Raw genomic sequence first — 50,000 nt, 5'->3', positions numbered from 1 at the left:
CTACGAGGAATAACACGGATCTTTAGTTCTCTCTTGCGGTTAAAATCGACATAGGATTGGAATTCATTAGCAACCAACATAAGTAGGCGCTGAATATCAGCATACTCTGTTTGGCCCCAGTTACCCCTGGCTATTTTGATTTCTAGGGAGTTCTCAGAAGGCGTTTCTTCTGGGGCAGCGAACACAGAAGAGGATGCTATCAGAATGGTACAGGCAAGCAATATGGTTGCAATTAGAACGCGCAAACCACGGCAAGGCAACGGTATCGAATTTAATGCGGTCACACAACCCCCTGCGTAGCTATTTTCTGCTACCACATTCCATAGGTATAGTTAGCAGCGTGGAACTAGAGCCTCGGCATCCTAGACAAGGGAGAAAAAATATATTTAAATAATCTAGCAGTCAACGGAGTTTATGTCAAATAATGCTAATCAACATATAGCTTAAATAAGATGCTCTGAAATTAAAATTATTGTGCAGGGATACATAAACCGTCGATAAAATATATTATCGACTAAATGTTTTTGAATTTTATACTTTAAGTTCCAGGTTATCGATTTTTTTAAATGAGAGGGTTAAGGTGAAAAGAAAAGCATTCAATAATCCTTATACTGGCATATCTAAAGCTGACTTTTCAGGTATTAGGTTTTATAGCGAGTCTGACTCTTATGAAAATCAAAGTGAGTATAACAATGAAAACACTTTTAATTGTAGCGCATGCACCTTCTAAAAATACGCAATTAATGGCTAATGCGGTTTTGAAGGGGGCACAGCATCCTGATATTGAACAAGTTCAAACACGTTGGATTCCACCCTTAGAAGCTACACCGGAGGATGTATTAGCCTGTGATGGGATAATTATGGGGACGACTGAAAATCTCGCTTATATGAGTGGTGCTTTGAAGGATTTTTTTGATCGCTGCTATTATCCTTGTCTGGAAGTAAAACAGGGATTGCCTTGTGCGTTATATGTTCGTGCGGGAAATGATGGTACTGGTACTTGCCGGGCTGTCGAATCGATCTGTACAGGTTTGCGTTGGAACTGGATTCATCCCCCATTAGTATGCAGAGGAGACTGGCAAATAACATTTCTTGACCAGTGTGAAGAACTCGGTATGACGATGGCTGCCGGACTTGATGTTGGCATCTATTAACTCGCCTTAAATTCAGGCTATTCTTTACTCGCATTAAATTACAGAGATTATGTGAATATTCAAATAACCTAATGTATAATCGCCTGTATTATCATTAACAGTCCCCCTTACAACTCGGGAATATTATAAAATTTAGAAGGTAGTAACGTATGTTTTCACAATTAAAACAACTGCCGGCAGATCCTATTTTAGGTTTGTCAGTAAAGTTTAAAGCTGATATTAATCCGAATAAAATTGATCTTGGTGCCGGTATTTATAAAGATGCACTAGGAATTACTCCTGTATTGGCTTGTGTTAAAACTGCCGAACAATTTCGTGTTGATAACGAAGGTAGTAAAGCTTATATAAGCTCAGCCGGTTCAGCATTATTTAATACTAAAATGACCGAACTTATTTTAGGTGATCATAAAGTTATTACTGAAAACCGTATTAAAACTGTTTCTACTCCCGGTGGAACAGGTGCTTTGCGTATTGCTGGCGAATTTATTAAAAAATGTACTCCTGGCGCCACCATTTGGGTGAGTAATCCTACTTGGGCAAATCACAAAGGCGTATTTGAAGCAGCAGGGTTAATTGTTAAAACTTACCCTTACTATGATTATGAAAACAAATGTTTAGATTTTCCTGCAATGCTTGAAGCATTAAAGCAAGTTTCTAAAGATGATGCAGTGTTATTACATGCGTGTTGTCATAACCCAAGTGGTATGGATTTAAGTAAAGAACAATGGCAAGAAGTTGCTGATGTATCAAAACAAGTTGGTTTTATGCCTGTTGTTGATATGGCGTATCAAGGTTTTGGCACTGATTTAGATAGTGATGCTTATGGTCTTAGATTAATGGCGGATACGGTAGAACAGATGATTATCTGTAGCTCATGCTCTAAGAACTTTGGCTTATACCGCGAACGTATTGGTGCTTGTTCCATCATTGGTCGTAGTGCAATAGCTGCTGATATTATTAGTTCGGTATTACTTTCTGTTGTTAGGGTTGCTTATTCTATGCCACCAGCACATGGTGCCGCTATTGTTGAAACTATTTTAAGTTCAGATGAATTAACAACACAATGGCACGGTGAATTGGCCGAAATGCGTAATCGCATAAACGACATGCGCCAATTGCTAGTTGATAAGTTATCTGAGAATGGCGTTACGCGCGATTTTAGCTTTATTACTACTCAAAATGGTATGTTCTCATTTTTAGGTATAGACAAAGATCAAGTTCAACGTCTGCAAGATGAATCTAGTATTTATATTGTTGGTTCTAGTCGTATAAGCCTTGCCGGTATATCTAGTGACAATGTAGATTACTTAGCACAATCAATTGCTAAAGTACTTTAACTAACATGGCTATGTAGATAACTCAGGAGCCAGTAAAAATTGATTTAAAACGTCATTCCAGCGGTGTTTTAGGCTGACGTGGCATGGATGCCACTTATTAGACTATGCATGGAGCACATCGTCCTGAATCCAAACCAAAAACAACTGGATCCTCGATAAGATGCTTCGAGGATGACGACTATCAGTAAACTTCTGAGCCAAGTACATAAGCACGTTAACTAATGACTTAGTGAGTCTATAGGCTTAATAAAAAGCCCGTTTTACATATAATGTAAAACGGGCTTTTTGAACTTTATGATGTGAGTTTAATAACTTCTATTAAACTATTTTATTTGCAGTCACAATTACGCCATCGGTATCGGCATATAAATAACTACCTTGAACGAAATCAACACCGCCAAATGAAAGTGGAAGTTCTCTTTCGCCAGAAGTTACGGGTATATATTTTCGTGGGCAAGTATCAAGTGCAAATAAAGCGACAGGTATATTGCTAATTTGAAAGGTGTCTCTTACGTAACCATTGATAATAATACCTGCATAATTGTTTTGGTGAGCAAACTTCATTAAGTTTTCACCCACAACGGCAAAATATTCTTGGTTCACATCAACAACAACAACTTTACCTGAGCCATCTTCATCACGAAGTAATTTGATTAAGTCAGAGTTGTTTTTATCTAGCTTTATAGTGATAATTTCGCCTTGGCAGTTGTCTACTCCGCCATAGTTTTTATAGCCAGCGTCTAACACTTGTACTTTATCACTGTATTCATCACAGATATCAGCGGTGAAAATCGTCATATACCTTTCCTGTTCTTATTTATATGGCAGTATTCTAACACCAAAGAAGCCTTTTCATCTAAAAATTGATATTATATTTTCATAAAAATTGTACTTGTATATATCAGGCGTTAAAACATATGAAGGTAGTAACAGGTGTTGTGGGTAATGATATCCACGTGGTAGCCAATCGATTAATCGATCTTTCCCTACAAGCGAGAGGCTATGAGGTATTTAACCTTGGTGTTAATACCTATTTAGAAGAGTTTTTTGATGCGGTTGTCGAAACAGGCGCAGATATACTTTTGATCTCCTCACTCAATGGTGAAGCTGAAGGTTGGGGTCGAGAAGTGCCACGACTAAAAGCTAAATATAAAAAATTAGATGACATTATTATGATGATCGGTGGCAACTTAGTTGTTGGTACGGGTAACGCAGAAGATATAATCCCACGCTACAAAGGTTACGGGTTTGATATCGTTTGTCATCAAGTTGATTTAAATACAGGCCTGGACTCATTAGAAGAAATGCTTAAAGAGAGAAACTTAAAATGAGTTTACTGCAAGAAGAAAGAGAAATAATTGTCAATAATGAATACGTTGATAATTTTGATTTTGCTGAAGTTAAAGAATTTGTTACCAATGCGAGTAAAGATCTCTTTATTTCGCATCACTTTAAAAATAAGCCTAAGAATAAGATGCTTGTTCAACCTCGTGGTGGTTTTCCGACATATGAAAAACAATTTGCCCTAAGTGAGTATTTTGTTAAAGCCAATGTTGATGTACTGCCGCTAACTGTTGACTCTAATACGCGTTTAAATGATTATGCTACCGCAAAAAAGATGCTGCGATTGAGTGAAGAAAACGATGTAGATATGCTCAATGGTTATCCTTTAGTGAATCATGGTTACAGAACTACACGTAAAATGGTTACTCATTTTAATAAACCAGTAAGTTTACGCCACGGTACGCCAGATGCTCGTTTATTGATTGAAACAGCAATTGCATCCGGTATTTTTGAAATTGAAGGGGGTCCAATTACCTACCTTTTACCTTATTCGAAAAATTTCCCTTTAGATAAAGCGTTTCTGTATTGGAAATATGTAGAGCGTGTTTGTGCTAATTATTCAAAACTTAATGAACCTATTAATAGAGAATCTTTTGGTCCATTAACGGCAACCTTAGTTCCACCGTCTATCACTATTGTTATTCAGCTACTTGAAATGTTGCTGTCACTAGAAGAAGGGGTGAAATCATTTTCGGTGTCTTTTGCTCAGCAAGGTTCAATGAATCAAGATATTGTTACGGGTGCGGTACTTAAAAAGTTAGCTAAACATTATGCTGCTGAAATTAACTGTTCAGATGCAGCAATCAATTTGGTTTATCACCAATGGATGGGCGCATTCCCAATGAATAAAGATTCTGCCGAGCAGCTAATCAATATAGCTACCGTTATCGCGTCAATGGTCAGTGCTGATAAAATCATTACCAAAACAAGAGAGGAAGCCTCGGGAATTCCAACGAAAGAAGCGAATGCTAAAACCGTAGCGAATACTCAGTATACGTTGGGTATATTAAATGGTTTACCGAATGTTGTAGACGAAGAAGAAGAAGAAATTCTTACTTTAGAAGTACATGCAATTATGGAAGCGGTATTTAATGACTCTGCTGACACCTTATGGCGAAAAGTGTTTAACTCAATTAAAAACGGCATTATTGATGTACCATTCTCACCGCATATTATTAATCACAATAATATGATCACGATACGTGATGCTCAAAAAAATATTCGTATCATTAAAAGAGGAAATGTTCCTATTCCTGACCGTTGTTATGCTTATGAAAAAGGGCAATGTGACTTAACAAAAGATACAACGAGTATTGTTAACGACATTATTCATGACATAGGAATTATGCAATGAGCCAGATAAATTCACCTGATGATAGCTCTAATAACAGCCAAGAAAAATTATTGATAGATGTTGGCAGTACCTACTTTAAACTGAGTAATAAAACCAATATAGAGCAGCACTTTAGAGATTTTAATAAATCTATATTAGATGATCTAACGCATAAGTGTGGTCAAGAAATCGAACGCTTTGATAAAAAAAATATCCATATTTGTTCATCAGCTAATGGTGGTTTAAGTACCCTTATTATTGGTGTAACTCATTCATTTTCTCTAAAATATGCGACAAACATTGCGTTTAATTCAGGTATTAATATTATTGATACCATCCTTTTTCAAAATATTGAAGAATATTCCGTTCCAAGCGACTTAATCGATGTCGTCATTATTGTGGGCGGCATTAATTCAAACAGCGATAACTTCTCTGAAGACTTATACCGCTATTTAGACAATTTAACTTATTCGAATGTGGTATTCGTAGGTAGTGAACTTGATGTGCCTACGATTAAAGAGAACATAGAGAATGTTGTGGTGTTACCGAATATTATTGATGACCGATTACATATTGTAGAAGATTCTTTAAAAGCCTATTTAACTAATTTATATCAGCAGGATATTGAAGGTAAAGAAGACATTAAAGATCTGTATAATATTACAGATAATCAAATATTTTCAACACCTTACGTTGTCAATAAAACACTTCCTTTTATTCACACAAAATACGCAGTTGTGAACCCTTTTGTTTTATTAGATATTGGCGGCGCAACGACTGACATTCATTATTCAAAAGATTTGGTTGACGAAAATATCGTCACTGAAAATGAATATGATCGACTTGTTTTTAAAAAGCTGGGTGTTTATAAATCAAAACAATCGTTAATTTTTGCAGCAAAGAACAATGAATTTGTTTATGAATTATTAATGCATTTAAAAGTCACAGAAAATATTTTTGAAGAGCAAAGTAATAAAGCCACTAAGGTGCTGATGCAATTAGCGATATTTCTAGTTTTATGCAAAATTTCACACTACAAAAAAGCGTATGTTAATCTAAAATTATTATCCGTTAATTCTTTTGTATTAACCGGTGGCATAACGAAAGTATTAACAGTAGAAGAAATTGAAAATATAATTTCATTCTTTTATAAAAAAATTCTTAACTCAGACCATAATCCAGCGACTGTACTAGATAATAATTATGATATCTGGACTTTAGGTGCAGAAGTAGAAGGAAAAGAACTATGTCAATAAACTGTATAAGAACACTAATTGAAAGTGCAGTAAGTTCGCACAGCGATAAAACAGCGGTAGTTTTTAATGAAAAAAGTATCACTTATGCTGAGTTATTTAATAAAGTAAACCAAGTTGCTTATTATTTACAAGAGCTTGATTTACCAAAAGACTCGCGTATTGGTATTTATTCAAATAAAGGCATTGACCAAGTTATTGCTGTGTTAGCAATACTGTCTACTGACTATGTTTTTGTGCCGCTAACCACCTTGTTAAAGCCTGAGCAAGTTGAATACATTATTAACGACTGTGACATACAATGTATTATCACAGACAAAAAACACGTTGAAAGCGTTGCTTCAATAAACTTTAATGGCAAGGTTATTTCTTATGACACAACCAGCAAAGACATACCGTCTTTTGAAGAAATTTATAAATATTACAACAAGCCTTATAGCTGTGACATTAATAGCCACAGTAACGCGGTAATAACCTACTCGTTTGGCGTATCTGGTAGACCAAAAGGTATTGTAATATCACATCGTAACTTAATTGATTCTGCTCGGGTTGTTTCTCAATATTTAGATTTAAAACAAAACGATGTAATCTCAGGGTTATTAATTTTTAACCTCGATTACGGCTTAAACCAAATATTTTGTACTTTATATAAAAAAGCAACGTTAGCGTTACACCGCTTTATTTTGCCCGATGATTTTTTCAATCACCTTATTAATGACAAAATAACCGTTATTCCGCTAATGCCGGTGTATATATCTCAAATGTTTGATGAAGATATTAGCCGACTGCCAAATGCTGAATTATTTTCTAACATCAAAACCATCACGTCCTCTGGTGGCAATGTAACCGCCAAAATGATCAAAGATTGCAAGAATACTTTCCAACAGGCTAATTTTTATTCTATGCATGGCCTTACCGAAGCATTTCGCTCAACCTATCTTGATCCGTCGCAAGTTGAAATTCGCCCAGACTCTATAGGTAAAGCTATCGCTGATGTTGAGCTTTATGTGATTAATGAAAATGGTAAAGAATGTGGTGTTAGAGAAGTTGGTGAGTTAATCCACCGCGGTGGTTGTATTTATAAAGGTTTTTGGAATGCGCCTGAGCAAAATGCTCAACGATTTAAGTCAGTACAAATACTTAAAGATGTTATAAATATTGAAGGGCAATTAACGGATGAAATCGTGGTCGCTACAGGCGATTATGTTTATAAAGATGAAGAAGGTTATTTTTACTTTAGCTCAAGACATGACGACATGATCAAAACTCGCGGTTTCAGAGTTTCCCCTTATGAAATAGAGTCTGTTGTCGCAAAAAACATTCCTCAAATAGAACAATGTGCCGTATTTGGTATTGATAATGAGCAAATCGAAGAAGAAATCATCATGGTTTACTCTGCCACCAATGAGATATCTGAAAAAGAGATTTTATTCGAGTTGAAAAAACACTTAGCCTCTTACATGGTTCCTGGCAAGGTAATATATAAAAAATCGTTGCCTTTAATACAAAGCGATAAAAATAAAATTAACAAAGAAGTTTTAAAACAAGAATTCTCTGCTAATTAGCCAGAGAGAATGCAGGAGAATATTCTACTGCATTCTCCTCAATCAATGCTTTATTTAAATCGTTACCTTCTAAAATATTTATTTTGCCGCGTTTAATATTTGATCGAACTTTAACCCAGTTAATTTCATCACACTCTTTACCACATAAAACATGATCGCACATAGCATTACCATGGAAGGTATGGCAATAACGGGATAACTTAACATGGTCATTTCACCCAGTTGTTCATTAAACTTTGTCGTACCAGCAGGGCTAACGACAATCCATTTAGCTAATAGATAATTCATCGTTGCAGAAAAAACAAACGTTATTGATAAAAGATGATTTGCCCACTGAATTTTTGCTTTAAATACATCAGTTTTACCTTGATCTGATAGGTTTTGATAGATTAAATCTAAATTAAATAAAACAGGGTTTAACAAAATCTTGGCAATTAATGGTTTGCCCCAGAAGCCAGAGATTAGTACAACTAGCCCGATGACCGATGGAATTGCCGCTTCCTTAATTGCTAACCATTCAACATCCAATTCAAATAATCCAATACCACCAGTTAACAAAGTACTTAAAAACCCAAGTAATGAAATAAAGTTCATCGACTTGTTTTTAATGAAATCATACAAGCCATAACCAAGCGGGAATAATAACGCCACTACTAAGGCATAAACAGAGCCTAAGTATTCTCCCCCCGATAATTTCATTAAAATAATCGATGGAATAACAATATTAAAAATAAGTTCTAAAAAGGTATTATTAGGGCGTTTAGTTTGTGTTGACATTATATTTTCATTTTATGGGAAACTGACAGTTATACCAGTTTCATTAATTAGGTGATCTATTTTATACGTAGAAAAAATGGTCAAATACAAGGCGTTTATTTCAATAACTAGTTGTTCTAGCTATTAAATAAATAACGAAGTAGTTGGTCGTTTTAACAAGTAGAAATGATCACATAGTTAGTGAGATTGGTATTATCAGTCTATTTAAGCATTTACTTATTTTATCTAATAAAAGGTCAAAAGTCAGTTTCATTATTTAAGGCATGACGATATTGCTTATCGCTAACTATTTTCATCATTGGAATGAAACAATATTCTTTTACTATTGGTGAGTAAGTTAATGTTCGCTCATTTTAATCTTCTTTGAAGAAGCAAAACTTCCCTTTGTTTGACGCTTTTGCTCGATACATTGCACGATCAGAGTTCATCATCAGTGCATCAGCCGTAAGTCCATCTTTGGGAAACATTGCAATGCCAATGCTGCTCCCAACATTAAGGGTTTGGCCTTCATGGGAGTAACTCGTAGCCACTTCCTGTGAAATACGCTGTGCGATATTGCCCACATAATCTTCATTCTCAGGCGCAAATAATAAGACGATAAACTCATCCCCACCAAAGCGTGCAACAGTATCGCCTGTACGGATCACGCTTTCGATTTTTTTCGCTGCTTCTTGAATTAATTGATCACCAACATTGTGACCGAACGTATCATTGACGGTTTTAAAATTATCCAAATCAATGAAAAGCAAAGCAAGTAATTGTTTATCCCGCGTGGCATGCGCAATCGCCTGGTTTAAGCGATCCATCAGTAAATTTCGATTTGCGATCCCCGTTAAAGCATCATGATTGGCTTGAAATTCTAACTTTGTTTCATATTCTTTTTGATTGCTAACATCTTGTAACGTTTCGACCGCGCCAATTACTTTGCCTTCTTGGTTCTGCAGGGGAGCTGCTGTAAAATAGAGCCACTTTTCTCCTGCATTAAAATTCGGGAAATGATCTGTGGCTTCCCAACCCTTTTCAACCAAAGTCGAAGCGGCCCAACGCTTTGAATAATATTCTGTAATCTCTGAAAATTTGTTATCCAGTACAAGATCCGCAAGCACGGGACGTGGTTCAGAATAGAACCCTTTCCATTGCTCTTTTGTTCCAATAACGTCTGATGATTTTGTGCCAATTATTGCTTCACAAGCACGATTCCAGTGGGTAACCTTGTGATCATCATCAATAACGAACATAGGAACTGGGCAGCCATCAATGATCTGAGAGAGTAGATGTTCTTTTTCTTTTAGCTCAGCTTCAAAAAGTTTTTGTTGGGTAATATCTCTTAACGTTTCCATCGCACCAATAACAAAACCATCTTTGTCTTTTAACACTGTTGCGCTAAAGGAAAGCCATCTTCCGCCACCGGGAAAATGCGGAAAATAATCTTCAGCTTCCCATGTACCTTTAACAATGGTTGACCTGTTGAATTTACCGGCATAAAGATTTTTCATATCTTCTATGCGACCATCGATAATCAAGTCAGCCATTGTAGGACGTTCTTCATGATAAAAGGGGTACCATGCTTTATTCGTCCCAATAGCTTCGCAAGCAAGTACACCCGTTACAGTTTCACATGCGGCGTTCCAGTAGATGATCTTATGGTCCATATTTATTACAAACTTAGGTACAGGCGATCTCTCTATTATTTGGGCAAGAAGTTGCTGTCCATTTTCTGATATTTTAAGATTTTCTATATCAACCGGCAATTTAATAACCTATTTTATGATGACGATTAAGATAATCATGCTAAATCCCTGCTCCGAGTACAAGCCCCTATTTCCGTTATACTAGAAGAGGTTTTACTTTTTTCTTGTTTTTTATGATGTTAGAGAAAAATATATTTAATACCTAAGTGTTTAAATGCTACATATACCCGTTACCATTCAAGATGCAGGTTTCAGAGTGCTTGAGCGATTTCAATTCAAGGCGCTGTGATGTAATAATGGTTACTCCCTTATAAATCACTATATACTCGAAGTTGGCCTGCGTGCCATTGATAATATGATGTGAGAAAAGCAAACTGTAAATTATCGTATTAGCAACCTTCATCGTTAGGCCAGTTAATCATGACGCTTCAAACCGTTTAGAAATATCATTTAAACGTCTCGGTAATTCCAGGAAGCCGTACTGGTAAAATCTACAAATTGAGTGATCTCAGTTAGATTTTCGGTTTTCCCCCATTCTAAGCCAATAGCTCGTTTATTCTGGTCTTCTGCCAATGGTAGCGTAGTTATTCTCGATGAAGTGTAATGCTGTGGCACAATTGTAACCCCAACTTCAGCTTCCACTAGCGCTAATGCACGTTCATCCTGATTAGTTATATAGGCCACATTTAATCGCACATTATGCTGCTTAAGCAAGTTCTCAAACACCTGTCTATGTTCACAATGAATACGGGCAATAAATAGCTCTTCATTCAAATCTTTAATACTGACAAAATTAGATCTGCTCAAATGGTGATCTTGCGCCATTGCAACTACATAGGGTTCTGAAAATAGCTTTTTTGAATAAACGAAGTTACGGTTAGAAGCTGGCTTTTCTTTAAGTAACGTTAGCGCAAGATCGATTCTACCCTCGCGCTCGAGTTTCTGCATCTCTGCCGCACTGGCATCAATTATATTTAACTTTAAATCAGGATTTTCTAGACGATACTGCTTAATCAATCGGGTCACATAGGTAATTGAAAGTGTATTGATCACCCCAAGCTGAAGCCTACGTTGTACATCATGGCGTTTCAGTTCATCTTTAGCTCTGGCACATTCTCCTACAATCAGCTTTGCTCTTTGAAGAAGTTTTCGTCCTGCAGGCGTGAGTACTACATTACGTTTATTACGGATAAACAGCTTAACACCTACCTCAGCTTCCAGTTTAGATATTGAGGAAGACATCGCTGGTTGTGATACAAAAGCACGTTCAGCTCCCCTAGTAAAACTTTCTGATTCAGCGGCAGCTAAAAAATGGCGTAGTTGTTGTATTTCCATATCATAACCTTAGATTATTACTGTGATTAAAATAATCGATTTTACTTATTGTAATCGAAGTATTAGATTGTTATCAATCAATAGAGGATAAATCAGGGGCAGGGCGGCATATTTATCCAGTGGAACTTGTAGAAATTTAGTGAAGAATTAATGATTAGCTCCTTAAAGGCTTAGACTTGAAAAAGCTGTTTACTTTTTATATATACCCATGATACTTCAAGATGTGCGTTTCAGGGCAGCTGAACGATTCATGGTCAAGGCGCATCTTTTTATTAAGGGTCGTTCAGGAGAATATGCTCCTGCATTCTCTAATAAGCTACTTCCATATAGCGTCCTTAAAAAGAGATGCAACGAAGAACATGATTTGATCAGGGGCCCCTGTAAGGCTGGTTTAGAAACGCTTTATGCTACGTTATTGATTTCGACAATGGAACAACCATTATCTTCAATCAAAGCCTTGCCTAAAGGCGCTTCTAACTCCAGCTGAATCCGACATATTGAAGTAACATGGGTATAGAGTAAAGAAAGGCCACGATATTTACCAAAAAAAGGACAATTCAATGACAAAAACAGTTGATTTTTATTACGACTATATTAGTCCTGCTTCGTACCTAGCGTGGACTCAATTGGTTGATATATGTAAACGTTCTAACGCCACTATCAATTACAAACCAATGCTTCTCGGCGGTGTATTTAAGGCCCATGCTTCCAACCGTCCGGTGATGGTTCCGGCAAAATGGGAGTGGATGAAAGCTGACTTTCTTCGCTATGCAAAATATTACGGTATTCCTTACCAGCTCAATCCACATTTTATATTTAGTACAATCAATGCAATGCGTGGGGCTATTTGGGCATTAGAAAACAACGAAATTGAAGCGTACAACCAAGCTATGTTTACCGCGGCTTGGGCAGATGGCAAAGATCTCTCAGACAAAAATGTGTTGACTGACATACTAGACGATGCTGGTATTAACTCTGCTGCTGCCTTGGCTGCTATGGATCATCCAGAATTGAAATCGGCATTGATTCAGTCAACGGAAGAAGCGGTAAAACTGGGTATATTTGGCGCACCTTCTATGATTGTTGATGGAGAAATGTTCTTTGGGCAGGATAGATTAATCTGGGTTGAACGAGCACTTTCTAAGTAGTTAACTCAATGTTCGATAACTCAATACTATAAAGGGAATAAAAGTATGCCAAAGGTTAAAGGGAATATTTATGAGTGATCAGATAGAACGACTGAAGGTTCTAACTGCAGGAGTACTTAGCCTGATATTGATGGTAGGTATTGCACGGTTTTCCTACACGCCTATGTTGCCAATTATGCAACAGCAGGCAGGATTAGGGATATCTGATGGAGGCTGGTTGGCTACAATCAATTTTGCGGGTTACCTGTGTGGTGCGCTTATCGCTTCACTTATCAGTGACTTGCTTATTAAGGATCGTCTCTACCGTATTGGTCTAGTCGTTGCGGTGCTATCAACAGCCGGCATGGGATTAACTGATAATTTCTGGCTGTGGTCTGTGCTTCGGTTTTTAGCTGGACTAAGCAGTGCTGCCGGGATGCTGATTGGTTCAGGTCTTATTTTGAATTGGTTGATCCGCCACAATTACCATAGCGAACTAGGGATACATTTTAGCGGCATTGGCTTAGGAATCGTTGTGTGTTCCATAGCAGTTGAGCTGATGAGCCCGTATTTTGATTGGAATGAGCAGTGGTTGCTATTGACGTTAATAGGCTCGTTAATCTTGATCCCTGCTTGGGCATGGTTGCCGCCACCTAATACATCCGCACTCACCAATAACGGCGAGGCGATGGTTGATGCGCCACCCAGCCGTACATTCTTGCGTTTGTTTATGGTTTCTTACTTCTGTGCCGGCGTAGGTTATGTTGTTACTACTACCTTTATTGTCGCTATCATTGATCAGTTGCCCGGTCTCGAAGGAAAAGGGATCTGGACCTTTATGATAATAGGCTTGGCTGCCACCCCAGCGGCGATCCTTTGGGATCTATTTGCCCGTAGATTCGGTAATTTGAATGCCCTGTTCTGCGCCAGCGTAATTCAGATTATCGGTATTTTGCTACCCGTGATAGGAGCGGGTCTGTTTTGGACAATTATCGGGGCGATTCTGTTCGGCGGAACCGTTGTCGGCATGGTCAGTTTAGTACTGACCATGGCCGGACGTTATTACCCCACCCGGCCCGCTAAAATGATGGGGAAGATGACTCTCTCATACGGAGCCGCTCAGATTGTCGCACCGGCAATCACCGGGCTACTGGCAGAACGCAATGGTAACTATAATAATGGCCTTTATCTGGCTGCGGCAATGATGGTGTTAGGTAGTGTGATATTGCTGATGCTTAAGGTGATAGAACGCAGAGAAGCTCAGGCCTTACAGCCTACTAACTGATAATGGGTGACGCTTATGACCATTTCAAGCTCATTCAATATATACCCAAGTTACTTCAAAATGCAGGATTCAGCTGGAATTAAAAACGTCTTTAAGCACAGGTTCATAGTTCCCGACTGAACCTAAGTACCTACATCCATGTACGCAAGGCATTGATTGAGGAGAATGGTTACTCAGGAGAATATGCTCCTGCATTCTCTAATAACACCATCCGTGTAGCGTCCTTATCAAAATCAATAACGCAGCATAAAACGTTTATAAACCAGCCCTGCGGGGATGACTGAGCAAAATATGCTCATCGTTACATCTATTTTTAATGGAACAACCATTAATAAAAAGATGCGCCTTGATCATGATTCGCTCAGGTATCCTGAAACTCGCATTTTGAAGTGTCTTGGGTATATCACACATCAATATTACCTTTAACGTATCTATTCACCATACCTAGTATTCCCGTCATTCCAGTTGTGTCTTTGCCTACAGGACGTAGGTGCTTAGCTTAGGTCTGGACACCAAAGCTGAAGCTGGAATCTCAGTGTTTAAAATTCTAGACTCCCGATTTTAAGACCTAGGGAGTGACGATAGGTGAATAGTTACCCTTTAACGATGTAAACTTATGTAATATCGCTATTCTCACGCTGAATCTTTGATTACACTGATAACAGAGTTATTTTTAATATGAGTTACACGTTTTATGACGCGTCGATTTCGACCAATACTTCCGCTATTACCACTACTTTCAAGCTTATTGTTATTGGCTTGTAGTAGTTCTTCAGAAGTAGATGAAAAATTAAAAGACTTGCCGCTTCCTCAGAACTGGCAAGACAGCAAACAAGCATTAGCGGTTGAACATAACTGGTTATCTCAACTTAATAACCCTCAAGTTCATCAATTAGTTAAGAAAGCCTTAGCGACTAACCACCAATTTGCCATGCAAGCATATGCGCTGGAAGTATCACAGCAGCAACTCATCGTTTCAGGTAGTCAACTTTGGCCTGAGCTTGATTTGGCTTTTCGCAGTGGTCGAAATAAAGATAACCAAACCGACAGTTATTCAAACAGCAACTCAATTAATTTGAATTTAAGCTATGAAGTAGATATTTGGGGAAAATTGTCTGACGCCGATCGCATGAGTAATTTTAACTACCTTGCGCAAAAATCCTCATTTGAACAGCACAAACAACAGTTAGTTGTTAACGTACTAACCACCTGGTTTCGCGTGATTGAGGCAGAAAAACTGCTGATTCTTTATCGCAGTAGGGTCAGAAACTCTCAACAAAACTTAGCGATTATCGAATCAGGCTATACTTCAGGGTTAACCGCTGCGCTTGATGTCTATTTAACACGTAATGAATTGAATAACGAGTTAACAAGGGTATCAGAACAAGAAACGGTGAAAACTAAATTAATTAGACAGTTAGAGCGCCTGATTGGTGAATACCCAAAAGGTGAGTTACTCGTCAATGCTAATTTGCCGCTTCTTACCAACGACATTCCTGTTGGTTTACCATCAGAATTAATCAGTAGAAAACCTTCGTTAAAAGCCAGTTGGTATCAACTATTATCACAAGATGCAGGGTTAGCTTATGCACATAAGCAACGCTTTCCTAGCATTATTTTATCAGGCTCTGTCGGTGACTCTAACGCTGATATTGCTAATTTACTCTCAGGATCTTCGCTAGCATGGTCATTACTGGGCAGTATTTCAGCCCCTATTTTTAATGCAGGCCGTCTAAAAGCGAATGAAGAAAAAGCACGTTTCGAACTAAAACAAGGTGAACAGTTATATCTCGATACCTTATACGGCGCTTTTAGCGATGTTGAAAATGCCATCACCACGGAAAAAAACTTAAAACAAAGTTATTACACCATGTTGGCCGCACAAGAAAATGCAAAAATTGCATCCGCCTTATCTTTCGAACAATACCAAAGTGGCTTAGTTTCCTATACAACAGTACTTGATGCACAAAAGCGTTCTTTTGAAGCGCAAACAACGTTAATAAAAATTAAAAATCAACTCATCGCTAATCGTATCAATTTACATTTTTCATTAGGTGGCGACTTCACCACACCATCACTTGAAAATGAGGCTAAATAAACATGTCCAACACCATTAAAGTTAAAAAAATACTCGTGCCGATTGTTATTATTGTGGTGACACTCGCGTTAATGATGATGATTTTCAAAAACCCACCGACAAGTAAACGTGCTAAGCCTTCTAAAGCAGCTCAAATGACGGTAGTAACTACCACACTTACTCCACAAAATTACCCAGTGATAGTGAAAAGTTTTGGTACGGTAAAACCCAGAACACAAAGTGTGCTTTTTGCCCAAGTTTCCGGACAAATCAATAAAGTGAGTAAACAATTTAGAGCGGGTGGTTTTTTTGAACAAGGCGATATATTAATACAGCTTGACGATAGAGATCACCGCGCTGAAGTTAAAATTGCTCAAGCAAGTTTAATGTCTGCCAAGCAAAGTTTACAAGAAGAAGGCGCACGGGTAAAACAAGCACAAGCTGATTGGAAAAGACTCGGCAATGGTCAAACACCTAACGCGCTGGTATTACGTCAACCACAATATGAAGCGGCTAAAGCGCAAGTACTCTCTGGAGAAGCATTGCTTGATAAAGTAAAACTGTCACTAGAGCGCACTAAAATTGTAGCCCCTTACGCCGGTAGAGTATTAAAAAAGCATGTGGATATTGGTCAAGTGATTTCAAGTAATACTCAACTTGCCGATATTTTTGCCGTTGATTATGTAGAAATACGTTTACCGATAAAAAATAAAGATTTACCTCTGATGAAGCTACCTGAAGAGTATCGAAATGTGCATGAACAGTCAGAAGGTGCAGGTAATGAACGTTCGATGATAAGCAATGTCGTTATTTCATCGGATTTAATGGGTGAACAGGTATGGCAAGGAAAGATTGTTAGAACTGAAAGCGCCATTGATGAAATGTCTCAACAGCTTTATGTGGTTGCCCAAATTATCCGCCCATATGACAGTGAATATAATCAAGGAGCACAGATTAAAATGGGTCAATATGTCACTGCTCACATTACTGGTCGTGAAATTGAAGATGCCTTAGTGATCCCAAGTAGTGCTATTTACCAAGGTAGCTATGTCTATATTGTTCAAAACAATCTATTAATACGTAAAAACATTCAATTAGGCTGGCAAAATGGTACTGAATCTATTGTCACACAGGGATTAAATGCCGGTGATGAACTGGTACTGACATCACTAGGTCAAGTGAGCTCTGGTACACCTGTAGCCATTGAAGGGAAAGCGCCAATAAAAAAGCAGCGTAAACCTCAAACGGCTACTTTATCTAAGGCGAATAACTAATGATTGCTTGGTTTGCACGGAATCATGTTGCCGCCAATTTGTTATTAATTACTATTTTAATTGCAGGTTTATTTAGTTTAACTAACCGAATTCCTTTAGAGGTTTTTCCATCATTTGCCACAGATCGTATAAACGTAAATGTGTCATTACGGGGAGCAACGCCTGAAGACGTTGAAAAAAGTATCTCTATTCGCATTGAAGAAGCCGTTCAGGATTTAGAAGGTGTTAAACAAATTGCGAGTCGCTCAAAAGAAGGCTCATCTGCAGTAAATATTGAAGTTGATTCGGGTTACGACCCTAGAGAAATGCTTGCCGATATTAAAAGCCGTGTTGATGAAATTAATACATTTCCTGTCGATGCTGAAAAACCGGTAGTTTCGTTAGCAACGCGTAAACGTGAAGTAATTGCTGTTACCATTGCCAGTATCTATAGCGAAAAAGAAACCCGCGAATATGCTGAGAAAGTCAGGGATGATTTATTAAAAATTCCTGCCATCACCCAAGTGGAGCTCAGCGGTGTACGCGATTATGAAATATCTATTGAAGTGCCTCAAGACAAATTACGCCAATATAATTTAACCATCGCACAAATATCTTCTGCCATTTCAGATTCAAGCACAGATATTTCTGCCGGTAACTTAAAAACCCAAGGCGGAGATATATTATTGCGATCAAAAGGCCAAGCTTATCGTAAAGACGAGTTTGAAAAAATAGCCATAAAAACTAACGTCGATGGTTCTATTATTCGCCTCAGTGATATTGCCATTATTAAAGACTACTTTGAAGAAACGCCTGTACGTACTCGCTTTAATGGCAAACAAGCCGCTTTTATTGATGTTTACAGAATTGGTCAACAAAGTGCGATTGACGTTGCTGATGCAGTAAGAATTTACATAAATGATCAGCAAAGTTTATTACCAGTAGGTGTTGAATTAAGTTTTTGGGATGACGATTCACAAGTTGTTAAAAACCGTATTTCCACGCTAACCACCAGCGCCTTACAAGGCGGTATTTTAGTATTAGCGTTATTAAGTTTGTTCCTCAGGCCTTCCATTGCCTTTTGGGTATTTATTGGTATTCCCGTGTCTTTTATGGGCGCCTTTATCATGATGCCAGTATTTGGTATCACCTTAAATATCATCAGTTTATTTGGCTTTATTTTAGTACTGGGGATTGTTGTCGATGATGCCATAGTCACGGGTGAGAATATTTATACGCATTTACAAACGGCTGAATCAGGTGAAGTCGCTGCAATTAGAGGTACACAAGAGGTTGCCACCCCTGTTACCTTTGGTGTTTTAACAACCATTGCGGCATTTCTACCGCTAGCCTTTATTGATGGCGCACGTGGTGCAATATTTGCGCAAATTCCGGTCATCGTTATTCCTGTACTTATCTTCTCGTTAATTGAGTCAAAGTTTGTTTTACCTTCGCATTTAAAGAACTTAAAGCTGCGCTCCGATACGGCAAAGCAATCAAAGTTTAGCCAAATGCAACAAGCGTTTGCAGATGGTTTTGAACGTGCAATCATTCGCTTTTACCAACCTTTATTAAAGCGTGCCATCAATAACAAAACCACTACCCTCGTTGGCTTTATTGGTGTGTTTTTAGTCATTCTTTCACTCATTATGAGCGGCTGGACAAAATTTATTTTCTTCCCGCGTATTCCTAGCGAAACGGTACGAGCTTCAATCAGCCTACCGGCAGGAACCCCTTTTGAAGTCACCAATAAATATATTATTAACATGGCTGATAAAGCCGAATTGTTACGAGAAAAATATATTGAACCTTCAACCAACCAAAGCGTCATTATTAATATATTAGCGAGCACTGGTGGTCGTGGTGGTACGTCAAATAAAGGTAGTGTACGTTTTGAAATTACACCGCCAGAATCTCGAGAACTTGCCATTACTTCACGTGAACTCGTTCGTGAATGGCGAAATTTAATTGGCCCTATTCCAGGTGCAGAAAGCATTACTTTTAGAGCTGAAATTGGTCGTTCTTCTGATCCTATCCACGTGCAGTTCAAAGCGAGTTCATTAGATACGCTCAAAGAAGTAACCGATAAAGTAAAAGTGCATTTATCCAGTTACCCTACCGTATTTGATATTGCCGATAGTCTTTCTAACGGTAAGGAAGAGCTAAAAATTGAATTAACCGAACAGGGCAAAGCACTAGGGATAACTCGCGTTAGTATTTCAAAGCAAGTTAGGAATGCGTTCTTTGGTTCACAAGTACAACGTATTCAACGTGGTAGAGACGATGTACGAGTAATGGTACGGTTGCCATTAGAGGAGCGCCGTACTATTGCTGATTTAGAAGATATTCTTGTGGTCACGCCCAGTGGGGGCTCAGTACCACTATCACATGTGGCCAAGTTAATACCGGGAAAAAGCCCATCAACCATTTCAAGAATTGATCGTTATCGCACAGCAAATGTCAGTGCTGATGTAGAAAAATCGAATACCAACATGACTGTACTGCAAGCTGATTTAAAAAAATACTTAGATGAACTCATGGTGCAATATCCCGGGGTAAGTCATTCACTGGAAGGTGAAGCTAAGGAACAACGAGAATCTTTTGGTTCACTAGCTTGGGCATTATTATTTGTTTTTTTCATTATTTATGCGCTATTAGCTATCCCTTTTAAATCTTATGTTCAGCCCATCATTGTGATGAGTATCATTCCGTTTGGCATGATTGGGGCGGTAATTGGCCATTGGATCATGGGCATGGAATTAACCATTATGAGCATACTTGGTATGCTGGCGTTGATTGGCGTGGTGGTAAATGATTCACTGGTGTTGGTCGACTTTATCAATAAAAAATGCAGCGAAGGGGGTGAACTAATGGAAGCCGTGTTAACCGCAGGTGCCGCAAGGTTTAGACCTGTTATGTTAACCAGTTTAACTACCTTTATTGGTTTAATGCCGTTATTGTTTGAGCAATCTACACAAGCTCAATTCTTAATTCCGATGGCGGTATCATTAGGTTTTGGTATTTTATTTGCCACGTTTATCACCTTGATTTTAGTGCCAGTGAATTATTTAATTATTGAGCAATTAAAGGCTATGTGTTCAGGTGATAGGAAAGAAATTGAACAAGATAAGGCGCAGCTGGTATAAGGGTAAGTGGTCGGAGTCAGAATACAGAGCTAAATTTTTTAAAATAAAAAAGAGCTAACAAAATTTAATTGTTAGCTCTTTCAAGTTTATAGTAATACCTTTAATAGATATTAGGCGTCTTTATGTAGGTGAACATCCATTTGTGGATAAGGAATGTTTAATCCTTCACTTTCAAAGGTTTTATATACTTTTTCATTTAATTCAAAGTACACGCCCCAATAATCAGCCGCATTCACCCATGCTCTAACGGCAAAATTAACTGAGCTGTCTGCTAATGCTGAAACGGCAATAAATACCTCAGGATCTTTTAAAATTCGAGCATCATCGTCACATAAACGCTTGATAACTTCACGGGCTTTATCTACGTCATCTCCGTAAGCAATCCCAATTGTCCAGTCAACACGTCTTGTTGCCTCAGTGGAATAATTGATCATCGATGATGTTGATAATCCACCATTAGGAATAATGATCGTTTTATTGTCAGGGGTCTTCATAATGGTATTGAAAATTTGTATCTCAGCAACCGAACCAACATAACCCTGTGCGTCTATAACATCACCAATTTTGAACGGTTTGAAGATGAGAATCATTACGCCACCAGCAAAATTCTGTAAGGTACCCGACAATGCCAAACCAACGGCTAAACCAGCTGCACCGAGGATAGCGATAAACGAGGTCATTTCGATGCCTAACATACCAAGCGCCGTGATTATTAACATGACCCGTAATAAGCCGTTAACCATGCCTGTTAGGAAAGGCATTAATGATGGGTCTGTTTTACCTTTGGTTAAAGCACTTCGTACGCCACTACCGATGGCTTTGATTATCCATCCACCAATGATCCATACCGCTATCGCTCCAAGCAATTTCGGACCATAGAGTAATGTCATTTGCGTTAATTGCTCAATAATTTCTTCTGGGTTCATAATATCTTCCTGATTTATTCATAATATTTTAAAATGTGTATAAAGACTCGTTCGTTTTGCCCTAATTGAGTTTTTTAATCCTTATGGCGGAAACGCCACTTGAGCAGTAGCTACAAGTTGATAGTTACAACAGTGAATATACGTTAAAAATCATGAATATGCTTATAAAATTATTTGAGTGATTGGTATAAAATATATTCCAAAGAATTATGTTATTAGACTGAAGATGAATATCCACCATATTCTGGTAGTGAACAGGATGCAGTGTGAAAGGTCGCGAGCCGCTATGACGAGTGTTGTACAAATTTAAACAAAAAATATCATGATCTAAATCAAGCAAAGCTCATCAATTGTAAAAAATAATACAAATGATATTGATTCTCATTTAGCTCTGTGTTTAAATAACGCCACTTTTGAGAGAGTCGCGTTTATTCTGTATTTTCCTACCGCACCTTTCATCAACCATTTTAGCTAATTTTATTAGCACTAGAATTTTAAATAATATAAATATGGAACTTAAAACATGATGAATAAAACATTAATAGCCTCTGCATTAATTGGTCTTTTTGCCAGTAATGCCGCTTTTGCTAACCAAGAAACTGATGAATTGCGCAAAGTGATTGCCGATCAACAAAAAGTTTTAGAGTCGTTAGAAAGACGCCTTGATGAAACAGATCAAAAGCTTAATGCGACAGCGGATCAAATTGAAGTTGGAGCAGAACAAAGTGCTTTCTCAAACACATCAATCGGTGGTTATGGTGAATTACACTATAACAACTATGAAGATAAAGACGCAGAAGTTGATTTTCACCGTTTTGTATTATTTTTCGGTCATGAATTTAGCGATAGCGTACGTTTTTTCTCTGAATTTGAATTAGAACATTCTATTGCAGGAGAAGGTAAGCCAGGTGAAGTGGAGCTTGAACAAGCCTACGTTGAAGTTGATATAAATGAAGGGGTTAGTTCAAAAGTTGGTTTGTTTTTAATTCCAGTGGGCATTATCAATGAAACGCATGAGCCACCAACATTCTACGGTGTTGAACGTAACGGCGTTGAGAAAAATATTATTCCTGCTACTTGGTGGGAAGCCGGTGTCGCTTTCAACTATAAGCCAGCTGGCGGTGTAAGTATTGATGGTGCAGTGACTAGTGGTTTGAATAGTACTAAAAAGAATTTTGATAGTAATGGTGACTTTACTCATTATAGCTTTACCGGTATTCGCAAAGGTCGTCAAAAAGTGGCTAAAGCAACGGCTGAAAATTTAGCTTATACCGGTCGTGTTAAATATACTGCTATTACAGGGTTAGAACTGGCGGCAACGTTACAATATCAAACGGATTTAACGCAAGGTTTAGGTGAATTAGATACAGCAAGTGCCACCTTATTTGAAACGCATGCTATTTATCAAGTGCAAGATTTTACCGTACGTGCATTGTATGCCCGTTGGGATATTGATGGCGATGAGGCAAAAGCTTCAGGCAGTGATGAGCAAACAGGTTGGTATGTAGAGCCTTCTTATAAGTTTAACGAAAAAGTAGGCGTTTTTGCTCGTTATTCAGAATATGACAACAATGCAGGTAATAGTGCTTCAACAGCGGTTGAATCAACCAGTGTTGGTGTTAATTACTACATTCATGAAAATGTTGTTTTAAAAGCTGATTATGAAAACCTTGGCGGTGCTAGTGATTCTTCAGGATTCAATCTTGGCTTTGGCTATCAATTTTAATTAATGGTCAATTGGTTAATAACCGATTAATTATATTGAGAAAGTGAATAGTGCTAATGTGCTATTCACTTTGCTGTAAAAACTACCGAGTGATTATATGAATAAGTATTTACCTTTATTTATCTTTGCTTTAACAATGGCTTTTAGTCATGTGAGTCTAGCTGCGAAAGGGGTGTACCAAACCCCAGCTGCGTTTATCAGCGGTTCATTTGTAGATGCAACGCCACAAGCAAAAGTTTTATGGTTAACCAAAGAAGATAAAGCGGTAGTAGCCAAAATATTGCAACACAAATTTAATCGTATGCGTATTCGCTATTGGCAAGTAGATAACGAAACCGTATGGATTTTAAATGAAATAGGCAAAGAAAAACCTATTACCATTGGCGTGCATATTAAAAATAACCACATTAATCACTTTAAAGTATTAACTTTTAGAGAAAGTCGTGGTGATGAAGTACGACATGAGTTTTTCTCTAAACAATTTATCAATGCTACGCTTAACAAAGAAAATAGGCTTAGCCAAAATGTAGATGGGATTACGGGCGCTACTTTATCTGTAAGAGCCACGACAAAAGTCGCCCGCTTAGCCCTTTGGTTAAATGCGAAAGTGACTAATATACCCGTTCCACTTGAAGATGCATGATTCAGCTGGAATTAGAAACGCCTTTAGGCAAGGCATTGATAGAAGAGAATGGTTATTCCCTTGTCGAAATCAATAACATAGCATAAAGCGTTTCTAAACCAGCCCCTTGGGGAAGTCTGAGCAAATCATACTCAGCGTTACATTTCTTTTTAAGGGAGCAACCCTTAATAAAAAAATGTGCCTTGATTATGAATCGCTCAGACTTCCTGAAACGAGCATCTTAAAGTGGAGCGGGTATAGCCTCTTATAATTACTAGCTAAAAGTAAAGTGATGCGGCAGAATAGTGGTAAGCTAAATCAATTAAATCAGCAATGAAACCATCAAAATCGCTACATAACCGCCTAATTCGACATTTACGCGAATGGCATAGAAAACTTGGCATTATTGCCGCTTTTTTTATTATATTTTTATCTATCACTGGCGTTGCGCTTAATCATACCACTACGCTTTCATTAGCACATAAACCTATTAGCAATGTTTGGTTGTTAGATCACTATGGCATTGCACCCCCCAATGATATTCGCTTTTATCAACACAGTTCACTGCAAGTGACTAATAACTTAGTGTGGCTTGATGGCAAACTATTATTAGAAAGTTCGTCTGATATTGTCAGCGCTGGCGTTATGTCAGCTAACGTATCAAATGACACAATAGTTGATGTATTTGTTATCGTCAGCCAAGCTAGTTTGTATATATACAATAATCAAGGTGAATTACTTGATCAACTCGGCGTAGAGGCTGGAATTCCAGAAGGCATTGAAGCTTTAAGTATCGATAATGATTTGGTCATTGTAAAAACAGCATCAGGGTATTATCAAAGCGATAGCGACTTTCTTTATTGGCAAGCTATCTCTCCATTAATAGAGCCTTTATGGATATCGCCACAACCGGTTTCATTAGAGAAAGAACAACAGGCTGCACTGGCTTATAGATCTCAATTTTTAACCATAGAGCGTATTATTTTAGATGCTCATAGCGGCCGTATTTTGGGATTAGTAGGAGTGTTGTTTATGGACATGGTGGCCATTTTACTTATATTACTTTCGTTAAGTGGAGTCTATATTTGGATAAGGTATGCTAAAAACAAGCGATAATGTCACCCTCGGCTAAGTCAGGCCTTATCATTATTTATCCACAACGTGATGCACATATTTGCTAAATAGCGAGTTAATAAAAAAGAATGAAGTTCGTCACTTAACGAACTTACGTATATAATTAACTTATCCTGATACAAAAAATTAATTATATACTCAATGAAAATACCATTTATCGTGCTATTTTCTGTGTTGTTAACAAGTGTACTGTTAACAAGTGCATTACTAGCACAAGATCTTTCTAAAGGGGTAAACACAGAGAAAAAAAGTGCTCAAGAACATAATGCTTGGTTGAAGCAAAGGTTCAGTGAGCAACATAAAAAACTTATTCCCGTGATTGCCGTTGCTGATATGTTTTACGCTTGTAATATTGAACGTAAAGTTGATCCTATTGATTATCAGCTCTCTGATCTAGTTTTAACAATGGATGAAAATCGATTAGCCCAGAAGTTGGCATTATGTCTTGGTGATGACACTATACAGTCAGATGTTGCTATAAACTTTGGTTTGCTTGGTTGTTTTCATGAACAATTAGCACATTTACCTAAGGTTGAACGTCAACAAAAAATGCTTTTAGTGAACAATGCTATTCATGCGTTATCAAGCAATGAGCGTAAAAAAAGTTTTATCCAATGTGTCACCGAGCAAGCAATTCACTACCTAAAATAAAGGCCATTTGATTAAATTGGCTGTTAGATAAGTTAACTCCATCGGTTTAGATAATTCAACCCGTTTTAAGTGATTGAGCTATAGTCATAAATTGTAACAAATAGATGGAAACATTTACTTTTCAACCTTTTTAATCATGACTAACATCACTTATAGTAAAGTGAACTATACTCATGATACTTCAAAATGCCTGAAACGAGCCTTTCGAGGTAACATGAGTATCTATATTAATTATAAAAAGTAATTCGAGAAAGATGATGACCAAAGAAACTCAAAAAATATTAGTTGTGGATGATGATATGCGTTTGCGTTCTTTATTAGAGCGATATTTGGTGGAACAGGGTTTTGTGGTTCGTAGTGCCGCTAATTCAGAACAAATGGACAGACTACTTGAACGTGAAAATTTTCACTTGTTGGTATTAGATTTGATGTTGCCAGGTGAAGATGGTTTATCTATTTGTCGTCGTTTACGTCAACAAAATAATAATATTCCTATTGTTATGCTTACCGCTAAAGGAGATGAAGTTGACCGAATAATTGGTTTAGAGCTGGGCGCAGATGATTATATGCCGAAACCTTTTAATCCAAGAGAGTTATTAGCACGAATAAAGGCTGTTTTACGTCGTAGAGTGCAAGAGGCTCCGGGGGCACCATCCATGGAAGAAAACGCTATATCCTTTGGTGAGTATCATCTTAACTTAGCAACACGAGAAATGGTTAAAGGTGATGTTAGTATGCCATTAACGAGTGGCGAATTTGCGGTATTAAAAGCGCTGGTTACCCATCCTAGAGAGCCACTATCGCGTGATAAATTAATGAATTTAGCCCGTGGAAGGGATTATTCTGCCCTTGAACGTAGTATTGATGTACAGGTGTCTCGTTTACGTCGTATGCTTGAAATTGATCCCGCTAAGCCAAGATATTTGCAAACGGTTTGGGGATTAGGCTATGTTTTTGTGCCAGATGGTAACGTTACTTAATTGTTGAGTTAGTGATGTTATGAAAGTATTACCCCGTAGTGCCTTTGGTCAAACTGTTTTACTTATCGGTTTTTTGCTGTTTGTGAATCAAGTCGTTTCTTATATTTCTTTTGCCTTGTATGTTATCGAGCCTAATCAGCAACAAATAAATCAATTATTAGCTAAGCAAATACGTGTTGTTTTTATTGATATAAAAGACGCCCGTATAAGCCCTAAAATGGCGGAAGCTTTTCATCGTGAAACAGGTATTGGTGTATATCGAGAAGCAGAAGCCCTTAAGTTAGGTTTAGGTTTAGCAGGTTATTACCCGTATCGCAGTGAGCAAATGTCTGAATTACTTGGCGGATTTGCCGAGGTACGAATTTCCCAAGGAGATGAATACCTTTTTTGGATTAGACCTCCGCAGGCTCCTAACCTGTGGGTAAAAATTCCTTTACTAGGATTAGAGGAGGCAAATTTTTCACCGTTAGTTATCTTTCTTGGTATTCTCGGTGTACTCAGTGTTGCAGGGGGCTGGTTATTTGTAAGGCAAATCAATAGACCGCTGAAATCTTTACAGCATGCCGCGGAGGATGTTGGTCGAGGTGATTTTCCTGAACCACTAATCGAGTATGGCACTTCTGAAATCATGGCGGTAACTCAAGCATTCAACCATATGTCAAAAGGTATCAAACAGTTGGAAGATGACAGAAACCTGTTAATGGCGGGTATTTCTCATGATTTACGAACTCCGTTAACACGTATACGTTTGGCCAGTGAAATGATGTCAGCGGAAGATGAGTTTTTAAAGGATGGTATTGAGAAGGATATTGATGATATGAATAATATCATTGATCAATTTATTGACTATATACGTCATGACTCGAAAGATAAAGCGGTACTTGGTGACTTAAATGTATTGGTTGAAGAAGTTGTTAGTGTTGAAATACCGGCAAATAGAAATATGCACATTATTACTAAAGAGTGCCCTAAAATTCCATTGCGTCATGTGGCTGTTAAGCGCGCATTAGCCAATTTAATTCAAAATGCGTTGCGCTACACTGAGGGCGATATAGATATTTCTACTGGTGTAGATAAACGTAAAGGCTATGCTTATTTTATTGTTAGTGATCAGGGAGACGGTATTCCTGAGGCTGATATTGAACGTTTATTTCAACCCTTTACCCAAGGTGATAAAGCGAGGGGTACAGAAGGTAGCGGTTTAGGTTTAGCGATTATTAAACGTATAGTTGATACGCATGGTGGTAATGTTGAATTATCTAATAAGCCTGAAGGTGGTTTACAAGCTAAGGTCAGCTTGCCATTAAAGTTCTAGTGTTTTTACAAGTATTGGTTTGTTAACTAAAAAGTCACTAATAATTACTTATTAGTGACTTTTTTGTTCTATACCCGTTCCACTTGAAATGCTCGTTTCAGGAAGTCTGAGCGTTTCATAATCAAGGCACATTTTTTTATTAAGGGTTATTCAGGAGAATATTCTCCTGAACAACCATTCTCTTCAATCAATGTCTTGCCTAAAGGCGTTTCTAATTCCAGCTGAATCATGCATCTTCAAGCGGAACGGGTATATATGTTCGTAACTGTAATTTCTAAATTGTAACTTAGAAATTAATTACAGTTGTGGTCCTGCAATAACTAATGCTTTACCATTATCAGTATCAGTGAACTTATCAAAGTTATTAACAAAACGGTTAGCTAAATCAACCGCTTTAGTGTGCCATTCATTAGCGTCTTCATAAGTATTTCTTGGGTCAAGAATATCACCTTCAACACCTGCAACTGTATTTGGAACTTCTAAATTGAACATCGGAATAACCGTTGTTTCAGTTTTATCAATTGAGCCATCTAAAATAGAATCAATAATTGCACGAGTCGCTTTGATTGAAATACGCTTACCTGTGCCATTCCAACCGGTATTCACTAAATAGGCTTCTGCACCTACATCTGTCATGCGTTTACGAAGTACTTCTGCATATTGAGTTGGATGCAAGCTTAAGAATGCCGCGCCGAAACAACTTGAGAAAGCAGGTGTTGGTTCGGTTATACCACGTTCAGTACCGGCAAGTTTAGCCGTAAAGCCAGACAAGAAGTAATATTCTGTTTGCGCAGGTGTTAATTTAGCTACCGGTGGTAATACACCAAAAGCATCAGCCGTTAAGAAAATTACTTTCTTAGCATGACCAGCACGAGATACAGGTTTAACTATGTTATCAATGTGATGAATTGGGTAAGAAACACGTGTGTTTTCAGTTTTTGAGTTATCGTCAAAATCTATTTTGCCTTCAGCGTCAACGGTAACGTTTTCTAATAAAGCATCACGACGAATAGCGTTGTAAATATCTGGTTCATTTTCTTTGCTTAGGTTAATTGTTTTCGCGTAACAACCACCTTCAAAGTTAAATACACCATTATCATCCCAACCATGTTCATCATCACCAATTAATTGGCGTTTAGGATCTGTTGAAAGTGTAGTTTTACCTGTGCCCGATAAGCCAAAGAAAATTGCAGTGTCACCGTCTTTACCAACGTTAGCACTACAGTGCATAGAAGCAATACCTTGTAGCGGAAGGTAATAGTTCATCATTGAGAACATACCCTTTTTCATTTCGCCGCCGTACCATGTACCACCAATCAATTGCACTTTTTCAGTTAAGTTGAATGCAACAAAGTTTTCAGAGTTAAGACCTTGTTCTTGCCACTTATCATTAACCGTTTTAGCACCGTTCATTACGATAAAATCTGGTTCGTAAGTTTTTAATTCTTCGTCACTTGGGCGAATGAACATGTTTTTAACAAAATGGGCTTGCCATGCAACTTGCGTAATGAAGCGTACTTTTAAACGTGTCGCTTCATCAGCGCCACAATAAGTATCAACAACAAATAAACGTTCACCAGAAAGTTGTGTGGTTACTAAGCCTTTTAAATGATCCCATGTTTCAGGCGTCATTGGTTTGTTATCATTTTTACCTTGATCAGACCACCAAACGGTATCGCGTGTTACATCATCACGTACAATATATTTATCTTTAGGAGAGCGACCTGTAAAAATACCAGTGTCGACATTAACTGCACCGAGCTCAGTCACTACACCCTTATCAAAACCTTCTAGATCAGCTTTTGTTTCTTCACTAAAAAGCAACTCATAAGATGGGTTGTAAACAACTTCTGTAACATCATTAATGCCATATTGTGACAAATCAATTGAGTTTTCTGGGGCGGTCATAGCGAATTCACTCCTAAGGTGTGACTGATTTTAATTTGTAGTTAAGTCTAAAAATTTCATTGTATTTAATAAGGCGACATTCTATGGGATTAAGCACCAAAACGAAAGTAAAAAATAACCTAAGATGAAAGTTTTCAGTATAAGCAACAGAAATAGTGAGAATAGCGAGATATTTCTTGTAGGTAATTTTACAACAATAATAAGGGTAAGGGCTAGGAGGGGGCAGGAGTTGTACACTCTTTTAGCTGGTATTAGGTAATAATTATCCAAAAGAGTGCTTTATATAAAAACAATAGACTAAAATGAAAGTTTGTAACTAATGTATATCTTTCGAAATGAAACTTTTTAAATCTTCATAAAAAAAGTCATAAGTGGTTAAGCAATAATCACAAGTCATCGATATTTTACTTTGTTCCGCCAGTATTGATTCAATTTCAGTTGGCTCTATCTGTGAAATAGCCCCTAAACATTTAACGCGTGAACAGCCGCATTGGTAGCTGACAGCTTGTGGGTCAAATAAGCTAACTTTTTCTTGGTGGTATAAACGGTATAATAAAGCTTGTGCTTCAAGTGAAAAGATTTCATCGGGTCTAATGCTATTTGTTAATTGCGCTATATGTTCAAAGTCACTCTCTTGCTTAGTCAAATTTTCGCTGCTGCCGTCTCCATCAGGTAATAGCTGTATTAAACTACCGGCAACTTGCTGTTTAGCATCATCACTAAAAAGCCAAATTTTAGTGGGGATTTGCTCAGACACATCAAAGTAATGCGCTAAACACTCAGCCAGTGTTGCTGCTTCTAACGCAACCACACCTTGATAAGCTTCACCTTTTTCCGGTCTTATAGTAATAACCATGGTGCCTTTGCCAATAAGTTGATGTAATGAGTTGGCCGTTGTTTGCTCTTGTTCAGGTTTTAACTTGGCAATACCGCGCATTTTTTGATTATGATCACCGTTAACAGACATGTAACCAATAGGGCCATCACCTTGCAGTTGCACAGTGATTTCTCCTTCAAATTTCAATGTTGCAGTGAGTAAACAAGTCGCAGCCATTAATTCACCAAGTAACAAACGAACACCAATTGGGTAGTTGTGGTTTTTAATAATGCTTTGGTAGCTATTACTTAATTGTACTAACTCGCCACGTACGTGCATGTCATTAAATAAATAGCGATTAAGCACGTCTGTGGCCGCAATCGTATTTTTAGTTATGTCGGTATTAGACATAGTGCTTATATCCTTTCTTTAAATTCTCTAAGTTTTCGACGTTGCTTTTTGTCGGGTTTAGTGTCGCTTGCGGGGCTGAGCAATATACCCTGCTTACGCGCTAAGCTATTTTTTTCTCTTGTTTCTATGCTTTGACTGGTTTCTTCATATAAGCTTTGAGCAAAAGTTGCGTCACGACGCTGATCCGCTAAGGCGATCACTTCAACTTCTTTTTCATCAAAACCCTGACGAATCCTTATCGAATCACCAATAACAACAGACTTGCCTGATTTGGTTCGTTGACCATTATAAAAGACTTTACCACCATCAATCATTTGCTTAGCAATGGCACGAGTTTTAAAAAAACGCGCTGCCCAAAGCCACTTGTCTAATCGGGTTGAACTATTCTCATTTGCTATTGCCATAGAAGATTGCTTTTTTATAAGTAAAGTAGACCAAAAGTGCACGCATAAATTTTGCTGAAAATAACATATTTTAGCCCACACTTCGTCTATTATATTAAGGTGAATGTAAATAATAGTTAATAATTATGTGCTTTGCTTGTTGCGGAGCTAATGCTCAAGTATTATCAAGCAATTGGAGTTTTGAAAATAACGTGCTTTTTACCGTTATACTTCTCTTGATAGATGGTACAATCATTAGAGTAAAATAAAGATATGAATAAATGGCTATAAGCGATAACTTTACATTATTTGCCGCTAATTTGGCAAAATTACCTCAACAGAAAATAGCACAAGCTATTAGCTTATTGTTGTTAATTTACATTGCCTTTTTAGCCGCTAAAATAACGTGGTTGCTAGTGCCGCAAGCACCTATAACATCTACTTCAACACTATCGGCAGGTGTGAAGCAGACAAGTTCAACAGGACAGCATTTTAATTTATCTGCTTTGCAGTCACTTAACTTGTTTGGTCAATACAATGAGCAAGTAAAAGAAGTTGTTCAACAGATTACTGATGCACCAGTAACTCGCTTGAAGCTAACGTTGTCTGGTTTGGTTGCCAGTGATAAAACGGAGACTGCTGCAGCTATTATAGAATACCAAGGCAAGCAGGAAACCTATGGTATTGGTGATGTTATTTTAGGCACACGTGCTAGTCTTGAACAAGTACTCATTGACCGAGTGATCATTAAACAGTTAGGCCGTTTAGAAACCTTAATGCTTGATGGTGCTGATTATAACCAACCGGCTCAAAATATTGCTAATAAAAAAGAGACGATCAACGCAAGGGTTGATAATGGTTCCCGAAAAACGCTGAATAAAGCTAATGTGGTCGATCTCCGTTCGAATAATGAATTAACACGAAATGCAGTACAATTAAGGTCTGATATATCAAAAGATCCCGGAAAAATAACCGATTACTTGCGCATTTCTCCCGCTCGTGAAAATGGAAAAATTATTGGTTATCGATTATCTCCCGGTAAAAAACCTGAGTTTTTTAAATTATCAGGTTTAAAATCTGGCGATATAGCGGTGCAAATGAATGGTTATGATTTACGGGCACCCTTAGAAGCTGCGCAAGCACTGTCAGCGTTAAAAACAGAACGTGATATATCATTATTGATTGAGCGTAAAAATGATTTGATAGAGATACTTTTTAGTATTGACTAAATATAACAATAATTATTTATAAGATAAGAATAATAAGGAATTTTTCATGGGCACAACCTTAAACGTATTTGTGGTTAAGCAGTTAACTCATAAGTTTAAGCAACTCAAGCAATTATGCGTGATTTTGATAACAGCGCTTACTTTTAGTGGTGTTTTTGCTGTTGGGCAAGCGAGTGCCAATCAATATTCACCGAGTTTTAAAAATACTGACATTGTTGAATTTGTAACAATTGTCGGTAAAAACCTGAAAAAAACCATGATTGTTGACCCTAATGTGCGGGGTAAAGTTAATGTGCGTAGTTATGATATTTTAACGGAAGAGCAATACTATCAATTTTTCCTGAATGTGCTCGAAGTTTACGGCTTTGCCGCTGTGAAAATGAATAATAATATAATCAAAATCATTCGAAATAAAGATGCTAAAACTTCATCGATTCCTGTTGTTGGTAGCAAAAGTGGCATTATTGGTGATGAGATGGTTACCCGTATTGTTGAAGTGAAAAATGTCACGGTGCGTGAGTTAGTACCGCTACTACGTCAATTATCCGATCAAGCAGGTGGTGGTAATGTTACTAATTACGATCCTGCTAACGTGATTATGCTTACAGGTACAGCGGCAACAGTAAATCGCCTAGTAAAAATTATTGAAAGAGTCGATAGAGCAGGCGATCAAGATGTAGAAATTATCAAGCTGCATTATGCTTCAGCGGGTGAAATGGTGCGTATTATTGAAGCCATGAATAAGCCGACTAGTGGTAAAGCAGGCCAGCCAACGTTTTTAATTCCAAAAATTGTTGCCGATGATCGCAGCAATAGCGTTATTGTTAGTGGCGAAGTGAAAGCACGAGAACGTGTTATTCGTTTAGTTAAACGCTTAGATAGTGAATTAGAAACGAGTGGTAATACTCGCGTTTATTATCTTAAATATTCTAAAGCAGAAGATCTCGTTAAAGTGCTTAATGGTGTTAGTAAAACGATTGCCTCTGAAGGCGCCACAACGAACTCAAAGTCGCGTAGCAAATCACAAGCTGAAACCAGCATTGAAGCGCATGAGTCAACTAATTCTTTAGTTATTACTGGCCAGCCCGATATGCTACGTTCATTAGAGTCGGTTATTCGTCAACTAGATGTGCCTCGTGCACAAGTGCATATTGAAGCGATAATTGTTGAGGTGTTTGAAACTGACGGTGTGCAACTTGGTGTGCAATGGTACAGCGAGCAAGGTGCTTTTACACAGTTTACCAATGGTCCAGCGCCTATTACTAGTATAGGCGCAGCAAGTAAAGCGGCGGAAGGTGAAAAAGGTACTACCATCATTAAGGAAAATGGCGATACGATAAAAAACCCAGATACCAATGGTGATTATACATTGTTAGCACAATTATTAGGCTCCGTTAGCGGTGGCATGTTTGGCATTATGAAAAATGACTGGGGCGCTATTGTGCAAGCAGTAAGCTCTGATAGTAATTCAAATATTTTAGCAACTCCCAGTATTACCACACTCGATAATGAAGAGGCTTACTTTTTAGTAGGTCAAGAAGTACCTATTATAACTGGTTCACAAACAGGTAGTAATAATAGTAATCCTTTTCAAACTGTAGATAGACAAGAAGTGGGTATCAAGTTATTAGTAACACCACAAATTAATGAAGGCAATAGCGTACAGCTCACCATAGAACAAGAGGTTTCTTCAGTGAGCGGTGCTACCGGGGTTGATATTTCTATTAATAAACGAGAAATCAAAACAACCGTTATGGTGGAGAGTGGTGCAACGGTTGTTTTAGGTGGTTTGATTGATGAAGATGTACAAGAAAGTGTGCAAAAGGTGCCACTACTGGGTGATATCCCTATTATTGGTCACCTATTTAAATCGACGTCAAACAGCACTCGCAAACGTAATTTGATGGTATTTCTTCGTCCAACTATTATCAGCGACGCAGAAGTAATGAATACCATGGCTAAGGAAAAATATAACTTTATTCGTGCAGATCAAATCCGTAAGCAAGAGGAAGGTTTGTCATTAATGAGTAATTCAAAATTACCAATATTACCCAAATGGAATGATGATTTAGCATTGCCACCTTCTTTTGATGAATATCAAGATAAACTGCAGCAAGAGAAAGCGCATACACCGCAAGACAAGACAGTAGAAGGTAGTTTACCAAAAGAGAATAACGATTAATGTCTGAAGACCTTATTCAAGCTACCGAGGTAGCAGTACAACATAGTGAGCAATCAACTGAGCTTGATAACCATAAATTAAGCGCTATTGCTTGGCGTTTACCTTTCGCTTTTGCTAAACGTTATAGTGTTTTATTCAGTAAAAATGAAACAGGTTACGTTTTACACTGTCTAGCCAATATCAGTTTAGAAACCATTGTTGAAGTTCGACGTATTATTAAAGCCCCGTTTAGTTTTGATGTTCAAGATATCGCCTCGTTTGAATTGTTGCTAACGCAGGCTTATCAACGTGACTCTTCAGAAGCGCAACAAATGATGGAAGATATTGGTAATGAAGTAGACTTATATTCCCTTGCCGATGAAATCACAGAAAGCGAAGATTTATTAGAAAATGAAGATGATGCACCAATCATCAAATTGATCAATGCCATGCTCAGTGAAGCGATCAAAGAAAGTGCCAGTGATATCCATATTGAAACCTTTGAAAGTGCTTTGCAAATTCGTTTTCGCGTTGATGGTATTTTACGTGAAGTCTTAAAACCTAATCGAAAATTAGCGTCTTTATTGGTTTCGCGTATAAAAGTGATGGCAAAATTGGATATTGCTGAAAAACGTATTCCACAAGATGGCCGTATTTCGCTGCGAATTGGTGGTAGAGCGGTGGATGTTCGAGTATCCACTATGCCAACAGGGCATGGTGAGCGTGTCGTATTACGTTTGCTCGATAAAAATGCGGCTAGATTAGACCTTGAAGACTTAGGCATGACCGATAATAACCGTGCTAATTTCTCAACCTTGATAGAAAAACCGCACGGTATTATTTTGGTTACAGGCCCCACAGGCTCAGGTAAAAGTACTACGCTGTATGCCGGATTAACCCAAATTGATGCCAAGGAACGCAATATTTTAACCGTTGAAGATCCCATAGAATTTGCCATTGAAGGTATTGGTCAAACGCAAGTAAATACGAAAGTAGACATGACCTTTGCTCGTGGTTTACGCGCTATTTTACGTCAAGATCCTGATGTGGTGATGGTAGGCGAAATTCGTGACCTAGAAACAGCACAAATTGCTGTGCAAGCTAGTTTAACTGGGCACATGGTGTTATCTACCTTGCATACTAATACGGCAGCAGGTGCTATTACTCGTATGGAAGATATGGGGGTTGAACCCTTTTTGTTATCATCAAGTTTATTGGGTGTTTTGGCGCAACGATTAGTCAGAACCCTGTGTCCTCATTGTCGTATGAGTCATTTACCTGATGAAGAAGAATGTGCTTTACTTGGTTTACCAAAGAATAATAGCCAAAATATATATCGCGCTACTGGTTGTGCTGAGTGTAATTTTAAAGGTTATCGAGGCAGAACAGGTATTCATGAATTGTTGGTGGTTGACGATACGGTTCGGGAAATAATTCATAACGGTCATGGTGAACAGGCTATTGAAAAATATATTCGTCAACATACCGCTTCTATTCGCCGTGATGGTTTTGATAAAGTCATGTTAGGCAAAACCACTTTAGAAGAAGTATTACGCGTAACGCGAGAAGATTAATGGCCGCTTTTGATTACCAAGCCGTAGACAGTAAAGGCAAAACTAAAAAAGGTGTTATTGAAGGTGATACCCCAAGGCAAGCACGGGCATTACTTCGTGAGCAGGGTTTAATGCCGACAGAAGTTGTACCGACTTTAGCCAGTAAACAAAAAAAAACAGGAAAAACGAATAACCGAAGTAATAAAGGCAAAGTATCTGCTGCTGAACTGGCATTAATCACTCGTCAATTAGCTACCTTAGTTGAGTCGGGTTTACCCCTTGAAGAAGCATTAGTCGCCATCGCTGAACAAGGTGAAAAAAACACTATTAAAAGTATGATCATGGGAGTGCGCACTAAAGTTACCGAAGGTTATGGTTTGGCAGAAAGTATGGCTGAATACCCGAAAGTATTTAACCACCTTTATCGTGCCATGGTTGCCGCGGGAGAAAAATCAGGCCATTTAGATAAAGTATTGAATCGGCTAGCTGATTATACCGAACAACGAGAACAAATGCGTTCACAACTCATTCAAGCATTGGTTTACCCTGTTATTATGACCGTTGTTGCTATTGGTGTTATTGCTATTTTATTAACGAAAGTGGTGCCACAAATTGTGGGTCAATTTGAACACATGGGCGCTAGCCTTCCCAGTTCAACGAAGCTTTTAATTGCCAGTAGTGATTTCTTACAAGCCAATGGTTTTTATATTATGTTATTTATTGCGATAATCATGTTGTTGCTCTCGCAATTATTGAAAAATCCAAAGTTTGAGATGGCTTATCATCAACGAGTTATAGCGTTTCCGGGTATAGGGAAAGTTGTTAAAGGTCTTAATACTGCTCGTTTTGCTCGTACGTTAAGTATACTTTCAGCGAGTGCAGTGCCTTTATTAGAAAGCATGAAGATTTCAGGTGAAGTACTTGATAATTTATATATTAAGCAGCAAGTTAAATTAGCGGCTGACAAAGTTCGCGAAGGGACTAGCTTACGTTTGTCGTTAGAACAAACTAAACTATTTCCCCCTATGATGTTGCATATGATTGCCAGTGGTGAAAAAAGTGGTCAGCTTGAGCAAATGTTAGGTCGTGCTGCAGACAACCAAGATAAAGAATTTGAAGCATTAATGAATATATCATTGAAAGCTTTTGAACCTGCCCTTATGGTAGTCATGGCAGGGGTAGTATTATTTATAGTGATGGCAATATTAGAGCCGATATTGCAATTGAATACCTTTGTTGGCGGCTAGTCTTTCAACAATAGCAGGGAAAACGCTAAGTACCGCTCATCCTGAGCACAAGCAGTCGAAGCGCCGTAAATTAGTTCACGTTAATAGGACGTTAGGAATAAAGAAATGAATAAACAAAAAACGCAAGGTTTTACCTTATTAGAAGTCATGGTAGTGATTGTCATCATCGGCATGATGTTAAGTGTGGTAGTACCAAACTTAATGGGTAGCCAAAACACGGCTAAGTTACAAAAAACCGTACAAGATGTAACTGCACTAGAAAACTCTTTAAGCATGTATAAATTAGATAATTATGACTATCCAAGTACAGAGCAAGGGTTAGAGGCGTTAACGGAACAAACCGATATAGAGCCTATTCCACGCCGTTTTCCTGAGGGTGGTTATGTTAAACGTTTACCTAAAGACCCTTGGGGTAACGAATATATTTTATTGAATCCAGGTGAGCAAGGTAAAATGGATGTGTTTTCATCAGGACCTGATGGCGAAGTTGGAACAGAAGATGATATAGGTAATTGGAACCTCGGCGATTATCAGTAGTAAGCTTTCACCTTGTTGCTGTAAAATCCAATTTAGTCGGCAAAAGTACTCATTGACTAACGTCAACTCCGTGCTTTTTTCTTTAAATTGAATCATACAGCTTAAAGGAGAAGCCTACTTTTAGCTGCAACTTTAGAAAAGCTAAATACCAGACATGAAAAATCATTATTCGTTATTCTCTCCATCCAAAACAAAAACCAGAGGCTTCACCTTGCTTGAAGTCTTGGTGGTCATTGCGCTAATAGGGTTGATTATTTCTAGTATACAGTTTAATTTTTCTGGTAAACGTCCCGAAGACACCTTAAAAAAAGTCAGTTACCAATTTACGGCGTTATTTGAAAATGCCGCCAATTATGGTTTGTTAAATAATGTTGAGCTTGGCTTGTATATTGATAAAAGCAGCTATCGTTTCTTAGGATACGATGGCATTAAGTGGAGTGAAATAGCGCAGCAAGATTGGTTAGCGACACAAGAATTACCTGAAGGAGTCACCTTAACACTCACGTTGGATGATTTACCCATAGAAGAGCCGCTACTCTTTGATTCATCAGTATTTAAAGATCAAAATGAAGAATACCTCTCTTTTAAAGCAATTGAAGAAGCAAAAAACGCAGAACAAGAAAAACAACTATTACCGCAAGTCTATATTTTATCCGGTGGTGATATAACCCCTTTTAGTCTAACGTTTCATTTTACCGAAGACGCCTCGTTATATGATGATTTATCTGAGCTAGGTTATCGCGTAACCGGTATTTATAGTACGCCGCTAACGGTAGAAGGGCCGGTGTTAGATGATTGACTATAGACAATCGAAAAAATCATTTGGCTTCACGTTAATTGAAGTGATGCTGGCGATGGCTGTTTTCTCTATTGCAGGCATAGCGTTACTCAGTGCAGCCACCAATAATGCGCGTAATATTGGTTATCTAGAAGACAAAATGTTCGCTAACTGGATTGCTGCTAATCAACTAGTTGCAACGCATTTAGTGGAAAAATGGCCACCAAAAAATAATTTAAAAGGTGAAGTTGAATTTGCCGACAGGGCATGGTTTTGGCAACAAAAAGTGTTAAAAACTACTGACAACGATATGCGTGCAATTGTAATGGAAGTTCGTCTAAAAGAAGATGATGAACTTGCTATTAGCAGTTTAACTACCTATGTTTCTAAGGTGGGGAAATAATGCAGAGTTACAATTTTAAAGGCTTCACTTTACTCGAAGTATTAATTGCCATTGCTATTTTTTCCCTTATTAGTTTATCAAGTTTTACTATTTTTGATACGGTACTTAGTGGTGATGAAAAAGCAAAACAACGTAGCGAACGTCATAATGAATTACAGCGAGCCTTTGTAATTATAGAACGAGATCTTATCCAGATTGCTCGTCGGAGCATTCGTTTAAATGGTGAATCCCCTTTGAATAACTTTTTACAAACGTCAGGGGATGTTAATTTATCGGATGAGCAAGCTCTTGCTTTTGTTCGTCATGGTTGGACAAATCCGGGTCTATTATTACCGCGCAGTGATATGCAAGCTGTGTCGTATCAGTTAGTTGATGAAACGCTAGAGCGATTACATTTTAATTTTGTTGATGCCGTAGTCGGTGAAGAGGCGAAAGTAAGACCACTAATAAGTGATGTTTCGGCATTAATATTTGAATTTTATGATGGTAAAAAATGGCAAGAAACGTGGTCAGAAGAGTCTTTACCATTAGCCATTGCTATTGAAGTTGACACGAAAGATTATGGCGTTATTCGTCGACAATTCTTAGTTTCCGGTAGTAGTGTCACGACAAAAAATATAGCATCAGGTGAAAATCCATGAGCGTCTCATTATCAAAATATCACAAGCAAAAAGGGGTAGCGTTAATTACCGTGATGTTAATTGTTGCCTTATGTGCTGTTATTGCCAGTCAAATGACTGCTCGTTTGCAAATGCAAATGCAACGTAGTGCTAATATTACTTTTAACCAACAAGCTTATTGGTACGCTATGGGTGCAGAGGCTTTTACCAAAAGGGTGTTAATAACTGCCTTTAAAAAGGATGAAGATGTTACTCATTTAGGGCAGGTTTGGGCGCAAGGTGAAATAACTTATCCTGTCGATTTTGGTGAAATATCGGGTGAAATACTTGATTTACAAAGCTGTCTCAACCTGAATGCACTTCGAGCTCCCTTAAGCAATACAGGTAACGTGAATGCGGCTAACAATAAACCAAAATCAAATGATAATAAAGTGCCAGCTCGACTTGCCTTTGAAACCTTATTGATCAATCTTCAGCTGGAGGGTATTAGCCAATTTGAAGCTGAATCAATGGCAGACTCATTAACTGATTGGTTAGATGAAAATAGCCGTATTAGTGGCTCAGGAGGCGCTGAAGATGATGATTATGCTTCTCGTGAGTTTCCATACCTTGCCGCTAATAATTTTTTAGCCAGTGTTAATGAGTTAAGAGTTGTTGCACATTTTACGCCTGCTATCATTAATGGAATCAAACCTTATGTCTGTGTCATACCTGACAGTGATCAACACAAAATAAACATTAACACTATAACTGCAGAACGACCGGAACTACTGCAAGCGTTGCTTGATTCTACTTTAGAAGAAGCTGAGCAAATATTGAGTGTTCGAGGAGATAAGGGCTTTGACGCCATTGAAGATTTTTATAATTTGCCTGAAGTGATCAAGTTAAAGAATAGTGACAGTAACAAAGATCAGTTTGTAGTTGATAGCGAATACTTTACACTAAAAGCTAGCGCCAGTTTTAATAATAGTTTTTTTGTTATGAACTCGGTAATGAAAATAACGAATAATAAACATATTGATGTGATCAGCCGCACCATAGGACGCAATTAATGGCCGAAATTTTATATATACGCTTAGGTAGTCAAGCTCAAGATGAGATCTCTTGGTTAGTTTTTAGCTCTATCGAGCAAGAAATTATTGCCAGTGGCGTATTAACGAGTGCGGAGCAGTTAACTGAATTAACGGCTAAAGCACAGCAACGTTTGGTTAACATTTTTGTACCAGGTAATGATGTGCTATTAAAACGTGTATCTATGCCAACTAAGTCACAACGTTCCATGCGTGCTGCAGTGCCTTACATGCTAGAAGAGGAATTGGCGCAAGACGTAGATGACTTGTTTTTTGCTTATGCTGATAATGCCAGTGATGATGACGAAAATAATTGTTTTGTTGCTGTCGTTGAACGCGCTCAAATGCAAATGTGGTTAACGTGGTTGGCTGATGCAGAAATTAAGGTAAAAACACTTCAATCTGAAGTGCTAGCTATGCCCTATAAACAAGGAGAATGGAGCGCTATTGCTTTGCATTCTTCAGAAAAAACCTCAGGTAATGCGGTAAACCAAGTTGTGATACGCCAAGGCGAATGGCAAGGGTGTACGCTTGATAGCGAAGCATGGAAATTTGCCGCAGAGAATATTTTTTCAAATCAAGCACATTCAAAGTATCCGGATGGAGATAAAGAGAATAATGTAATCACCCTGAATGCTTATTCTGAACTGCCAAACATACAAAACCTTGCTAGTAATATTACGGTGATTAAAGACGAAGAAGAGCTACCTTTGGCCTTGTTTGCGCAGCATTGTCAGCGTAGTCCGTTTAATTTATTGCAAGGCGAATTTAAAATTAAAGAGCAAGGCTCTATCGCTTTAACTAATTGGTTATGGGCTGCAGGAATCGCTTTGTGTGCCTTATTATTGAATGTTGGTTATAAAAGTACCCAACTGTGGCAATTTTCTGCGCAACAAGAGCAAGTAGAAGAACAAATTATTGCACGTTATAAAAAAACTTTTCCTAGTACTAAAAAAGTACGTATTGGTACGATAAAATCACAGCTAAATAAAAAAATTGCCCAGCTAGGTGGTGCAAGTGATAGCACAGGTTTTCTAAGTATGCTGTCAAAAGTGCAGCCGGCCTTTGCTAAGGTGCCAGCTTTAAAACCTGAGTCGTTAAAATTTGATGGTAAAAGACATGAATTACGGCTACAAGCAATAGCGAATGATTATCAACATTTCGAACGTTTTCAGGCGGTTCTTAATAGTGCCAACCTAGCGGTAAAACAAGGTGCACAAAAGAACCAAGGTAATCAAGTTACGGGTTCGTTTAGTATTACTACTAAGCAAAGTAGTACAAGTAAGGGGCGCTCATAATGGATTTATCTTCAATAAAATCATGGTGGCAAGGGCTTAATATACGCGAGCAACGATTAGTAATAGTGATGGGCTTAGTGTTTTCTGCCTTTTTACTTTATAGCTCAATATGGCAACCGTTAAATGAAAGCCTAGCGAAAACAGAGCAAAAACTTGCTAGCCGACAAGCATTATTAACCTGGGTTACTGAAAATACTGCTCGTTATCAAAATATCAAATCAACGGGTGGCGGTACGAAAAATAGTGGTAGTTTATCTAGTATTATTAATCGTACAGCAAATCAACAACAACTAACGATTACTCGCATGCAACCCCAAGGAGAGAGCTTGCAAGTATGGCTTGATAATGCTCCTTTTACCTCGTTGTTATTTTGGCTTGAGCACTTGGCTAATAACGAAAACTTGCAAGTACAAGCTATCGACTTAGCGCAAAGTGACAAACAAGGTGAAGTACGTGTTCGTCGTTTACAATTAGGTCGAAAGTAGCGATTCATTTTAGCCGCTAATTTAACGCTAAGCTAAATATAAGCGTTATAAATATTTACAGTAGAGAAAATAAATGAAAAAGAAGTTTGCCATCGGCGTTGTTTTTTTAATGACTTACCTTGGCTTTTTAGTCGCGACATTGCCGGCAACAGTATTGTTTAACCAAATGTCATTACCTAAGAATATTTCGTTATCAGGCGTGAGTGGTAGTGTATGGAAAACAAGTATTGAGCAAGTTTTTGTTGGTAACGTGGAGATTAAAAAAATCAAATCGGAGTTAAGTTTTTGGTCTTTATTTTCGTTAGCACCTAGATTGCCAGTCACTTTTGGTGATTCTTTATTAGCAGGCCCTGAAGGCGAAGTTGACATTACTTTTTCTCAGGGAAAAATTGAAATTGAAAATTTAAGTTTATTGCTTAAGGCCAACGAAATTGCTCAGCAATTGACTTTGCCTTTACCTGTTACGGCGAAAGGTGATGTGGAAATAACGCTATATCACGCTGCCATTAACATCGAAGATAACAATAAATGTATCGCTGCTGATGGACTAGTCACGTGGTCAAAAGCAGGCGTGATTGCATTAGAACAAAATATCCAACTAGGTAACTTTACGGCCAAAATTGCCTGCGAAGAGGGTGCTTTAGCATTGCTATTGTCACCCCAAAATGATTTAGGCTTAACCCTTAACGCTTATGCGCGTCAAGGTGGGCGTGTTTCAGGCAATGGTTTTTTAAAGCCCGGCGCTAAATTTCCACAGACACTTAATAGTGTACTGCCATTTTTAGGACGAAAAGATAGCCAAGGGCGCTATCGATTATCTTTTTAGAGAATCTTTTTAGATAAGAGACTTTATCGGATTTGCTAAAATATCTTTAGTTAGCTGTCGGTAATCTGAAATTGAAGTAAAGTCAGCGAAGCTATTCGCGGGCTTTTTACTGTCTGGATTCTCTACTGCTAAAATATGTTTAATGCCATATTTTTGTGCAGACTTTAATACTGGCAAGCTATCATCAACAAATAACGTTTTATTTACATCAAACCCTTGTTTGGCTTGCAGTCTTTGCCAAAGAAGCTGGGACTCTTTTACTACGCCAAATTCATGGGTTGAATAAAGTACATCAAAATACTTATCTAATTGAGTACGTTCAATTTTTAATGATAGGGCGTCAGGGTGAGCATTGGTTACTAGAATAACTTCGCGACCACTTTGCTTTAATACCGTTAGAAACTCGTCAGCATCTTCACGTAATTGAATTAAATGCTGTATTTCGCGTTTTATCAGCGGAATTGGCATTTGGGTAAACTCAGTCCAATAATCTAAGCAATACCACTCAATAGTGCCAGTAAGTTCTTGATAGTGACCAATGAGTTTTTGTTTCGCCTCTTCAACGCTAATGCCGTGCTGTTCACTATAGCGAGCAGGAAAGTGCTCTAACCAAAAGTGGTTATCAAAGTGTAAATCTAAAATTGTTCCATCCATATCGAGTAAAACAGTAGAGATTTTTGACCAATTGAGCATTTAGAGGTTCCATAATTGATGTTTATCGTGTCATTATAACTGTATTCAAATGAATTAATAATTAATCTTGAAAGCTTATGGCAGGGAATAACCAATTACCAAAAATTAATGGTCAAAAACAAGTCGCTAAAAGTCGTTTATTTACGATAGAGCAACTTGATTTAACCTTTAGTAATGGCGTACAACGTCATTATGAGCGTATGCTTGCTTCAGGAAGTGGTGCGGTAATGATAGTACCTATGCTTGATGATGATACCTTATTGTTAGTGCGAGAATATTGCGCTGGTACTCACAGTTATGAACTTGGTTTTCCAAAAGGCCTGATCGATCCTGGTGAAAGCCCAGAGCATGCGGCAAACAGAGAGTTAAAAGAAGAAATATCGTATGGCAGCGAACAATTAATACCCCTTTCTCAGATGATGATGGCACCTGCATTTTTTAATGCAAAAATGGACATTTTTATCGCTCGAGGTTTGTATGCTGCAGAATTAGAAGGTGATGAACCTGAGCCATTAGATGTGGTACCTTGGGCAATTAAAGATTATAAAAAGTTATTACAACAACGTGATTTTAAAGAGGCACGCAGTATCGCTGCATTAATGTTGTTAATTGATCACATTTTCCCTAATAAATTAGCCAATCAGGATTAAACATGAGTAGCATAAGTGATGAAAGGTTATTAAATATTGCCCTTGATAGCGCTAAAAAAGCGGGTATTGAGGTGATGAAATATTATCGAGATAAGAACTTCACTGCTGAGCTAAAAGAAGATGAAAGTCCGGTAACGTGTGCTGACATTGCTGCCAATGATATTTTGATGGATCAACTCAGAACATTAACGCCGGATATTCCTATAATATCTGAAGAAGTAGGTGCAGTCTCCTTAGCCCAACGTAAAAATTGGTCTAAATATTGGTTGCTCGATCCTATTGATGGTACTGGTGAGTTTATAATTGGTAGTGGTGATTTTGCTGTTAATATTGCGTTAGTTGAAAATGGCTGGCCAAGTATTGGCGTTATTCATGCGCCTGATCATCATTTAACTTATTATGCTCAAACTCATCTTGGGGCTTTTAAAGAGTGTAACGCCCAAGGTAATGTTCAGGGTAATGCTCAAAAGGGAATAAGCCAGTCGAGTCATCAAATTCATGTCGCTGATTATCAAGATAATCGTCGTATTAAAGTTGCTATCAGTAGACGGCAACAACTACATTTAATGGGACAATACTTAAACGATGATTATGACTATGATTATGTTGCTTTAGGTAGTTGTTCGCTCAAAAATTGTTTGATTGCTGAAGGTGGTGCCGATTGTTATATACGCGTTGGTGTTACGGGTGAATGGGATACAGGTGCTAGCCAATGTATCTTAGAACAAGCAGGCGGCACTATTATAAACAGTGAATTTAACCCCATGACTTATAACAAAAGAGAAAGCTTGCTTAACCCTGATTTCCTTAGTTTAGGCAATCAAAACATCCATTGGAAGGATGTTATAAAAGCACATCGAAAGGTTTATTGATTTTGTATTTTATTTTCGTTATCAAATTGTTCTCGCGGTAAAATATTAACGCTTTCATGAAGCTCTGAATATACTATTACCGCGCTGCCTTGTTGCAACTGTAATTTAACTTGGGCAATTTTATCTGCTTTACTGGCATCAATTACGCCATACTCCGTACCTTCGCGTAAAATAAAATCCTCAATAATGGCGGTTAGCGTCTCTTCGTTAATTTGTTCTAATGGGATTATCATCTGTTATTTCTCGGTATCTATAGTTAAATATTCATTTAAAAAATCTGGAACACGTTGTTCTAACCAATATTTTGGTTTTAATGGGTTATTGCCATGAATAAATCCAACATGACCACCATTGTTCGACACTTCAAATGTTAAGTGTTTGGGTAGTTTTTGTTGTGGTATTGAGCGCTGATGATTAAGAAAGGGATCATCAGCGGCATGTATAAATAAGCACGGCTGCTTAATTTTTGCCATGACCTGATTACCACTGGCTTGTTGATAATAATGCTGTGCATTTGTAAAACCATTAAGTGGCGCCGTGACATAATCATCAAACTCATAGAGCGTTTTTATGCTTTCAATCTTTCTTTTATTGAGGTTACTGATTACTTTTGTCGTTATTTTTTCTAAGGTGCTACTTTTAAGCATTTGTAATAAATACTTTTGGTATAATCGAGAAAAACCTTGGTTAATATGAGCACTGCAACTGGCTAAGTCTAATGGTGCGCAAATAACAGCTGCTGCACGATATGGGTTATTAGGCACTTGTGCTAAATATTGGGTAAGTACATTACCCCCTACAGAAAAACCTAACACCGAAAATGCACAATGTTGATAACGAGCAATAAGCTGCTCGGTTAAATAACGAATGTCTCTTATGTCTCCTGAATGATAGGAGCTTGCCTGCCTGTTTGGTTTACCGCTACAACCACGAAAATGCATCAATACTGCGATCCAACCACGACTTCTGATGGCATTAAGCATCCCTTTAGCATAATGACTATCTTTTGAACCTTCTAGGCCGTGCAATATTACAATTATTGGTTTAGTATTATTTTTTTCTGGTCGCTCTGTCCAGGCTAAATCAATGAAATCGCCGTCAGGTAATTCTAGAGTTTCAGCGTAAGTGATGAGTTTTTGATTACGTCGAAAAAATTTAGCAACTAGCGTTTGAGCGTGGGCGTTAGTGAGCCACCAAGCAGGTTTGAATTTACTCGCAGAATACATGTTTAGTAATACTAGGGTAGGATAAATTAGATTGTACGGTAAAGCGTTTGGTTAGGCTATCAACATATGATTAAACTCAATGATGAAGTATTTTAATGTATTGAAGGTAATAATATACTACCTTTGCACTTACTATATTATCACGGTTATTAACCATAACGTTTAGTATAGCAAAGGTATTAACGTTGTTTGATAATCGAACAGTGCTTTACGTTATTTTGTATCTTCGTTAATATTTTTAAGAAAATAATAAACATAAAATGCGCAAATACCCAGCATAATAACCATGCCACCAAAGGCAAACATAACAACGGGATCACTAGTTAACATTTTAAACAAATCCATGGGAAGCTCCTTATATTTTGTATTGCTAATATTATAAGAAGTTGCAATCAACTAGTACGTGATTTAGATCAATAGAAGTTCTTCTTTTGAGCCATTTCGGCTTTTAATTTCTCCTGTTCTTTGATTTTTTTATAAATCTGGTTGGCTTTTTCGATGGCACTATCTCTTTTCCCTTTTGATAGTTGACGTTCATCTATTAAGCGACTTTGGTTAGCATCAGGATAACTATTCCAAGAAGCAATGGTGTTCCATACTAGTGACATTTCAGTGCTTTTTTCTACGCCTTTACCTTCACTGTATAATAAGGCTAGGTTGTATTGCGCTAAAGCGTAGTTTTGATCAGCAGCATTTTGATACCAACGGGAAGCTTTAAAGTCATCTTGTTTTACGCCTGTGCCATTAGCAAACATTACGGCTAAATTGAATTGAGCACTTGCAAGACCTTTTTTAGAGGCTTTGTAGGTTAACTCATAAGCTTTTTTTAAGTCTTGTGGTACTAGTTTTCCTTCACTATAAATTAATGCTAATTCAAATTGGGCGTCAGGATAATTTTGTTTAGCTGCTAGTTCAAATAAGGCTAGCGCTTTCATGCCATCTTTAGCAACACCATAACCATGCTGGTAAACAATAGCCATTTGATATTGAGCTGGTGCGTAGCCTTCAACTACTAAGGGACGAAACTGTTCAATAGCCGCATGAAATTCACCACGATTCAACTCGTAAATGCCAAGTTCTAGATCGTTAGCTTGGCTTAGTGTTGAAAAGCCGCTAAGTAATAAAAAAAGTAATGATACTATTTTTTTAGTTGGTACTATTTTAGTTAGCATAGTTTTCTCTTTTAGTTTGATGACGTAGGTGTTGATTAATGTATATTAATTATAGTGTAGCTTAAATTTTAATTTATGATGTTTGGATCTCTTCAATTTTTTCAGCTAATTCTAACCATAACATTTCATTTTCTTCTACTTTATCTTTTAAACTTGCTTGTAGCTTTAATTGTATCGTTAGTTCACCTTTACGTTCTGCTTGGTAAATCTCACTGTCACTAAGTAGTGCTTCTACTTGCGTTAATTCATCTTGCCATTGGTGAATTTTTTTCTCTAATTTATCCGCCTCTTTACGCAGTGGTGCCGATTTTTTTCGTAGTTCAGCTTGTTGTTGACGTAACTGTTTTTTATCTAATCCTTTGTCTGCTGTACTTTTATTACTTCCTATCGCTTGTTTTTTATCATCATTAAGCCATTGTTGATAATCATCAATATCGCCACTAAAATCACTAACTTGGCCGTTAGCAACTAGGTAGAATTCATCAACACAAGATTCTAATAAAAACCTGTCATGGGCAATTAAGATGATTGCGCCACCAAAGTCTTGCAAAGCCATCACTAGCGCTTGACGCATTTCTAAATCTAGATGGTTGGTTGGTTCATCAAGTAATAACAGCTGTGGCTTTTCTAAAACAATCAATGCTAAGACTAAGCGTGCTTTTTCACCACCAGACATGGTATTAACCGATTCTAATGCTTGATCACCGCTAAAGCCAAACTTACCTAGAAAGCTTCTAGCTTGTGGTTCGCCTAAAGCAGGCTGGGCGCGAATAATATGATCAACAGGACTTGAGCCACTGTGCAGTTGTTCTAGTTGGTGTTGTGAAAAATAACCAATTTTTAATTCTTGAGCACAATAACGTTCACCATTTAGCAGCGCTATTTCACCGGCTAAAGATTTGATTAAGGTTGACTTACCTGCACCATTTCGCCCCAATAAGCCAATGCGACTGCCGGGCACTAAGGTTAAACCAACCTCATTAAGAATAATGGTTTCAGTGTTGTAACCACACTGACTTTCCGTTAACGATAATAAGGGATAAGGCAGGCTCTCTGGTTGCTCAAAGCTAAAAGTAAATTGGCTATCAACATGGGCAGGAGCTAAATCGGGTAATTTTTCTAAGCGTTTTAAGCGACTTTGTGCTTGTTTGGCTTTACTGGCTTTTGCACGAAATCGGTCAACAAAGGCAGTTAAATGAGCGGCCTCTTTTTGTTGTTTTTGATATTGCGCATCTTGCTGTGCTAAATGTTCACGTCGTTGTCGCTCAAAGGATGTGTAATTACCGCTATAAAGTTTGGCACGCTTATGTTCAATATGTAAAATTTGACCGATAACGGTATCAAGGAAATCTCTATCATGAGAAATAAGCACTAAGGTGCCAGTAAAACGCTTCAGCCAGCGTTGTAGCCAAATAACCGCATCTAAATCCAAATGGTTGGTGGGTTCATCTAGCAGTAGTAAATCAGCACGGCTTATTAACGCTTGCGCTAAGTTTAAGCGCATGCGCCAACCACCAGAAAAATCTTTGACCGGGTTGACTAATTGATTTTGCAAAAAACCTAAACCATGCAGTAACTCACCAGCACGAGCGGGTAAGCTGTAACCGTTAATGGTGTCTATTTTATTAAT

The 50,000-nt window shown here is 37.9% G+C and carries 47 protein-coding genes (1 of these 47 only partly in view); 32 read left to right on the top strand and 15 right to left on the bottom strand.

From position 1 onward, the window contains the following. Positions 1-284, bottom strand: a 284-nt coding sequence (locus tag DWA31_RS17345; protein ID WP_210725604.1) for a hypothetical protein, incomplete at its 3' end; no start/stop codon positions are given. A 408-nt stretch (positions 285-692) separates the two neighbouring features. On the opposite strand from DWA31_RS17345, the gene DWA31_RS14200 reads away from it, so the two are divergent. Both DWA31_RS14200 and DWA31_RS14195 read left to right on the top strand, forming a co-directional pair. Further along, positions 693-1,154 (top strand): flavodoxin family protein, encoded by a 462-nt coding sequence (locus DWA31_RS14200; protein ID WP_114327239.1) that lies wholly within the window; start codon positions 693-695, stop codon positions 1,152-1,154. A gap of 149 nt (positions 1,155-1,303) precedes the next feature. Then, positions 1,304-2,491, top strand: a complete 1,188-nt coding sequence (locus DWA31_RS14195; RefSeq protein WP_114327229.1) for an amino acid aminotransferase — start codon at positions 1,304-1,306, stop codon at positions 2,489-2,491. 318 nt (positions 2,492-2,809) lie between these two features. Here DWA31_RS14195 and rraA read toward each other — a convergent pair whose 3' ends face one another. Further along, complete coding sequence (gene rraA / locus DWA31_RS14190) at positions 2,810-3,289, bottom strand: ribonuclease E activity regulator RraA (RefSeq protein WP_114327228.1); 480 nt, start codon at positions 3,287-3,289, stop codon at positions 2,810-2,812. A gap of 119 nt (positions 3,290-3,408) precedes the next feature. On the opposite strand from rraA, the gene glmS reads away from it, so the two are divergent. Genes glmS through DWA31_RS14170 form a run of 4 tightly spaced genes read left to right on the top strand, consistent with a single transcriptional unit; the run spans position 3,409 to position 7,986 of the window. Beyond that, positions 3,409-3,822, top strand: coding sequence for a methylaspartate mutase subunit S (gene glmS, locus DWA31_RS14185; protein ID WP_114327227.1), 414 nt, complete (start codon positions 3,409-3,411; stop codon positions 3,820-3,822). After that, positions 3,819-5,189, top strand: a complete 1,371-nt coding sequence (locus DWA31_RS14180) for a methylaspartate mutase (protein ID WP_114327226.1) — start codon at positions 3,819-3,821, stop codon at positions 5,187-5,189. The genes glmS and DWA31_RS14180 overlap by 4 nt, the downstream gene beginning before the upstream one ends. Further along, positions 5,186-6,424: a glutamate mutase L gene (locus DWA31_RS14175; RefSeq protein WP_114327225.1), complete on the top strand. Its 1,239-nt coding sequence runs from the start codon at positions 5,186-5,188 to the stop codon at positions 6,422-6,424. The genes DWA31_RS14180 and DWA31_RS14175 overlap by 4 nt, the downstream gene beginning before the upstream one ends. Continuing rightward, the gene (locus tag DWA31_RS14170; protein ID WP_114327224.1) at positions 6,415-7,986 is read left to right on the top strand and encodes an AMP-binding protein; all 1,572 of its coding nucleotides are present in this window, start codon (positions 6,415-6,417) and stop codon (positions 7,984-7,986) included. Before DWA31_RS14175 ends, DWA31_RS14170 begins: the two co-directional genes overlap by 10 nt. A gap of 78 nt (positions 7,987-8,064) precedes the next feature. Here the strand turns inward: DWA31_RS14170 and DWA31_RS14165 are convergent, their stop codons facing one another. The 3 genes from DWA31_RS14165 to DWA31_RS14155 form a co-directional block, all read right to left on the bottom strand. Further along, positions 8,065-8,763, bottom strand: a complete 699-nt coding sequence (locus DWA31_RS14165; protein WP_114327223.1) for a VC0807 family protein — start codon at positions 8,761-8,763, stop codon at positions 8,065-8,067. A gap of 353 nt (positions 8,764-9,116) precedes the next feature. Continuing rightward, positions 9,117-10,514 (bottom strand): sensor domain-containing protein, encoded by a 1,398-nt coding sequence (locus tag DWA31_RS14160; RefSeq protein WP_114327222.1) that lies wholly within the window; start codon positions 10,512-10,514, stop codon positions 9,117-9,119. A gap of 390 nt (positions 10,515-10,904) precedes the next feature. After that, a complete protein-coding gene (locus DWA31_RS14155) occupies positions 10,905-11,789 on the bottom strand; it encodes a LysR family transcriptional regulator (protein WP_114327221.1) in 885 nt (294 codons plus the stop codon). 364 nt (positions 11,790-12,153) lie between these two features. Here DWA31_RS14155 and DWA31_RS17740 point away from each other — a divergent pair, with 364 nt between their 5' ends. The 6 genes from DWA31_RS17740 (at position 12,154) to DWA31_RS14125 (ending at position 20,677) form a co-directional block, all read left to right on the top strand. Then, on the top strand, positions 12,154-12,276 hold the full coding sequence (locus tag DWA31_RS17740) for a hypothetical protein (RefSeq protein ID WP_281268636.1): 123 nt from the start codon (positions 12,154-12,156) through the stop codon (positions 12,274-12,276). Positions 12,277-12,349: 73 nt separating this feature from the next. After that, positions 12,350-12,937: a 2-hydroxychromene-2-carboxylate isomerase gene (locus DWA31_RS14145; protein ID WP_114327220.1), complete on the top strand. Its 588-nt coding sequence runs from the start codon at positions 12,350-12,352 to the stop codon at positions 12,935-12,937. 70 nt (positions 12,938-13,007) lie between these two features. Continuing rightward, complete coding sequence (locus DWA31_RS14140; protein ID WP_114327219.1) at positions 13,008-14,201, top strand: YbfB/YjiJ family MFS transporter; 1,194 nt, start codon at positions 13,008-13,010, stop codon at positions 14,199-14,201. A gap of 694 nt (positions 14,202-14,895) precedes the next feature. Further along, the gene (locus DWA31_RS14135; protein ID WP_114327218.1) at positions 14,896-16,299 is read left to right on the top strand and encodes a TolC family protein; all 1,404 of its coding nucleotides are present in this window, start codon (positions 14,896-14,898) and stop codon (positions 16,297-16,299) included. Positions 16,300-16,301: 2 nt separating this feature from the next. Continuing rightward, entirely contained in the window at positions 16,302-17,552 is a 1,251-nt protein-coding gene (locus DWA31_RS14130; RefSeq protein ID WP_114327217.1) for an efflux RND transporter periplasmic adaptor subunit, read from the top strand. After that, on the top strand, positions 17,552-20,677 hold the full coding sequence (locus DWA31_RS14125) for an efflux RND transporter permease subunit (protein WP_114327216.1): 3,126 nt from the start codon (positions 17,552-17,554) through the stop codon (positions 20,675-20,677). The genes DWA31_RS14130 and DWA31_RS14125 overlap by 1 nt, the downstream gene beginning before the upstream one ends. 110 nt (positions 20,678-20,787) lie before the next feature. On the opposite strand, the gene DWA31_RS14120 is transcribed toward DWA31_RS14125, so the two are convergent. After that, positions 20,788-21,603 (bottom strand): mechanosensitive ion channel family protein, encoded by an 816-nt coding sequence (locus tag DWA31_RS14120; protein ID WP_114327215.1) that lies wholly within the window; start codon positions 21,601-21,603, stop codon positions 20,788-20,790. Between the two features lie 526 nt (positions 21,604-22,129). On the opposite strand from DWA31_RS14120, the gene DWA31_RS14115 reads away from it, so the two are divergent. The 6 genes from DWA31_RS14115 to envZ all read left to right on the top strand — a co-directional run bounded on the left by DWA31_RS14115 (position 22,130) and on the right by envZ (position 28,031). Continuing rightward, entirely contained in the window at positions 22,130-23,329 is a 1,200-nt protein-coding gene (locus DWA31_RS14115; protein WP_114327237.1) for a porin, read from the top strand. 97 nt (positions 23,330-23,426) lie between these two features. Continuing rightward, the gene (locus DWA31_RS14110; protein WP_114327214.1) at positions 23,427-23,972 is read left to right on the top strand and encodes an FMN-binding protein; all 546 of its coding nucleotides are present in this window, start codon (positions 23,427-23,429) and stop codon (positions 23,970-23,972) included. 312 nt (positions 23,973-24,284) lie between these two features. Beyond that, positions 24,285-25,067, top strand: a complete 783-nt coding sequence (locus tag DWA31_RS14105) for a PepSY domain-containing protein (RefSeq protein WP_114327213.1) — start codon at positions 24,285-24,287, stop codon at positions 25,065-25,067. Positions 25,068-25,226: 159 nt separating this feature from the next. After that, positions 25,227-25,736 (top strand): hypothetical protein, encoded by a 510-nt coding sequence (locus tag DWA31_RS14100; protein WP_136038003.1) that lies wholly within the window; start codon positions 25,227-25,229, stop codon positions 25,734-25,736. Between the two features lie 257 nt (positions 25,737-25,993). Then, the gene (gene ompR, locus DWA31_RS14095) at positions 25,994-26,716 is read left to right on the top strand and encodes an osmolarity response regulator transcription factor OmpR (protein ID WP_114327211.1); all 723 of its coding nucleotides are present in this window, start codon (positions 25,994-25,996) and stop codon (positions 26,714-26,716) included. A 19-nt stretch (positions 26,717-26,735) separates the two neighbouring features. Further along, positions 26,736-28,031 (top strand): two-component system sensor histidine kinase EnvZ, encoded by a 1,296-nt coding sequence (gene envZ, locus DWA31_RS14090; protein WP_114327210.1) that lies wholly within the window; start codon positions 26,736-26,738, stop codon positions 28,029-28,031. 297 nt (positions 28,032-28,328) lie between these two features. Here envZ and pckA read toward each other — a convergent pair whose 3' ends face one another. From pckA to hslR, 3 genes are all read right to left on the bottom strand, one after another. After that, complete coding sequence (pckA, locus tag DWA31_RS14085) at positions 28,329-29,939, bottom strand: phosphoenolpyruvate carboxykinase (ATP) (RefSeq protein ID WP_114327209.1); 1,611 nt, start codon at positions 29,937-29,939, stop codon at positions 28,329-28,331. Between the two features lie 316 nt (positions 29,940-30,255). Beyond that, positions 30,256-31,137 carry an Hsp33 family molecular chaperone HslO gene (hslO, locus tag DWA31_RS14080; RefSeq protein ID WP_114327236.1) on the bottom strand — a complete coding sequence of 294 codons (882 nt, stop codon included), beginning with the start codon at positions 31,135-31,137 and terminating at the stop codon, positions 30,256-30,258. Between the two features lie 35 nt (positions 31,138-31,172). After that, positions 31,173-31,571 carry a ribosome-associated heat shock protein Hsp15 gene (gene hslR / locus DWA31_RS14075; protein WP_114327208.1) on the bottom strand — a complete coding sequence of 133 codons (399 nt, stop codon included), beginning with the start codon at positions 31,569-31,571 and terminating at the stop codon, positions 31,173-31,175. Positions 31,572-31,831: 260 nt separating this feature from the next. On the opposite strand from hslR, the gene gspC reads away from it, so the two are divergent. The 12 genes from gspC to DWA31_RS14015 all read left to right on the top strand — a co-directional run bounded on the left by gspC (position 31,832) and on the right by DWA31_RS14015 (position 43,757). Then, positions 31,832-32,779, top strand: coding sequence for a type II secretion system protein GspC (gene gspC, locus DWA31_RS14070; protein WP_114327207.1), 948 nt, complete (start codon positions 31,832-31,834; stop codon positions 32,777-32,779). Positions 32,780-32,825: 46 nt separating this feature from the next. Then, entirely contained in the window at positions 32,826-34,961 is a 2,136-nt protein-coding gene (gene gspD / locus DWA31_RS14065; RefSeq protein WP_114327206.1) for a type II secretion system secretin GspD, read from the top strand. Continuing rightward, entirely contained in the window at positions 34,961-36,514 is a 1,554-nt protein-coding gene (gene gspE, locus DWA31_RS14060; RefSeq protein WP_114327205.1) for a type II secretion system ATPase GspE, read from the top strand. Before gspD ends, gspE begins: the two co-directional genes overlap by 1 nt. Continuing rightward, positions 36,514-37,740 (top strand): type II secretion system inner membrane protein GspF, encoded by a 1,227-nt coding sequence (gene gspF, locus DWA31_RS14055; protein WP_114327204.1) that lies wholly within the window; start codon positions 36,514-36,516, stop codon positions 37,738-37,740. The genes gspE and gspF overlap by 1 nt, the downstream gene beginning before the upstream one ends. A 105-nt stretch (positions 37,741-37,845) precedes the next feature. Next, positions 37,846-38,277: a type II secretion system major pseudopilin GspG gene (gspG, locus tag DWA31_RS14050; protein WP_114327203.1), complete on the top strand. Its 432-nt coding sequence runs from the start codon at positions 37,846-37,848 to the stop codon at positions 38,275-38,277. A gap of 154 nt (positions 38,278-38,431) precedes the next feature. Then, on the top strand, positions 38,432-39,076 hold the full coding sequence (gspH, locus tag DWA31_RS14045) for a type II secretion system minor pseudopilin GspH (protein ID WP_114327202.1): 645 nt from the start codon (positions 38,432-38,434) through the stop codon (positions 39,074-39,076). Beyond that, positions 39,069-39,458: a type II secretion system minor pseudopilin GspI gene (gene gspI / locus DWA31_RS14040; RefSeq protein WP_114327201.1), complete on the top strand. Its 390-nt coding sequence runs from the start codon at positions 39,069-39,071 to the stop codon at positions 39,456-39,458. The genes gspH and gspI overlap by 8 nt, the downstream gene beginning before the upstream one ends. After that, positions 39,458-40,099 (top strand): type II secretion system minor pseudopilin GspJ, encoded by a 642-nt coding sequence (gene gspJ / locus DWA31_RS14035; protein WP_114327200.1) that lies wholly within the window; start codon positions 39,458-39,460, stop codon positions 40,097-40,099. The genes gspI and gspJ overlap by 1 nt, the downstream gene beginning before the upstream one ends. Next, a complete protein-coding gene (gene gspK / locus DWA31_RS14030) occupies positions 40,096-41,130 on the top strand; it encodes a type II secretion system minor pseudopilin GspK (protein ID WP_114327199.1) in 1,035 nt (344 codons plus the stop codon). Before gspJ ends, gspK begins: the two co-directional genes overlap by 4 nt. Then, a complete protein-coding gene (gspL, locus tag DWA31_RS14025) occupies positions 41,130-42,446 on the top strand; it encodes a type II secretion system protein GspL (RefSeq protein ID WP_114327198.1) in 1,317 nt (438 codons plus the stop codon). Before gspK ends, gspL begins: the two co-directional genes overlap by 1 nt. Continuing rightward, the gene (gene gspM / locus DWA31_RS14020) at positions 42,446-42,931 is read left to right on the top strand and encodes a type II secretion system protein GspM (protein WP_245942629.1); all 486 of its coding nucleotides are present in this window, start codon (positions 42,446-42,448) and stop codon (positions 42,929-42,931) included. The genes gspL and gspM overlap by 1 nt, the downstream gene beginning before the upstream one ends. A 73-nt stretch (positions 42,932-43,004) precedes the next feature. After that, a complete protein-coding gene (locus DWA31_RS14015; protein WP_114327197.1) occupies positions 43,005-43,757 on the top strand; it encodes a type II secretion system protein N in 753 nt (250 codons plus the stop codon). A 9-nt stretch (positions 43,758-43,766) separates the two neighbouring features. On the opposite strand, the gene yrfG is transcribed toward DWA31_RS14015, so the two are convergent. Further along, positions 43,767-44,450 carry a GMP/IMP nucleotidase gene (gene yrfG / locus DWA31_RS14010; protein ID WP_114327196.1) on the bottom strand — a complete coding sequence of 228 codons (684 nt, stop codon included), beginning with the start codon at positions 44,448-44,450 and terminating at the stop codon, positions 43,767-43,769. A gap of 77 nt (positions 44,451-44,527) precedes the next feature. Here yrfG and nudE point away from each other — a divergent pair, with 77 nt between their 5' ends. Continuing rightward, positions 44,528-45,100 (top strand): ADP compounds hydrolase NudE, encoded by a 573-nt coding sequence (nudE, locus tag DWA31_RS14005; protein WP_114327195.1) that lies wholly within the window; start codon positions 44,528-44,530, stop codon positions 45,098-45,100. 2 nt (positions 45,101-45,102) lie between these two features. Then, positions 45,103-45,972, top strand: coding sequence for a 3'(2'),5'-bisphosphate nucleotidase CysQ (gene cysQ, locus DWA31_RS14000; protein ID WP_168427352.1), 870 nt, complete (start codon positions 45,103-45,105; stop codon positions 45,970-45,972). On the opposite strand, the gene DWA31_RS13995 is transcribed toward cysQ, so the two are convergent. From DWA31_RS13995 to DWA31_RS13975, 5 genes are all read right to left on the bottom strand, one after another. Next, positions 45,966-46,205: a YheU family protein gene (locus DWA31_RS13995; RefSeq protein ID WP_114327194.1), complete on the bottom strand. Its 240-nt coding sequence runs from the start codon at positions 46,203-46,205 to the stop codon at positions 45,966-45,968. The genes cysQ and DWA31_RS13995 overlap by 7 nt on opposite strands. 3 nt (positions 46,206-46,208) lie before the next feature. Further along, on the bottom strand, positions 46,209-47,198 hold the full coding sequence (locus tag DWA31_RS13990) for a hydrolase (protein WP_114327193.1): 990 nt from the start codon (positions 47,196-47,198) through the stop codon (positions 46,209-46,211). 213 nt (positions 47,199-47,411) lie between these two features. Continuing rightward, a complete protein-coding gene (locus DWA31_RS13985; protein ID WP_114327192.1) occupies positions 47,412-47,543 on the bottom strand; it encodes a DUF3149 domain-containing protein in 132 nt (43 codons plus the stop codon). Positions 47,544-47,611: 68 nt separating this feature from the next. Further along, positions 47,612-48,370 carry a tetratricopeptide repeat protein gene (locus DWA31_RS13980; protein WP_114327191.1) on the bottom strand — a complete coding sequence of 253 codons (759 nt, stop codon included), beginning with the start codon at positions 48,368-48,370 and terminating at the stop codon, positions 47,612-47,614. Between the two features lie 73 nt (positions 48,371-48,443). After that, positions 48,444-50,000: the 3' portion of an ATP-binding cassette domain-containing protein gene (locus tag DWA31_RS13975; RefSeq protein WP_114327190.1), read on the bottom strand. It continues 339 nt past the right edge of the window; only the last 1,557 of its 1,896 coding nucleotides appear in the window; its start codon lies beyond the right edge, outside the window — the gene reads right to left on this strand; the stop codon is at positions 48,444-48,446.

It is taken from the genome of Candidatus Colwellia aromaticivorans (genome assembly GCF_003333305.1).
In the GTDB taxonomy this organism is placed as follows: Bacteria; Pseudomonadota; Gammaproteobacteria; order Enterobacterales; family Alteromonadaceae; genus Colwellia; species Colwellia aromaticivorans.
This window is presented reverse-complemented; position numbering and strand designations above follow the sequence as displayed.

Excerpts from the sequence above, each read along its gene's own strand:
- DWA31_RS13995 (WP_114327194.1), bottom strand. The coding sequence starts at position 46,205 with ATGATAATCCCATTAGAACAAATTAACGAAGAGACGCTAACCGCCATT.
- gspE (WP_114327205.1), top strand. The coding sequence starts at position 34,961 with ATGTCTGAAGACCTTATTCAAGCTACCGAGGTAGCAGTACAACATAGT.
- glmS (WP_114327227.1), top strand. The coding sequence starts at position 3,409 with ATGAAGGTAGTAACAGGTGTTGTGGGTAATGATATCCACGTGGTAGCC.
- DWA31_RS13985 (WP_114327192.1), bottom strand. The coding sequence starts at position 47,543 with ATGGATTTGTTTAAAATGTTAACTAGTGATCCCGTTGTTATGTTTGCC.
- DWA31_RS14130 (WP_114327217.1), top strand. The coding sequence starts at position 16,302 with ATGTCCAACACCATTAAAGTTAAAAAAATACTCGTGCCGATTGTTATT.
- DWA31_RS14200 (WP_114327239.1), top strand. The coding sequence starts at position 693 with ATGAAAACACTTTTAATTGTAGCGCATGCACCTTCTAAAAATACGCAA.
- DWA31_RS14135 (WP_114327218.1), top strand. The coding sequence starts at position 14,896 with ATGACGCGTCGATTTCGACCAATACTTCCGCTATTACCACTACTTTCA.
- nudE (WP_114327195.1), top strand. The coding sequence starts at position 44,528 with ATGGCAGGGAATAACCAATTACCAAAAATTAATGGTCAAAAACAAGTC.
- gspK (WP_114327199.1), top strand. The coding sequence starts at position 40,096 with ATGAGCGTCTCATTATCAAAATATCACAAGCAAAAAGGGGTAGCGTTA.
- DWA31_RS13980 (WP_114327191.1), bottom strand. The coding sequence starts at position 48,370 with ATGCTAACTAAAATAGTACCAACTAAAAAAATAGTATCATTACTTTTT.
- gspH (WP_114327202.1), top strand. The coding sequence starts at position 38,432 with ATGAAAAATCATTATTCGTTATTCTCTCCATCCAAAACAAAAACCAGA.
- DWA31_RS14140 (WP_114327219.1), top strand. The coding sequence starts at position 13,008 with ATGAGTGATCAGATAGAACGACTGAAGGTTCTAACTGCAGGAGTACTT.
- DWA31_RS14155 (WP_114327221.1), bottom strand. The coding sequence starts at position 11,789 with ATGGAAATACAACAACTACGCCATTTTTTAGCTGCCGCTGAATCAGAA.
- gspM (WP_245942629.1), top strand. The coding sequence starts at position 42,446 with ATGGATTTATCTTCAATAAAATCATGGTGGCAAGGGCTTAATATACGC.
- DWA31_RS14100 (WP_136038003.1), top strand. The coding sequence starts at position 25,227 with ATGAAAATACCATTTATCGTGCTATTTTCTGTGTTGTTAACAAGTGTA.
- DWA31_RS14175 (WP_114327225.1), top strand. The coding sequence starts at position 5,186 with ATGAGCCAGATAAATTCACCTGATGATAGCTCTAATAACAGCCAAGAA.
- DWA31_RS14015 (WP_114327197.1), top strand. The coding sequence starts at position 43,005 with ATGAAAAAGAAGTTTGCCATCGGCGTTGTTTTTTTAATGACTTACCTT.
- ompR (WP_114327211.1), top strand. The coding sequence starts at position 25,994 with ATGACCAAAGAAACTCAAAAAATATTAGTTGTGGATGATGATATGCGT.
- gspJ (WP_114327200.1), top strand. The coding sequence starts at position 39,458 with ATGCAGAGTTACAATTTTAAAGGCTTCACTTTACTCGAAGTATTAATT.
- cysQ (WP_168427352.1), top strand. The coding sequence starts at position 45,103 with ATGAGTAGCATAAGTGATGAAAGGTTATTAAATATTGCCCTTGATAGC.
- DWA31_RS14115 (WP_114327237.1), top strand. The coding sequence starts at position 22,130 with ATGAATAAAACATTAATAGCCTCTGCATTAATTGGTCTTTTTGCCAGT.
- gspG (WP_114327203.1), top strand. The coding sequence starts at position 37,846 with ATGAATAAACAAAAAACGCAAGGTTTTACCTTATTAGAAGTCATGGTA.
- DWA31_RS14180 (WP_114327226.1), top strand. The coding sequence starts at position 3,819 with ATGAGTTTACTGCAAGAAGAAAGAGAAATAATTGTCAATAATGAATAC.
- DWA31_RS14195 (WP_114327229.1), top strand. The coding sequence starts at position 1,304 with ATGTTTTCACAATTAAAACAACTGCCGGCAGATCCTATTTTAGGTTTG.
- DWA31_RS14145 (WP_114327220.1), top strand. The coding sequence starts at position 12,350 with ATGACAAAAACAGTTGATTTTTATTACGACTATATTAGTCCTGCTTCG.
- DWA31_RS14165 (WP_114327223.1), bottom strand. The coding sequence starts at position 8,763 with ATGTCAACACAAACTAAACGCCCTAATAATACCTTTTTAGAACTTATT.
- gspC (WP_114327207.1), top strand. The coding sequence starts at position 31,832 with ATGGCTATAAGCGATAACTTTACATTATTTGCCGCTAATTTGGCAAAA.
- DWA31_RS14170 (WP_114327224.1), top strand. The coding sequence starts at position 6,415 with ATGTCAATAAACTGTATAAGAACACTAATTGAAAGTGCAGTAAGTTCG.
- envZ (WP_114327210.1), top strand. The coding sequence starts at position 26,736 with ATGAAAGTATTACCCCGTAGTGCCTTTGGTCAAACTGTTTTACTTATC.
- DWA31_RS14125 (WP_114327216.1), top strand. The coding sequence starts at position 17,552 with ATGATTGCTTGGTTTGCACGGAATCATGTTGCCGCCAATTTGTTATTA.
- gspL (WP_114327198.1), top strand. The coding sequence starts at position 41,130 with ATGGCCGAAATTTTATATATACGCTTAGGTAGTCAAGCTCAAGATGAG.
- DWA31_RS14110 (WP_114327214.1), top strand. The coding sequence starts at position 23,427 with ATGAATAAGTATTTACCTTTATTTATCTTTGCTTTAACAATGGCTTTT.
- yrfG (WP_114327196.1), bottom strand. The coding sequence starts at position 44,450 with ATGCTCAATTGGTCAAAAATCTCTACTGTTTTACTCGATATGGATGGA.
- gspI (WP_114327201.1), top strand. The coding sequence starts at position 39,069 with ATGATTGACTATAGACAATCGAAAAAATCATTTGGCTTCACGTTAATT.
- DWA31_RS14105 (WP_114327213.1), top strand. The coding sequence starts at position 24,285 with ATGAAACCATCAAAATCGCTACATAACCGCCTAATTCGACATTTACGC.
- rraA (WP_114327228.1), bottom strand. The coding sequence starts at position 3,289 with ATGACGATTTTCACCGCTGATATCTGTGATGAATACAGTGATAAAGTA.
- DWA31_RS13990 (WP_114327193.1), bottom strand. The coding sequence starts at position 47,198 with ATGTATTCTGCGAGTAAATTCAAACCTGCTTGGTGGCTCACTAACGCC.
- gspF (WP_114327204.1), top strand. The coding sequence starts at position 36,514 with ATGGCCGCTTTTGATTACCAAGCCGTAGACAGTAAAGGCAAAACTAAA.
- hslR (WP_114327208.1), bottom strand. The coding sequence starts at position 31,571 with ATGGCAATAGCAAATGAGAATAGTTCAACCCGATTAGACAAGTGGCTT.
- pckA (WP_114327209.1), bottom strand. The coding sequence starts at position 29,939 with ATGACCGCCCCAGAAAACTCAATTGATTTGTCACAATATGGCATTAAT.
- DWA31_RS14120 (WP_114327215.1), bottom strand. The coding sequence starts at position 21,603 with ATGAACCCAGAAGAAATTATTGAGCAATTAACGCAAATGACATTACTC.
- gspD (WP_114327206.1), top strand. The coding sequence starts at position 32,826 with ATGGGCACAACCTTAAACGTATTTGTGGTTAAGCAGTTAACTCATAAG.